Below are 57,671 nucleotides of genomic sequence, written 5' to 3' on the forward strand. Positions count from 1 at the left end.
GCAGCCCCGGCGGGCCAGCGCGAGCGCCGCGGTCAGCCCGACGGGCCCCGCTCCGGCGATCAGCACGTGCATCAGGCGTACCTCCGATCGAGAGTCAGCGCGTCGTCCTGGCCGACCAGTGCGGTGAACGACGACCAGGCAAGCCGGGGCACCGCGTCGGCGTGGCCGTCCCGGCCGATCGCGGCGTAGACGGCGGCAGCCGCGCGGAGCGCGGCCAGCATCGGCGCGACCGGGTGCAGCACGACCCGGACCCCGAGCGCGCCGAGCACGTCGTCGGGCGGAAAGGCGCGCACGCCGGCGGCCTCAGAGCGGTTCACCACCAGGGGTACGCCGGGCAGCGCGGTACGCACCGCCGCCAACTCCTCGACGGTGTCCACGCCCTCCAAAAAAACCGCGTCGGCGCCGGCGGCGGCGAACCGGCCGGCCCGTTCGATCGCCTCGTCGAGGCCGGCCACCGAGTAGGCGTCGGTGCGTGCGATCAGCAGCAGACCGGTGCCCGCCTCGGCGATCGCCCGGATCTTCGCCGTCGCGCCGGCGGTGTCCAGCAGTTCCTTGCCGGCCAGGTGGCCGCAGCGCTTTGGGCTGACCTGGTCCTCCAGGTGCAGCCCGGCGACGCCGGCCGCCGCATACCGCTGGGCGGTCCAGACCGCGTGCAGCGGGTTGCCGTAGCCGGTGTCCGCGTCGGCGATCAGCGGCACGCCGGCCAGCGCAGGGACCAGCCGGGCGGCCCGCTCCGCCACGTGCGTGCCGTGCAGGTACCCCAGGTCGGGAAGGCCCAGCTCGACCGCGGCGCAGACCGCACCGGACAGGTGCACGGCCCGGTGCCCGGCCTCGACGGCCAGCGCGGCGGTGAGCGGGTCGTGTACGCCGGGGGCGTGCACCGGCGAGGCGCCGCCGAGCAGCGCCCGCAGCACGTCGGCCGGGCGTGCGGGCGCTGTGCCGTCGGGTGCATCCCTCGCCGGGACGGTGTCGCCCGGGTTCATGGCCGCCCGTGCAGCGCGAAGCCGCCCTCGACGCCGACCACCCGAGGGTTGCTGAAGAACCGCAGGGTCTCGGCGGTGCCCTCCTCGCCGTACCCGGACAGCCCGAACGCCGGTCGCGGGCTGAACAGGTGCAGGCTGAGCACCGAGGAGCCGTTGACCTTGACCTCGCCGGCCCGGATCCGGCGGGCCACGGCCAGCGCCGCCTCCTCGTCCGCGCCGAGCACGTACGCCTCCAGCCCGTACGGCGTGCCGTTGGCCAGCGCCACCGCCTCGTCCAGGGTGGCGTACGGGTGCACCGCCGCCACCGGTCCGAAGATCTCCTCGCAGGTGTGCGCCGCGGCGACGCCGGTGACCAGCGTCGGGGCGAGGAAGTTCCCGCCGGCCAGCGGCCCGGCGGCCGGCAGCGTGGTGCCGGTGACCGCGGTCCCGCCGTGGGCCAGCAGGTCGTCGCGGGCGGCCAACACCCGGGCCAGGTGCCGGGAGTGCACCAGCGGACCGAGGTCGGTCGCGGGGTCCAGCGGCGCGCCGGCGACCAGGCCGGCGAGCCGGTCGGCGATCGCCCCGACGATCTCGTCGTGCCGGTCGGCGGGCACGATCAGCCGGCCCAGCGCCCGGCACCACTGGCCGTTGAGCGTGCTGAGCAGGTCGACCGCGGCACGGGCGACGTCGGCGACGTCGGCATCGGGGAGCACGACCAGCGGGTTGTTGCCGCCGAGTTCGAGCTGCACCGGCTTGATGTCGTAGGCGCAGGCCGCCGCGACCGCCCGCCCGGCGGCGAGCCCGCCGGTGAAGGAGACCGCCCGGATCCGCGGATCGCTGACCAGGGCCGCGCCGACCTCGGCCCCGCCGTGCACGAGCTGGAACACCCCGGCCGGTACGCCGGAGGCGGCGAGCACGGCCCCGATGACGGCGGCGAGCCGTTGGCTGCCGTGCGGGGCGTACTCGCTGGGTTTGAGGATCGTGGGGCAGCCGGCGGCGAGCGCGTTCGCGACCTTGTGCGCGGCCATCGGCGCGGGCGCGTTCCACGGCACCACGCAGACGGCCGGGCCCCAGGGCAGCCGTTCGGCGTGCACGATCCGGCCGTCCTCACGGTGGAACTCCTGGCTCTGCGGGCCCTGCCGTAGCTGGGCGGCGGCGAGCCGGAACGCACCGCCGAGGATCACGCCCAGCGGTGTGGTCTGCCGGATCGGCACGCCGGTGGTCGCCGACTCCAGCGCGCAGATCTCGGCCGCGACGCCCTCGACCGCCTCGGCGACGCCGTCCAGCACGTCGGCGCGAGCCGGGGCCGGCAGTGCGGCCCAGCTCCCGGCCTCGTGCGCCGCCGAGGCAGCGGCGACGGCGGCCTCGATCCGGTCCGGTGGCGTGCCGGCGGCGGGCCGCCGCACCGCCCCGGTCGCCGGATCCTCCAGGTCGAACCCGAGCGGTGCGTCACTGGGCGTCCAGACCCCGTCGACCAGGTCGGCGAGATCGGGCAGGTCCGGTTGGTGGGGCCCGGTCACCCGGCCACCGCCGCGAACAGGTTGTTGGACCGGTCGCCGGTGACCATGCCGGCCGCCTCCAACCGGCCGCGCTCCGGCGGGAACGTCATCACCAGCCCCATTGCCAGGTCCCGCAGCGCCCGGCCGACGGGCCCGTTCATGGTGGCACTCGACGTGCCGGACGCCTTGAGCGCGCCGAGCGCCACGTCGAAGCACGCCTCGCAGATCGAGCCCTTCGCCAGCCGCCACTGCTGGTAGACCTCGGCGTGCGGGCGCAGCGGTGGCTCGCTGGTCTCCAGCAGCAACTGGCGGCGCAGCCAGAGGTACGCCGTCTCCAACCGTTCCGTCATATCGCCGATGATCACCTGGTGCATGGGGCTCTCCGCAATCGGCCGGCCGGTGTCGGCGAAGGTCTTCTGGGTGAGCCTGGTCAGCGTGTCGTCGTAGACACTCTGCGCCGCGCCGACGTAGACCGCCGTGATGGCCAGCTGGTTGCCGACGAAGCTGCCCCGGCTGCACTGCAACATCTTCACGAACGCGCCGGGCACGGTGAGCGCCTCGTCGGCCGGAATGAAGACGTCGTCGAGGCGGATGCCGTGGTTGGCCGAGCCGCGCATGCCGATGCCGTCCCAGCTCGGCCGTGAGGCGACCCCGGCGGCATCGCGGGGCACCAGGAACAGTGCCAGCCCGTCCGCCGTCTCGTGCCCGGCGAGCCGGGCGGTGACCAGGTAGGTGTCGGCGACGCCGGTGGCGCAGCCGAACGACTTCTCGCCGCTGAGCGACCAGCCGTCGACGCCGTCGCGGCTGGCCGGGGTGGCGGTGGTGGAGATGGCGATGTTGGCCGACGAGCTCTTCACCGCCTCGCTGGCGAAGTTGGCCAGCCACATCCCACCGGCCATCCGGGTCAGCACCTTCTCGGCGAAGGCCCGCACGGCGGGGACATCGTCGTCGTCGAAGAGGCCGCGCTCGATCGCCTCCAGCGGCAGCAGGCCCCGGGAGGCGCTGGTGTTGTGGAAGAAGAAGGCCAACGCCGTCGACGGGCACGCGCTGCCCATCGCGAAGGTGGCGGCGGCGAGGTCGCGAAGGCCGCCGCCGAGGCCGCCGTACTCCTGCGGAATCACCAGGCCGAGCAGCCCGGCATCGCGCAGCAGCGCGACGTGCGCGGCGGGGAACACCCCGTCGGCGTCGGCCTGCGCGGCGGCGGCCCGCAGCGCGGGCAGCACCTTCTCCACCCGGGCCGCGCGATCCTGCTCGGCCGGGGTGAGGTCGTCGATGAGCCGTCCGCCGGTGGACATGTGGGTCACTCCTCTGGGTTGGTGGCGGGGAGCCGGGGACAGGACACCCCGAGTTGACGGGCGAGAAAGACCAGGTCGCGGGTGCGCAGGGCACCCGCTCGCCCGCTGAGGGTGGTGTCGAAGCCGGTGACCCCGCTCTTCATCGCGACCGTGGCGTTGACCAGGCCGAGCCCGCGCTGGGTCCGCAGCCGCACCCGAAGTGAGGCGCGGCGGGCGCGCACGGTGGCGTCGGCGAGCACTGCCCGCACCTGCACCGGGCTGGCGTCGGCCGCTTCGACCAGGGTGACGGCGGTGTGCCCGGCGCGCAGCAGCTGGTCCAGCTCGGCGAGGGTGGCCTCCTCGCCGCCGGCCCGGAAGGCGTCGGCGATCATCGGGCCGGGCGTCGCCCGCACCGTGAAGCCGGCCATCGCCAGGGTGTTCGCGCGTAGGCGGGAGAGCCGGCCCCCGATCGCGATGTCGATCCTCTCCGGCAGGGGGTCGGCGAGCTGACTCCACACGCTGGAGTGGAACAGCAACGGGGCGCCGACCCGGGGGGTGTCGGCGGCGAGCACCTCGCCGACGAAGATCGTGTGGTCGCCGCCGGGGTAGGCGTGCACGACCCGGCAGTCCAGCCAGGCGGTCGAGTTGGCCAGGACCGGGCAGCCGGTCTCGGCGTACGCCCAGTCCAGCCCGGCGAAGCGGTCGGTGATCTCGGGGCGCATGCCGGCGAAGCGCTGGCCGATGCCGGCCTGGCCCTTGCCGAGGAAACTGATCGCGAAGACCCCGGCCTGCTCCACCAGGGCGTGGCTGGGAAGGTGGACGCCCAGGCAGACGGAGACCAGCGGCGGGTTGAGGCTGACCGAGGAGAACGAGCTCGCGGTCATGCCGTGCGGCTGGCCGTCGACGACGGTGGTCACGACACCGACGCCACTGGGCCACTGGGCGAGGGCCGAGCGGAACGTGATGCTGTCGACCGACACTGGCAGGCTCTCCGTTTCGCATCAGGAAACGCCGTTACCAGAAACGTAACGAGGGGTGGTGTCCCGTGTCAACCGCCGTTTGGTCCGGGCGGCCGGCGACACTCAGGACACGCTGTTTCGCTGGGCGGAATCGAGCGACCTACACTGCTCTGAGACCGGACAAAGACGAACAGTGCTGTGGAGGCCCACCCATGACCAGTCGGACATCCGCGGCGACGGCACCGGCCGTTGCGGAGGACGGCGACGGCCAGTCCCGCTCGATCGCGGCGGTCGAGCGGGCGATGGACGTGCTGCTCTACTTCGGGCGCAGCGGGCGACCGGACCTGGGCGTCACCGAGATCGCGACCGCGCTGGGCCTGACCAAGGCCGCCGTGCACCGCATCCTCACGGCGCTGCGCAGCCGGGATCTGATCATTGTCGACCCGAGCACCCGTCGCTACGCACTGGGCCACGCGGCCGTCACGCTCGGCCGGGCCTACCTGGCCCGCACCGACCTGCGCGCGATGGCCGGCCCGGAGCTGCGCGCGCTGGCGGCCCAGACGGGCGAGACCGCCACGCTGTCGCTGCGCCGGGGCGACACCCGGCTGTATGTCGACCAGGTGGTGCCCGAGCACGAGCTGCGGCTGGACGTCAACATCGGCATCCCGTACCCGCTGCACGCCGGCAGCTCGTCCAAGGCGTTCCTGGCCTTCGTCGCCGAGGACGAGTTCGACGCCTACCTGGAGCGGCACCGGCTCGACGAGCTCACCGACCGCACCATCACCGACCCGGCGAAGCTGCGCAAGGAGCTGGCCGCCATCCGCAAACGCGGCTATGCCACCTCGCGCGGCGAACGCCAGCCCGGCGCGACATCGATTGCGGCACCCGTCTACGACCACGACGGGCACGTGGTGGCGGTCGTCAGCGTGGCCGGGCCGGTGGGGCGGTTCAAGCCGGACTCGCCCGAGCTGGCGAAGTCGCTACTGAAGGCGACCGGCCGGATCTCCGCTCAGCTCGGCTACAGCGGCGCCTGACCGACCTGCCGGGGTCACAGCGCCGCGAGCGGCTTCAGCACGCCGAGCGCCGCGGCCGCCAGCACGCTGCCCCAGATGCCCCACACGTAGGGTAGGCAGCCGTCGATCGCCCGTCGCATCGTGCGCTCCACCTCCGGCGTGGAGCCGGTCGTCATCAGCGTGCCGAAGGCCGGCCCGAACGGGCGCAGGGTGAGCCGGATGCCCAGTCCGCAGGCGATCGCGACGCTGTAGAGCAGGATCTTTCCGCCCAGCCACTTCGGGTTGGTGTCCACACCGAACGGTGCGGCGGCGAAGAGCGTGTAGAGCGCGGTCCCGGCCAGCCCGGCGATCAGCGCGATGCGGACCGTCCAGTCCGCCCGGCGCACCCACCGGCGGTGGCCCGGGCGGTGGTGGTCGGAGATCGTGGCGGCCAGCCACCCCGCCGCGAACACCCAGAGCAGCGCGACGATCGGCCAGCCGAACGGGTTGATTCCGAAGACCCGCGCGCCGTGCGGGTCCAACGCCATCAGCGTGACGCCGCTGGGCAGGAAGAGCACCAGGCAGATCTTGGGCCCCAGGTCGAGCCCGCTCATGATCTTCAGTGCGGTGGCCCGGGCGGCCGGCGTGAGATCGGGCTTGAGGACGAACCGGCTCGACCAGAAGACCCCGAGATCCCCGCCCAGCCAGAAGACGAAGAGCACGATGTGCAGCAGAATCCACCAGCCGTACGGGTGCGGTCCCATGAAGCCTCCTTGACGTCTCGGCCACTAATGGAAACACTGTATTCGCAGTCGAAACAATGGCCGCATCGCCGGGGCGTTGTCGAGCGGAAGGGCCCGAAGCCGTTGAGGTCGTACCTGTACGTGCCCGGGGACGCGCCCGACAAGCTGGCCAAGGCGGCGGGGCGCGGCGCGGACGCGGTGATCGTCGACCTGGAGGACGCGGTGCCGCCGGCCGGCAAGGACGCCGCCCGCTCGGCGGTCGCCGCCTTCCTGCGCGCCGCGCCGCCCGGGGTCGCCTGGTGGGTGCGGATCAACCCGGGCCGGTTGGGCAACGTCGACGCGGCGGCCGTCGTGGGGCCAGGGCTCGCCGGGCTCTGCGTGGCGAAGGCCGAGTCCGCCGCCGAACTGGCCGCCCTCGACGAGGTGCTCGGCGCGGCCGAGTCGGCGGCCGGGTTGCAGGCGGGCACGACCGCCGTGGTGCCGCTGCTGGAGTCGGCGGCGGCCGTGGTCGCGGCCCTCGACATCGCCCGCGCACCCCGGGTACGACGGCTGCAGCTCGGCGAGGCGGACCTGCGCGCCGATCTCGGCGTCACGCTCGGGCCGGACGAGCGGGAGTTGCTGTTCGTCCGCTCGCAGGTGGTGCTGGCCAGCGCGGCGGTCGGCATCGAGCCCCCGGTGGCGCCGGTCAGCACCGACTTCCGGGACCTGGTCGCACTGCGCACGTCGACGATGGCGCTGCGACGCCTCGGTTTCGTGGGCCGGGCCTGCATCCACCCGGCGCAGATCGCGGTGGTGAACGAGGCGTTCACCCCCTCGCCCGGCGAGGTGGCGGCGGCGGCGGACCTGGTGGCCCGCTTCGACGCGGCGGTCCGTGACGGTGTGGGGGTCTGCCTCGACGCGCAGGGCCGGCTGGTGGACGAGGCGGTGGTCCGCTCCGCCCGGCGCCTGCTCGCCCTGGCGGTGTAGGCGTCCGCGTCAGTCTCGGTAGGTGTGACCGGGATGTGACGCGACCACCGGCCGCGTCACATCCCGTCGTCATCACATCCCGTCGCCGGACCACGGGCCGCGCGAACGGGACCGCACCGGCAGGGTGGAGATGACCGGCGCCTCGTCGTGTTCGTGGTAGTTGGTGGCGGTGCCGCCCCACTTGATCCACTCATCGGTGGTGTACCAGTTGATCAGCTCGCCATCGGACCGGATGATCCAGTCGATGTCGGTCTCGGCCACGAAGTGGCCGTGCTTCACCCCGGCCGGCCGGAAGCAGTAGGTGCCCTCGTCGATGTCGCCGAAGTTGTACGCCATCTTCCCGCCGAGCGTGTAGAACTCCTCGTAGCAGGGGTGGTGGGCCAGCCGGTGGTCGCTCCAGCCCTTGTGGGCCCGGATCAGCCGGGTGTAGAAGTTGGTCGCCGGGTCGCGGTGCAGCAGCTTGATGTAGAGCGGGGTGATCGGCCCGATCGTCGGGGCGGCGGTCCACTCCATGGCGTTGGAGTCCACCACCGTCACCTCGCCGACGGCGCTGTCCCACCGTGCTGAGGCCGGATTCCACTGTGCCTTCTCGACGTCGAAACCGCAGTCGCCGTACTCGCGCCAGTGCAGCACCGACGAGCCCTCGCGGATCTTGATCCAGTCCATCGGCACACCCCGCGGCACCTGCAGGTAGCCGCCGGGGCCGATCTCCTGACCGCCGTAGGTCAGCGAGCCGGACCGCACGAAGAACTCGGTGTCGGCGTGCGGCACGCCCGGCCCGCGCCCCCAGTCGCTGTCGAACCGCAGCGACAGCGAGGACGATCCGTTCTCCTCGTCGGCCGAGAGCCGGCGTTCGTGGACCCCGCCCTCGCCGTGCGGCAACTCCCCGACGTGCCAGATGTAGTCATTTTCGTGAATCAGTTCGACGTGCGCTCGCACCCGCTGCTCCTCACTTCGCGTTTCAGGGTCTTCCCGGCGGCGTTGCGGGCGGTGCCCCCGGCCGGAGGTGCCGGGGCACACGGCAGCCGGCGTTGGTGAGATCGGTGCCGTCCGGGACCAGCATGGCTGCAATGGAAACACTGTTTCCATCGGCGGGGCAAGACCAGCACCGACATTGTTCCCCCTAGCGAAACGGTGTATCCAGAGCATACGATGCGTCGCATGAACGGGGCACACTCCGACGTCAGGGGCCGGGCGACCGGCACGCTCGATGCCGACTACGCCGACGCCGGGTTCGCCCGTCGGCTCGGCTGGGGTACCCGGCCCGCGCTCGTGCTGGTCGACCCGGTCGCCGCGTACGCCGTACCCTCGTCGCCGTTGTTCCTGGCCACCGCGGAGAGCGCGCTGTCCGCGATGGCCGCGCTGGTGGCGGCGGCCCGCGCGGCCCGGGTTCCGGTGGCCTTCACCGCGGTGCGGTACGCCGACGAGTCCTGCGCCGAGGCGCCCCTGTTCGCCGCGAAGGTGCCGGCGCTGACCGCGTTCGCCGCCAGCAACCCGCTCGGCGACTTCGCGGCCCAGGTGCTGCCTGCCAGGGGGGAGCACATCGCGTACAAGCACTACGCCAGCGCCTTCGCCGGCACCGCGTTGGCCGCCTGGCTCACCACGGCCGGCGTCGACACGGTGGTGCTCGGCGGCTTCTCCACCAGCGGCTGCGTCCGCGCGTCGGCGGTCGACGCCCTGCAGCACGGGTTCCGCCCGATGGTGGTGCGCGAGGCGTGCGCCGACCGCGATCCCGGCCCGCACGAGGCCAACCTCTTCGACCTCGACGCCAAGTATGCCGACGTGGTGCCGCTGGCCGACGCGGTCGCCCGGTTGACCGGCGACTGACCGGACCCGTTCTCCCGACGTGAGTGGGCAGGAGCAGTCATGCGTAAGGCAGTCATCACCGGCAGCACCAAGGGGATCGGCTTCGCGCTCGCCCGCGAGCTGCTTTCGCGGGGCCACTCCGTCGTCGTCTCGGGGCGTACGCGGACGGCCGTGGACGACGCCGTCGCGCGGCTGCGCCCGCAGGCCGCCGCGGAGGCCGCCGTCCATGGGTTCGCCGTGGACGTCACCGACGCCGCGCAGGTCGAGCGGGTGTGGAGTGCCGCGGTCGACGCGCTGGGCGGCGTTGACCTGTGGATCAACAATGCCGGTGTCGCCAACACCACCCGGCGGATCGTCGAGACCGCGCCGGAGGACGTCCGGACGATGGTCACCACGAACATGCTCGGCACCGTGTACGGGTCGCAGGTCGCCGTCCGCGGCATGCTCGCCGCTGGGGGCGGCCAGGTCTTCAACGTGCTCGGCGGCGGCAGCGACGGCGCGATCCGCCCCGGCATGGGGGTCTACTCGGCCACCAAGCGCGGTCTGGACTCCTTCACCCGGGCACTGGTCAAGGAGGTCACCGGCTCCGGCGTGCGGATCGGCCAGATCCGCCCCGGCATCCTCATCACCGAGGGGTGGCTGCGCGAGGCGGCCGCCGCGCCGGAGCAGGTGGCGCGGCAACGCAGGCTGCTCAACATCCTCTGCGACCACGTCGACGACGTCGCCCCGTACCTGGTCGAACGGATGCTGGCGAGCACCAGCAACGGCGACGCGATCGCGTGGCTCACCACCGGCCGGATGACCCGCAAGTTTCTCATCGCCGGCAAGCGCGACGTGCTCGGCCGCTACGGACTCTGACCTCGCCCGCGCACCGTGGCAGGTCCATGAACGCCTCAGGGAAGGATGGCACCGGGTGAAGGGTGTGCAGCTCAACATGGCTGCCGGGATCCGCGAGTTCGGCCGGGCCACGCCCGGCCGGGTCGCGGTCGTCGATGGCGACCACGCCGTGACGTTCGGTGCGCTCGACGAGCGCTCCAACCGGCTCGCATCCGCGACGCTCGCGCGCGGCATCGTTCCCGGTGAACGGATCGCGGTGCTGAGCAACAACCGCTACGAGTATTTCGAGATATCGGCGGCGATGGCCAAGGCCGGCATCCCGACCGTACCGCTGAACACGAAGAACAACAGCTCGGACAACGCCTACATCCTCGCCCATTCGCGGGCGAGGGGGATCATCCTGGCCGACGAGTTGGCCGGCAACGTCGGCGGTCTGCTCGACGACCTGCCACTCGTGCTCAGCTTCGCGGGCGAGGTCGGCGAGCGGTACGAGACGTTCCTGGGGCAGGGCCGCGCGGTCGATCCGCAGGTCCCCGTCAACGAGACCGACCCATTCTGCATCACGTACACGTCCGGCACGACCGGGCGGCCCAAGGGCGTCCTGCTGACCCACCGGGGACGGGTCCTCACCGCGTTCGGGGTCGGGCTGGACTACGGGCTCGGGCCCAACCGCAGCACGATCGCGGTCGCGCCGATGTTCCACGGCGCGGGGTTCGCGTTCGCCTACGCCGCCCCGATGCTCGGCGGCTCGTGCACCGTGCTGCCGACCTGGGATCCGGAGCGGCTGCTGGACATGATGGTGGTCAGCCGCGCTTCCACGGTGTTCCTGGTGCCCACGCACGCCCAGCACATCCGCCGATTCTGCGAGGAGCCGGCTGCCCGGTACGACCTGTCGGCGCTGCGGACGCTGTATTTCAACGCCGCCGCGTTGCCGGTCGCGCTGAAGGAGTGGGTGATCGCCGCGTTCCCCGGCGTCGACGTGCACGAGCTGTACGGCTCGACCGAGTGCTCCATCGTCACCAACCTTCGCCCGGAGTTCGCCCTGCGACGGGCCGGCAGCGTCGGGCATCCCTGGTTTTGGAACGAGGTCCGGCTCACCGACGACGACGGCAACGAGGTCGGGCCGGGTGAGCCCGGCGAGCTGTTCGCCCGCTCGCCGCTGCTGCTGGCCGGTTACCTCGACGACTCCGAGGCCACCCGGGCCGGATACGACGCGCACGGGTTCTTCTCCGTCGGGGACGTCGCCGTGCGCGATGAGGAGGGTTTCATCACCATCGTCGACCGGAAGAAAGACATGATCATCGCGGGCGGGATCAACATCTTCCCCCGCGAGATCGAGGAGGTCATCGCCCGCCACGAGCCGGTCGACGAGGTCGCCGTGATCGGTGTGCCCGATGAGGTGTACGGCGAGCGCATCGCCGCGTTCGTGGTCGGCCGCCCGGGGACGCGGATCGACGTGGGGGCCCTGGAGGGCCACGTCCGGCAGCACGTGGCGCGCTACAAGGTGCCCCGCGAGTGGCATGTCGTCGACGCGTTGCCGCGCAACCCGAGCGGCAAGGTCCTCAAGCGGGTGGTCCGCGACAACTACCTCGCGCGGTGTCGAAAGGAGATCGACTGATGGGGCTCAAGCCGGGCTGGACCGGGCGGTTCTTCGAGGACTTCGAGATCGGAGACGTCTACCAGCATCCCCTGGGACGCACCGTCACGGAGGCCGACAACACCTGGTTCACGCTGCTGACCATGAACACCAACGAGATGCACTTCAACGCCGAGTACGCCGCACGGTCGGAGTTCGGCAAGCCGCTCGTGGTGTCGACGCTCACGGTGGCCATCGCGGTCGGGCAGAGCGTCACCGACCTGACCCAGAACGCGTTCGCGAACCTCGGCTGGGACGAGATCCGGATGACCCACCCGGTGTTCGCCGGTGACACGCTCTACAGCGAGTCGCTCGTGTTGGAGAAGCGCGAATCCGCGTCCCGCCCGCATGCCGGCATCGTCACGGTGCGCACCCGCACGCTCAACCAGCACGGCGACGAGGTCTGCTCCTTCAAGCGCACGTTCTATGTGTACCGCCGGGGTGCCGAACAACTGGAGAACCTCTTCCCCGTCGGGAAGTCCCCGCTCTCCCTCGACCACGACAGTGACCCGACCGCATGAGGCTCACGTACCAGCCATGGGGTGCGACGCTCGCGGAGCTGGCCGACGCCGGGCGCCGGGCGGAACGCGCGGGCGCCGAGGTGCTGTGGGTGTCGGAGCTGCACCGCAGCGCGACCGGCACCGCCGCGGCCCTGGCCGGGGCGACGTCGACCGCGCAGATCGGCACCTCGATCGTCCTGGCGTTCACCCGCAGCCCGATGATCACCGCGCTGGAGGCGCTCGACCTGGACGAGCTGTCCGGCGGCCGGTTCGTGCTCGGCCTCGGCTCCGGGGTGCGCCGGCTCAACGAGGACTGGCACAACGTCCCGTTCGGCAAGCCGGTCGGTCACCTGCGCGAGACGGTCCGCAACATCCGGCTGTTCTGGGACGCCTGCACCACCGGCGCCGAGATCCGTGCCGACGGCGAGTTCGCGCCCATGCGCATCCGCGGCTACGCGCGGCCGTACGCCGTGCCGGAGCGGCCGATCCCGGTGTACCTGGCCGCGATGGGCCCGTTGATGACCCGGCTGGCCGGCGAGATCGGCGACGGTTGGATCAGCCACGAGCTGTGCTCACCGGGATACCTGCGGGAGCAGATCCTGCCCGACCTCACGCTCGGCATCGACCGCGCGAACGGCAGGTCACGTCACGACCTCGACGTGGTCGTCTCCGCGTGCTGCTCGGTCGCCGCCGACCCGGCGCTCGCCCGCCGCCGCGCCGCCGGTCTGGTCGGCTTCTACGCCACGGTCCGCACCTACGCCGACTTCTTCGCCTTCCACGGTCTCGCCGAGGACCAGCAGGCCGTCATCGACGCGTTCCGGGCCGGCGCGAACGCGGACCACCTCGCGGGCAGCGTCAGCGACCGGATGGTCGACGCGCTCACCATGACCGGCACCCGCGACGACGTCGCCGCCCGGATCGCGGCCTATGACGGCATCGCCGACACGGTGAAGCTGAGCCCACCCACCCATGGGTTGCCGGTCGCCGAGATCCGCGCGGCCCAGGACGAGATCATCGCGCTGATCGGTGAGCTGACGGGAGCACCCACATGAGACCGCTGGAAGATCTGCGCATCATCGCGGTCGAGCAGTACGGTGCGGGACCGTTCGGCAGCGTGCACCTGGCCGACCTCGGCGCCCAGGTCATCAAGATCGAGGACCCGCGGGCCGGTGGCGACGTCGGCCGGTACGTGCCGCCGTACGCCGAGGATGAGGACTCGCTCTTCTTCGAGACGTTCAACCGCAACAAGCGCAGCATCTCCCTCGACCTGAACACCGCCGCCGGGCGCGGCGTCTTCGAGCGTCTCGTCGCGGTCTCCGACGTCGTCTACTCCAACCTGCGCGGGGACGTGCCGGAAAAGCTGCGCATCCGGTACGACGACCTCAAGCACCTCAACCCGCGCATCGTCTGCGTGTCGCTCACCGGGTTCGGGATGACCGGGCCGCGCAAGCGGGAACCCGGCTACGACTACGTGTTGCAGGGTCTCGCCGGCTGGATGGAGCTGACCGGTGAGCCGGACGGGCCACCCACCAAGTCCGGGCTGTCGCTCGTCGACTACTCGGGCGGCTTCGTGGCCGCGATCTCGCTCCTGGCCGGGGTGCACGCCGCCCGCCGCGACGGCGTCGGAATGGACTGCGACGTCAGCCTCTACGACACGGCGGTGTCGATGCTGACCTATCCCGCGACGTGGCACCTGAACGCCGGGTTCCGGCCCGTCCGCACGCACCACTCGGCGCACCCGTCGCTCGTGCCGTTCCAGGCGTTCGAGGCCAGGGACGGCTGGCTGGTCGTCGGCTGCGCGAAGGAGAAGTTCTGGGCCCGGCTGTGCCACATCATCGGCCACCCGGAGTGGGCCGAGACCGGCTCGCCGTACGCGACCTTCGCCACCCGCCGGGAGAACCGCGCCGACCTGGTGCCCCGGTTGGAGGCGATCTTCCGGCAGAAGACCGTCGACGACTGGCTGGCGCAGCTCTACGCCGGGTCCATCCCGTGCGGCCCGATCAACGACGTCGGCGCGGCCCTGGCGGACGCGCACACCGCCGCCCGGAACCTCGTGGTCACCACCGACCACCCCCGGTACGGCGAGGTGCGGCAGCTGGCGTCCCCGGTGCGGGTCGGCGACGAGACGCCCACCTACCGGCGGGCGCCGCAGCGCAACGAGGACCTCGTGCTCGTCACCGAGGAGATTCTGGGCCTGGATGCGTCTCAGGTGGCGGCGCTGCTGGCGGCCGGCGCGTTCGGCGACGCCGAGCCGGCACCCGGCACCCCCGACAGCCTCGACACCACGGCCGCGTCACGATGATCGCGAAGGAGCTTGCCGAGTGGGGCACCGGTCCCGTCGAGGTGCCGGCCGGGGTGCGGGCCGCAGCGCTGCGGCACCTGCTCGACGGGGTCGGCACGGCGCTGGGTGGGTTGTGTACCGGCACGGTGGCGGGGGAGTCCGGCGGGCCGTCCCCGATTCCGGCCGTCGCCGTCGCCCGGGCGCTCGGCGGGCCGCCGGAGGCGACGATCATCGGGTCGCGGGGCCGGGTGGGGGCGCCGGCCGCCGTGCTCGCCAACGGCACGCTCGTGCACGCGCTGGACTTCGACGACACCCACGCCGGCGGCCTCGTCCATGCGACGGCCGTGGTGCTGCCGGCCGCGTTCGCCGTCGGTGAGCAGGTCGGCGCGGCCGGCCGGGCCGTTCTCGAGGCCGCCGTCGTCGGCTACGAGACCGTGTGCCGGGTCGCCGCCGCCGCGCCGCACGGCTTCCACGCCCGAGGGCTGCACGCCACGATGGTGGCCGGCGTGTTCTCCTCGGCGATCGTCGCGGCCCGGCTGCTCGGCCTCGGCGCCGCGCGTACCGTCGACGCGCTCGGCATCGCCGGCAGTCAGGCCGGCGGGCTCCTCGCGTTCCTCCACAGCGGAGCCTCGACGAAGCAGTTGCACCCGGGGTTCGCCGCGCACGCCGGCATCCTCGCCGCCCGGCTCGCCGCGGCCGGGGCCAGCGGCCCGGCGAACGTCTTCGAGGGCCCGCACGGTGTGTACGACGCGCTCGCCGCCGGCGCGGTCGACCTCGCCTCCGTCACCGCCGAACTCGGCACGCGCTGGGAGACCACCCGGATCGGCATCAAGCCGTACCCGGCGTGTCAGCTCTCGCACGCCGCGATCGACGCGGTCCGCGACGCGGTGCGCCCCGGCGGGGTCGGGCCCGGCGACGTCGTCGCGATCGACGTCGACGTGCACCCCGACTCGGTGCCCACGGTCTGCGACACCCGGCGGGACCTGGCGCGGCCGGCGTCGCCGTACGCGGCGAAGTTCTCGCTGCCGTGGAGCGTCGCCGCCGCCGTCGTCGACGGTGACCTGACCACCGCGACGTACGAACCGGACTCGCTCGGCCGGCCCGAGGTGGAGCGCCTTGCCCGGCTGGTGCGCTGGCACGTCACCCCCACCGGCGGGGCCGCGGCCGACGCGCCCGGCGCCGCACGCATCACGCTCGTCGACGGCTCGGCGCTCACCGGCAGCGTGCCGCGCAGCGCGGGCGGGCCGGACAACCCGCTGACCGACGAGCAACTCGTCGCGAAGTTCCACGGCAACGCCGGTGGCGACACCACCCACGTCGTCGACCTGCTGCGCCGCCTCGAAGAGCTGGACACCATCGAACCGCTCATGGTGGCGCTGGCCGCTGCCGGCACAGGCAGGGACCGCCCGTGACACCACACGCCATCAGACCGCCGTCCTTCCGCTGGTTCCCGTACGACGGCTTCACGTTCTGCCTCGGTCTCGCCGAGGGCGACGCGGCCTGGACCTCCGGCCACACCTCCGCCGCGTTCGACGAGGCCGTCGGCAGGATGACGGTCGCCGGGGACATGGGGGCGCAGGCGCGCACCGCGTACGAGAAGGTGCTGACGATCCTGGCGGCCGCCGGGTTCGGGCCGCAGGACGTCACCCGGGTCACCGAGAACGTGACGGTCGCCGGGCTCGCCGAGTACGAGGCGGCCGCGGCGCTCCGGCGGGAGGTCTTCGGCGACCACGAGCCGGTGCTGCGAACTGTCGTCGTCGAGCGGCTCGTGCGGCGTACCGCGCTGGTGGAGGTCGAGCTGCACGCGGTCCGGGGCGGCGGCGAGGTGCTGGTCGCCAGCGAGCCTCGGCGGGCCGGCACCTGGCGGGCCTCCACCGTGCGGACCGGCCACGACGGCGCGGTGTACCTGCCGACGATGCTCCCGGTCGACGCGACCGGCGCCGTGGTCCACCCGGGCGACTTCGCCGCGCAGTACGCCTACTGCCTGGACCGGGCGGGGGACCTGCTCAAGGCGGTCGGGTTGTCCCTCGACACTGTCGTCACGACCTACGACTACTCGACCCCGGAAACGCGCGACGTGTACCGCCGGACGCACCGCGTGCGGAAGGACCGCCTCGGCGGCGCCGGCGTGTACCCGGGCGCGGGCGGCATCCTGATGAGCCGACTGCACCACCCGGACGCGCTCGTCGCGATCGACGTCACGGCCTCCCGGCACCGGTTGGAACTGGTCAACCCGGGCTGGTCCCGCTACGACACGCTCACCTACGCCCCCGGGATCAGGGCCGGCCGGACGCTCTACATGTCCGGTTTCGCGGCGCTGGACATGCAGACGCAGCAGGCCCTGCACCCCGACGACATCGTGGCGCAGGCCGAGGCGACGTACGGCGCGATCCTGCATCTGCTGCGCTACGCCGGCCTCGGACCGGAGCACCTGCTGGAGACGACCGAGTACTGCGTCGAGTCGGCGCTGCCGGCGTACCGGGGCGTGGCCGGGGTGCGGGAACGGCTGCTCAGCCCGCCCTGGCCGGCGTCGACCGGGGCGATCTGCAAGGCCCTGCTGCGCCCCGAGTTCCTGCTCGAGGTGTTCCCGACGGCGGTCTACCCGACCATCAGCGGCGCGGAGGAGACGGCGTGAGCCTGCTGACCGACGAACTGCGCTCGCTGCTGGGCACGAGGAAGGTGTACACCGCGCCGGAACCCCTCGGCGCCGCTGCCGGCCGGTACTTCGGCCTGGCCATCGGCGACGACAACCCGCTGTACTCGGACCCCGAGTTCGCCCGCGCGCAAGGCTTGCCGGGCGTGACCGCCCCGCCGACGCTCATCTGCGAGACCAACCAGTACGCGAACCTCCCGATGAACAGCGACGGCTACGCCGGGCACTCCTGGCACCTCGACGCCCCCGGCACCCGCCAGGTCCGCGGCGGCAACAGCTACACCTTCCACCGCCGGGTACGCCCCGACGACGTCATCACCGCGACCTGGGAGATCCACGACCTGATCGAGAAGCAGACCCGCACGGGCGCGGACATGCTCGTGGTCTGCTCGCGTGCGACGTACACCAACCAGGACGGCGAGCTGCTCGCCGTCAACGAGGAGACGATCATCCTGGTCAGCCTGGACGGTGCCGCATGACATCCCGGGTGCCACCGCACGTCGGGGATGCGCTGCCCGCGCTGGAGCGCACCATCACGCTCACCGACATGGTCGCCTACGCCGGCGCCACCTGGGACTGGTACCGCCTGCACTTCGACCCCGAGTTCGTGGCCGCCGCGCGGGTCCCGGGCCCGGTCGTGGACGGGCAGGTGTTCGGGGCGCTCTTCGTCGAGCTGCTGCAGGACACGCTCGGCCCGCGCTGCTTCGTGCACGAGCTGTCGTTCACGTTCCGGAACCTGATGTTCGCCGGTGAGACCGTCCGGTGCGAGGGCACCGTGGTCGAGGTCGGTGCCGACCGCGTCCGGGTCGACCTCTCCGCCACGATCCTGGCCAGCGAGTACGGCCCGCAGCGACCAGCGGCCCGTCCTGCCCACGCGACGGTCCTGCTGGGCACGGCCGATGGACCGGGTGCGCGGTGACCGGCGTCGCGATCGTCGGTGCGGCCGAGTGCGACCTCGGCAGCACCGGGAAGTCCACGCTCACGCTGCAGACCCAGGCCGTCACCCGGGCGCTCGCCGACGCCGGGCTGACCCTCGCCGACGTCGACGGACTGGCCACCACCGGGGTGTCCCGCTTCTCCACCACCCAGCTCGCCGAGTACCTGGGATTGCAGCCCCGCTGGGTCGACTCGACGTTCGTCGGCGGGTCCGCGGCCGAGATGATGGTCGCCCGTGCCACCCAGGCGATCGAAGCCGGCCAGGTGTCCACGGTGGTCATCAGCTTCGCGTCGAACCAGCGCTCGGCGCGCTCGCGCAGCCTCGGCGGGATCGTCGAGGAGCACATCCCGGAGGCCCAGTTCGAGACGCCGTACGGCCCGCTGTACCCGCTGTCGTACTACGCGATGGCGGCGCAACAGTACTTCCACCGGTACGGCGGGACGCGGGAGAAGCTGGCCGAGATCGCGGTCGCCGCCAGACAGTGGGCGCTGCTCAACCCGGCCGCGTTCCGCTACGGCGCCGGGCCGCTGACCGTCGACGACGTGCTCGCCGCGCCGATGGTCTCCAGCCCGCTGACCGTCGCTGACTGCTGCCTGGTGACCGACGGCGGCGGGGCGGTCGTGCTCACCGCGCTGGACCGGGCCCGCGACCTGCGGCACCCGCCGGTACGGGTCCTCGGGTACGCCGAGCGGTCGACGAACACGTCGATGACCGCCGTCGCGGACCTGACGGTCACCGGTGCGCGCGAGTCCGGCCGGGAGGCGTTCGCCCGGGCCGGAATCACACCCTCCGACGTGGACGTGTTGGAGGTGTACGACTCGTTCACCATCACGGCCGCGCTCAGCATCGAGGCGCTCGGCTTCTGCGGACGGGGGGAGGTGCTCGACCTCATCCAGGACGGCAGGATCCGTCCCGGCGGTGGGCTGGCGTTGAACACCTCCGGCGGCGGCCTGTCGTACTGCCATCCCGGTCAGTACGGGGTGCTGCTGCTGGTGGAGGCGGTCCGCCAGCTGCGCGGCGAGGCGGGTGCCCGGCAGGTGCCCGACGCCCGGTTGGCCGTGGCGCACGGCACCGGCGGGATCCTGTCCACGCACGCGACGGTCGTGCTGGGGGTGCGGTGATGCTCGTATCGCCGCCCGATGACGTGACGGCCGGCTGGTGGGACGCCACCCGGGAGCATCGCTACATGCTGCAGACCTGCGGGTCCTGCGGGCACGTCCAGCACCCGCCGCGAGCGCTCTGTACCGCCTGCTCGTCCATGGCGGACCTCGGGTTCGTCGAGGCGTCCGGCGACGGCGTCGTGGACACGTTCACCGTGGTGCACAGGGCACCCGCGCCGGGGGTCGCCGTGCCGTACACGGTCGCCCGGATCCGGCTCACCGAGGGACCAATAGTGTTGTCCACCCTCAATGGCCAGGACTGGCGGATCGGGGACCCGGTCCGCGTCGGCTGGCTCGATCTCGACGACGGCCGGGCACTGCCGGTCTTCCACCGCTGACGGAGGCTCACCCATGGACTTCACGCTCACCGAGGAGCAGCAGGACTTCCGCGCCCTGCTCCGCACGTTCGTCGACCGCGAGATCATCCCGGTCGCGCGGGATTGGGAGCACGCCGGGCGGTACCCGACGGAGATCGTGCGGGGGATGGCCGAGATGGGGCTGTTCGGCATCACCGTGCCTGAGGAGTACGGCGGCCTCGACCTCGACCCGGTCTCGTTCGCGCTCGTGTTCGAGGAACTCGCCCGCGGCTGGATGGGCATCGCCGGCATCCTCGGCAGCCACTCCCTGGCCTGCCGGATGATCGCCATGCACGGCACCGAGGAGCAGAAGCGGGCCTACCTGCCCGACCTCGCCACCGGCGCCCGGCGGACCGGCATCGGACTCACCGAGCCGGACGCCGGCACCGACCTGCAGGGCATCCGCACCACCGCCCGTCTCGACGGCGACCACTACGTCGTCAACGGCACCAAGATGTGGATCACCAACGCGCGGTACGCCGACCCGCTGCCGGTGCTGGTCAAGACCGACCCGCACGCCACGCCCGCGCACACCGGCATGAGCGTGCTGCTCGTCGACGCGACGCTTTCGGGGTTCCAGGTCCTGCGGGACATCCCGAAGCTCGGCTACAAGGGCACCGAGTCCTGCGAGATCCTCCTCGACAATGTGCGGGTGCCGAAGGAGCAGTTGCTCGGCGGCGTCGAGGGCGTCGGCCTCAAGCAGGTGTTGTCCGCCCTGGAGTGGGGCCGGGTCAACATCGCCGCCCGATCGGTCGGCATCGCGCAGCGCGCCCACGACGAGGCGCTGGCCTACGCCCAGCAGCGCGAGGCGTTCGGCAGACCCATCGCCGAGTTCCAGGCGATCCAGCTCAAGCTCGCCACCATCGCGATCCAGCTGCAGGCCGCCCGCCTGATGGCGTACTGGGCGGCCGACGCGGTCCGACGCGGTCGCGCCGACGGGCAGACCGGCATGGCCAAGGTGTTCTGCTCGGAGGTCGCCCTGGAGGCCGCGATCGACGCGATGAAGGTGCACGGCGGCTACGGCTACTCCACCGAGTTCGAGGTCGAGCGCCTCTACCGGGACGCGATCCTGATGAGCATCGGCGAAGGCACGAACGACGTCCTGCGAACCGTTGTCGCGAAGGCGCTCGTACGCGGCGAGGTGACCGTCTGATACTCCCGTGGTCAAGCTCGGGCGGGGAAACCCCCCGCCCGGAGCAGAGCCGGTCAGGCTCGGGTGGGAAAAGCGCCCGCCCGGAGCAGAGCACCGGCGAGTTGCTTGCCGAGTCTCCGTTCCAGCCAGGAGACGGCCGAGGTGAGTTCCTCCAGGTCCAGGCCGGTGGGCTGCCCCATCCGCTCGAAGAGGTAGACGAGATCCTCGGTGGCGACGTTTCCGGTCGCCGCCGGTGCGAACGGGCAACCGCCTGCTCCGCCGATGCTGGCGTCGAGGGTGGTGACGCCCGCCTGGACGGCCGCGACCGCGTTGGCCACGCCGGTGTGCCGGGTGTCGTGCAGGTGCAACCGCAGCGGTGTCCGGGATTCGGTGACCTCCCGGGCGAGCGCCAGCCGAGCGGTGACATCGGAGGGTACGGCCACTCCGATGGTGTCGGCGAGAGCCAGCTCGTCCGGACCAGCGTCGCGCACCCGGGTGAGCACCTCTCGCAGCCGGCTCAGCGGGACCTCACCTTCGAACGGACATCCGAACGAGGCACCGATGGTCACCGTCGTGAACACCCCTGCCGCGCGAGCCGCCTGCACCAGGGTCGCCGCCGTGTCACCGGCCTGGGCCGTGGTCATGCCCTGGTTGCGGCCACAGAAGGTGTCCGTGGCCACGACGACGACGTTGATCTCGTCGACGCCTGCGGCCAGGGCGCGGTCCAGGCCGCGGTGGTTCATCACCAGGCCCGCGTACCGGACGCCGTCGTGTCGGGGAACCGCGGCCATCAGCTCGTCCGCGTCCGCCATCTGCGGAACGCGGGCGGGGTTGACGAAGCTGGTCACCTCCACTCGCCGGGCTCCCGCTCGTACCGCCCGCTCGATGAGCTCGATCTTGTCGGCGGTGCTGAGGAGCGTCGCCTCGTTCTGCAGGCCGTCGCGGGGCGAGACCTCGATGATGTCGATCATGGCTGTCCTCGTTCCTCCGACAGGTACGCGACGGCACTGGCCTCGCTGATCACCTCGGCGTACTTGGCTTGCAGGTCGGCCAGGCTCGCCTCGTGCGGGCCGGTGGCGCGGTCCGCCACCGCCTCGGAGACCACCAGCGGAACGAGACCGTGCTGCATCGCGTCCACCGCGCTGGCGCGGACACAACCGCTCGTGCTCACGCCGACCAGCACGACGGTGTCGATGCGCTGCGCTCTCAAAGTGGAAGCCAGCGACGTGCCGAAGAAGGCGCTGGCGTATTGCTTGACCAGAACCAGTTCATCCTCGGCGGGGGAGACCTGCGGCATCAGTTCCCCCATCGCGCCACCGCCTCCGAAGAGCTGCCGAAGGGCGGTGACCTTCCGGACGAACAGGCCTCCGTCGACACCGCCGGGCCCGTACGCGACGCGGGTGTGCAGCACGGGAACACGATGGTCGCGGGCCGCGGCGATGACCCGGCCAGCCGACTGCAGGCAGTCCGCGGACGGCAGGCACAGTGGGCTGGCCGGGTCGAAGTAGGCCCGCATCAGGTCGATGACGAGCACGGCGGGACGGGGGCCGGGCAGGAGCGCGCCTCCGAATCCGTCGTCGCTGCTGTCCGGCGCGGTGTTCATCGGGCGACGGGCGGCCGAGGTGCGGGAAGACCGGTCTCATCCAGGCACCGTTCCAGGATGGTTTCCATCGGCGGACCCATGTCGAAGGTGGGCAGTGGGTCCGGGCGTCCGTGGCGCAACTCGGCCCGCGTCTCCTCGGTGGCCGCGACGTCGATGGTGCCGGCCTCGTCGCAGACCACGCCGAAGCGGCGGGCCCCCTCGGGGGTGACCAGGCCCCGGCGGACCTCGAGGCCGACGAGTTCCGGATCGCGGGCGAGCGGGTCACCCCACCCGCCGCCACCCCAGGTGACGAAGTGCAGCAGGTCCCCGGGAGCCACGGGTACGTCGTGCACCTTGCTGCCCAGGATCTCGGTCCCGCCGTCGGCGCGTTCAAGCCACTTGCGGCCGCGGGCACCGGGCTCGCCACCGTTGACCCCCCACGGATAGGTGAGCCAGCGGTCGTCGTGGATCGCGATCGTGCCGGCCTCCAGGAACCGGTAGGCCACGTCGACGCCGTTCCCGCCGCGATGGAGCCCGGCGCCACCGGTGTCCGCGATGGTCTCCCAGCGCTCGATGCGTAGGGGGTAGTAGGACTCCAGGTACTCGCACGGGATGTTGACGAACGACGGCCACAGCGAGTGGCCGTCCGGGCCGTCCCCCAGCGGCCGGCCCGGAATCCCGCCGAATCCGATCGAGTACAGCTGGAACCACTCGCCCTTGCGCTCGCCGGGCCCGTAGGTGCCCGAATACATGAAGTGCGGCGATGACGAGAAGCCGGCGGCGTTGAGCAGCCCGGGGTTCGTCTGACCGAGCAGGCCGCCGAACAGGTCGAAGACCCGACCGATGCCGTGGTTACGCGCGTTGAGGGCGGCGGGGTACGTGGGCTTCCAGAACGAGTCGTCGGGGATCGTGACGTCGACCAGCGGGTAGAAGCCGTCGTTCCAGAGGATCTGCGGGTCGGCGACGGTGATCATGTAGATCCCGAAGAACATCCGGACGAGGTTCTCGTTGATGTAGTAGTTGATCGGGCCCTGCGCCTGCGGGCTGCTGCCGGTGAAGTCCAGCAGCACCTTGTCTCCGGTACGGGTCAGGCTGAGCTTGAGCTCGTAGGGGCCGTAGCCGAGGCCGTCGTCGCAGATGTAGTCGGTGAACGACAGCGTCTCGCCCTCCTTGAAGACCGCGTGGAGCAGGATCTTCATGGCCCGGTAGTTGCGGTCCAGGAGCTGGTCGAGCGCGGAGTTGTAGGTGTCCACCCCGAACCGGGCGCACATCTCCTGGACGCGCCGGGAAGCGGTCCGGCAGGCCGCGACGATTCCGTTGAGGTCGGCACGGTTCCAGTCGGGCTTACGCACCTGGTTGAGGATGATCCGCAGGGCGTCCTCGGCGAGTACGCCCTTCCTGTACAGCTTGAAGGGCGGGATCACCACGCCCTCTTCGAAGATGGTGCGGGCATCGGTCGGCATCGACGCCGGCGACTTGCCGCCGACGTCGGACATGTGCCCGAACATCGCCGCCCAGCCCACGATGCGGCCCTCGAAGAAGATGGGCAGCACCACGAGCCAGTCGTTCGCATGGCTGATCGCCGCGCCGCAGGAGTACGGGTCCGACGTCAGCAGGACGTCGCCCTCCTCGATGTCGCCGTCGAAGTTCTCCAGGAAGTCGGGGATGGACAGCCCGAACTGTCCCACCATCATTTTGCCCTCGGGGTTGGCGATCAGCGGGAACTCGTCGTGCTGTTCACGGATCCCCGGCGACAGTGCGGTCCGGAAGAGCACCTCGTCCATCTCGTAGCGGGCGTTGCGCAGCCCGTTCTCGATCAGGTCCAGGGTGACCACGTCGACATCCACGGAGCGAAGTGGTCCGGTAGCGGTCTCGATGAGGCGTGCCATGGTCAGTTCTCCCTGTGGGTGTCGACGGGGCGGATGAGGAGGCTCCCGCTGGGGTGCACCGCCGCCGTGTGCCCGGGCAGCACGAGGGTGGTGGAGTCCATCTCGGTGATGATCGCCGGACCGGGCACGACGTTGCCCGCCCGCAGCAGGGTCCGGTCGTAGATGCCGGCTTCGACCTCGGCGCCCTCGACCCAGATGCGGTGGTGGGTCCGCAGGGCGGGGCTCGGGTCCACGTCACCGTGCTCAAGTTTGGGCGCGGCGACCTCGGGCCGGGGACCGTGCGCGGTGGCCCGGACGGTCACCAGCTCGTGTTCGGCATCGAGAACGAAGGAGAACAGTCGCTGGTGATCGGCGTCGAACGCCGACCGCAGCGCCGCGAGCCCACCGCCGGTCCCGTCGAAGGTGTCGATGTCGATCGCCACCGGGATCTCGAAACCCTGTCCGTGGTAGCGCAGGTCGGCGGAGTAGACGACGCGCTGCTCCTCCTCGGGCACGCCCTGCTCGCTGAGCGTGGAGCGCGCCTTGGCCGCGAGTTCCGTGAGTACCGCGCGCAGGCTCTCGTCGGTCATCTCGTTGAAGCGCCGCACCAACGTCCGCACCGACTCGTCGCGCAGGTTGGTCGTCGCGTCGCCGTAGGCGCACAGCACTCCCGGCGACGGCGGGATGATCACCGGCCAGGCCCCGGTCAGTTTGCCGAGGGCGTTGGCGTGGAGCGGGCCGGCGCCACCGAAGGCCACCAGCGCGTAGTCGCGCGGGTCGAAGCCCTGCTGCACCGACACGAGCCGCAACGCCCCGAACATGTTCTCGTTGACGATGTCGATGATGCCCGCGGCGGCGGCCTCGACCGACTTCAGCCCGGTGGCGTCGGCGATCGACGTCACCGCCGCTCGTGCCGCCGACCGGTCCAGCGTGATTTCGCCCCCGGCCAGATCGGTGGGCAGGTAGCCGAGCACCACGTTCGCGTCGGTCACCGTTGGCTGGTCACCGCCCGCCGCGTACGCGGCCGGACCGGGTGCGGCGCCGGCCGACTGCGGCCCTACCCGGAGCGCCTGGGTCAGCGGCGGTACGTGGGCGATGGACCCGCCCCCGGCACCCACGGTTCGCACGTCGACGGAGGTGGCGCGGACCTTGAGGTCCCCGACGGTGGTTTCCCGACCCACCCGCGGCGTGAGCCCCTGAACAAGGGCGACGTCGGTGGAGGTGCCGCCCATGTCGAAGGTCAGGAAGTCCGGGTAGCCGGCCTGCTCCGCCACCCAGGTCGCGCCGGTCACCCCGCCGGCGGGACCGGACAGCAGCAGGTTCACCGGTTTGTCCGCGGCGACGGCCGCGGAGACCAGACCACCGTCGCTGCGCAGGATGCACAGTCGGCCGTCCACCCCGGACTCGCGCAGCTGCGCCTCAAGGTTCGCCACGTAGCGCGCCACCTGCGGCTGCACGGCCGCGTTCGCGACGGTGGTGATGGTCCGCTCGTACTCGCGAAGCTCCGGCAGCACCGAGGACGACAGCGACACGGGTACGCCTGGAAGCTCCTCGGCGGACAGTTCGGCCACGCGGCGCTCATGCTGCGGGTTGGCGTACGAGTTGATCAGGCTGACGCTCAACGCCTCGATGCCCTGCGCGCGTAGCTTGCGCAGCTTCGCACGGACGTCAGCCTCGTCGAGTTCGGTCACCACCGCGCCGTCGGCGCCGATCCTGCCGACGACCTCGACGGTGTCCTCCAGGGCCGCCAGCGGCTCCGGCTTCGGCCAGATGATCCAGCCGGCGAGGCCACCTGGCACGAAGGACCGGGCGATCTGGAGCACCTGCCGGAAGCCGTCGGTGGTGACCAGCCCGACCCGGGCGCCCTTGCCCTCGAGAATCGCGTTCGTGGCGACCGTGGTGCCGTGGAACACCTCAGCGATCTCCGACATGGGCACACCGGCGGCCTCGCAGGCCCGCTCGATGCCACGCAGCACCCCGATGGACTGGTCCTCGGGCGTGGAGGAGGTCTTGGCCCGGTAGGTCTCTCCGGTCGCCTCGTCGATCAGCAGGATGTCGGTGAACGTTCCCCCCACGTCCACGCCGAGTCGGTAGGTCATGGTTCCTCCTCAGATGACGCCGGCAGAACGCAGCGACGCCATCGCGTCGTCGCCGAGCCCCAGCAGGTCGCGATAGATGTCCTCGTTGTGCTCACCGAGTTCGGGGCCGACGTGCCGGACCCGACCAGGGCTCTCCGAAAGCTTGGGTACGACGTTGTGCATGGCGAACTCGCCCAGACCGGGATGGGTCAGCCGGACGATCGCCTCGCGCGAGGCGAAGTGTGGGTCCTCGAGCATGTCCCTGGCCCTGAAGATGCGGCCTGCCGGAACGCCATGGGCGTGCAGGCGTTCGAGCAGCTCGTCGGAGGCGATCGTCGAGCTCCATTCGGCGACCAGGCCGTCCAGCTGTTCCATCCACCGCCCTCGGGCGCCGTGGGTGGCGTACCTCTCGTCGGTGGCCAGCTCCACTCGCCCCATCGCCTCGGCGAGCCGGCGGAACACCGTGTCCTGGTTCGCCGCGATCAGCACCATCTCGCCGTCGGCCGTCGGGTAGACGTTGCTCGGGGACACGTTCGGAAGGGTCGTTCCGGTCCGTTCCCGCTGGTAACCGGCGATCTGGTATTCGGGGATGAGCGACTCCATCATCGCCAGCACCGCCTCGTAGATGGCTGAGTCCACCACCTGGCCCCGACCGGTACGTCCGCGCTGGTGCAGCGCCACCAGGGTGCCCAGGCAGGCGAACGTCGCCGCCAGCGAGTCGCCAAGGGAGACGCCGGCCCGGGCCGGGGGACGGTCCGGGTCGCCGGTCACGTACCGGATTCCGCCCATCGCCTCACCGATCGATCCGTACCCGGCGCGGGACGAGTACGGGCCCGTCTGCCCGTAGCCGGTAACGCGGGTGACGATCAGGCCGGGGTTGATCTCCCACAGCCGCTCCGGGGACAACCCCCAGCGCTCCAACGTGCCGGGCCGGAAGTTCTCGATCAACACGTCGGCCCGCGCGATGAGCCGGCGTACCAGGTCCTGACCCTGCTCGGTCCGCAGGTTCGCGGTCACGGACTTCTTGTTCCGCGCCACCACCGGCCACCAGAGCGACTTGCCGTACGGCTTCTCGCGCCCCCATTGCCGCATGGGGTCACCCCGACCCGGGTCCTCGACCTTGATCACTTCGGCGCCGAAGTCACCCAGGAGTTGACCGCAGAACGGCCCCGCCAGCAGCTGGCCGAGTTCGATCACCCGGATGTCGTCAAGCGGCAGTGGAGTGCTCATGCATCCCTCAATCAGCGTCTCTTTGCATGCAATCGGCAGGCCTGTGACCGTGGTTACAGCTCGTTGTGCTCGGAAAGTAGGCTCCGGTCCCTCCCGGTGTCAATGGGCAGCGTGCAGATTGCATACAACCCATCGTGTTGCTACGGTGCCGAGCATCATGAGTGACCACACTCCGCTGCGGGAGGCCGACAACGGTCACGCCGCCGCCGATGCCTACCGGCTGATCCGGGAACAGATTCTGTCCGGGCAACGGGCGGCCGGTGAGTGGCTCCGTGAGGGCGAGTTGGCCGAGTCGATCGGGGTGAGCCGGACGCCCGTCCGGGAGGCGCTCAGACGGCTGACCGCGGAGGGGCTGGTCCGCCACGAACGCAACCGCGGCGTGCAGGTCCAGGCATGGAGCATCCACGATCTCGACGAGATCTTCAGCCTGCGGTCCGTGCTCGAGCCGTGGGGCTGCCGACTGGCGGCCACCACGGGCACCGTCGACGTCGACGCGCTCGACGCGCTGGCCCACCGGATGGACGAGGTCGCGCCGGACGGACTACCGACCGATGTGGACGAACTCACCGAGCTGAACAACCGGTTCCACCGGATGATCCTCGAGGCGTCCGACAACAGCCGACTGGCCGGCGTCGTCTCCTCGGTGATCCAGATGCCGCTCGTCTGGCGGACCTTCTCCCGGTACACCCCGGACGCGCTACGCCGTAGCCTGGCTCACCACCACGAACTGGTGGCGGCTTTGGCCGCGCCCGACCCCGACTGGGCGGAGTCGGTCATGCGCAGCCACGTGCGCGCGGCATGGCACTCCATCCGACTGCGAGAGGGCCGCGACTAGCACGGCAACGCAGTCGGTCAGGGGTGGTACGGACTACTTGGCAGACAACGCGGCAAGGTCGGAGCCGGCGAGGGCGTCGGACTGGGGTACGTGGGCGAGGTCGAGTTCAGCGAGCCCGAGTCGCCCGTACGCGGTGTGCAACGCTGCCACCACTGCACCCAACGCACCGGAGAGGTCCCCAAGCTCCGCGCTGTGTACGGCCGCCGCGGCGGCGGGCACGATCTCCCGCAGCCGGCCACCCAACCGGCCGAGGTCGGGTTTGAGCGCGTGGGAGATGCCGCCGCCAAGGACGATCACCTCGGGTTCGTAGGCCACCACTGCGGCGGTGAGGATGATCAGCAGCGCCTGCTCGACGTACTGCTTCACCGGCACCAGGCGGGAGTCGGTGGAGTGGAACACGTCGGCAGGATTGTCGAACGGTAGGCCCAGGTCGCGGGCGCGGGCGAGGATGCCGGGGCCGCTGATGATCTGTTCGAGTGCGACTCCCAGCGGACCGGCCGGCAGGTGCCCGAACTCGCCGACCATGCCGCTGCGCCCCCGGAACAGCCGCCGTTCGATGGCGACGCCGGCGCCGAGCCCGGCCCCGATGGTGAACATCACCGCGGTCTGCGCGTCGCGGGCCGCACCGAAGCGCAGCTCGCCGAGGAGTGCGTAGTTGGAGTCGTTGTCCACTTCGATCCCGGTCCCCAGCCGCTTTTCCAGCAGCTGGAGGAACTCCGGGTCCTCTACCTGCGGGAGGTTCGGCGCGTTGGACACGGTGCGGTCGTGCTGCCGGACGGCGCCGGGTAGCCCCACCGCCACGCAGTCGAGCCGGTCCAGGTTGTCGCCGACGGTCTGCCGGATCAGGTCGGCCAGCCACTGGGCCAGCCGGGGGGCGTCGTAGTCGGCCGGAGTGGGGACGGTCCGGCCGACCAGTGGCGTGGCGGCGAGGTCGGCCACCACCAACCGGACGTTGGAACCGCCGACGTCGACCCCGCAGACCACGCCCCGTCCGGCGGCGATCGCCACCCGGGTCGCCCGCCGGCCCCGGGTAGTGGTCGGGGCGCCATCGGTCTCGGTCAGCAGCCCTTCGTCGAGGAGTTGTTCGACGATGCGCGAGACGGTGGCGGGGGAGAGGTCGGTCTCCTGGCCGATGGCCGTGCGGGTCACCGGGCCGTGTGTCAGGACGTGGGACAGCACTGTCGAGCGGTTCGCGAGCCGAGGTGCTCGGGCTTCCACATCCACCTCCCGCTTTCTTTTCCGACCGAATGCTAAGGCCGTGCCGCTGGATGGGCAACACCCGATCCCGTGCCGGTTCGGCGAGTCGCGGCTGCCGCTGACGGTCCGCTCCAGGCCAACCGTGGCGCCGACGCCCCCACGCTGCCCGCAGAATGCGGACCTATTGGGTCGAAAGCGAATGGACGGAATCTCCAACCAGCCTCTTGACGAGCGTGAACACCGGGTTAATACTTTCACCCTGAACGGAAATTGAGGCCGCCACCCCACCGGTACGCACCGGAACCCGGGGTGACGGCGCGGGTCCCTTGTCACGTGCCGTGCCGGTCGCGTCGGAACCCCCGTGTCAGTCCGGAGCCAGCGGTTCCGGACCCGTTGCTGTGGAGGGAAGAGCAATGAATCTCACCCGTAGACGTGGGGCTGCCCTGGGCGCGATCTGCGCCCTGGCGCTCATGGTCGGCGCCTGCTCGAACGGGACGTCCGGCGACGGCAGCGGCGCGTCGAGCGGCCCCCGCGCCGAACCGAGCCTGTCGTTCGTCGGCCCCGGCGGGGAGACCCCGACCGCAGCCGACCAGCTTTCGCTGACCCCCGAGGAGCAGCAGAAGGTCAAGGACGGCAACTACTCGGCCGCCTTCGTCTGGCACGAGGGCTCCGCGCTGACCAAGGCGGTGGAATCCGGGGTCCGCAAGGAGTTCGACCAGCTCGGCATCAAGGTGCTGGCCAGCACCAGCGCCGAGTTCGACGCGGCCCGACAGGCCAACAACGTGCAGACCGTCCTGGCGCTCAAGCCCGACCTGATCGTCACCATCGCGGTCGACCCCACCGCGGCCGCCGCGGCCTTCAAGCCCGCCGTGGACGCCGGCGTCAAGCTGGTCGTGATGACCACCCCGCCCAAGGACTACAAGGCCGGGGAGCAGATCGTCGGGATCGTCACCGCCGACCTGACCGCGTTCGGCAAAGCCAATGCGGAGATGCTCGGCAAGGCGCTCGGAGGCAAGGGCAAGGTCGGCTACATCTACCACGACGCCGACTTCTGGTTCACCAACCAGCGGGACAAGGCGTTCAAGGACTGGCTGAACTTCCTCTACCCGGACATCAAGATCGTTGAGGAGACCGGCTTCTCCGACCCGGCGCGGACCGAGGACATCGCCACCGCGATGCTGACCCGCCACTCCGACCTCAACGGCGTCTACGTCGCCTGGGCCACCGCCGCCGAGGGCGTGCTCGCCGCGACCCGGCAGCAGGGGCGTACCGACGTCAAGATCGTCACCAATGACCTGGAGGCGAACCTCGCCGCCGACATGGTCAAGGGCGGCAACATCGCCGGGGTCGTCGCCAACGGCTCCACCCGGCTCGGCCAGAGCCTGGGCATCGTCGCCGCCTACGGGCTGCTCGGCAAGAAGGCGCCGGAGCTGGTCGTCGGATCGCCGATGGCCGCCACCAAGGAGAACATCGCCGAGGCCTGGCGCGACGACTACGGCCAGGAGCCGCCGGCCGAGGTACGCGGCAACTGACGGCAGGTAACGCGAGGTCCGGGGCCTCTCTGCGAAGAGGCCCCGGACCTCACCTCGGCCGCGCGACACGGCCTCAGCCGTGTCCGCGGCCCCTGCGAAGCGATGGAAGGAAAAGCCAGATGGGGTACGTCCAGACAGTCCTCGGGCCAGTGTCCCCCGAGTCGCTCGGCCGGGTACTGAGTCACGAGCACCTCGGCGCGCTGGTGCCCGGGCCGTGGCTGTCCGGCGGTGCCGGTGACGACCGCGCGGACCTCGCCGTCGACGCGGTACGGGGTCTGCCGGAACTGGGCTTCGGCACGATCGTGGACCTGTCCCCGTACGAAGTGGTGGGTCACGACGTGGCCCTGCTCCGCGAGGTGGCCCGACGTACCGGTCTGCACGTCGTCGCCGGGTCGGCGATCTACCTGGAGCCGTACTCGCCGGGCTGGGCGCTAAACGCCAGCGTGGACGAGATGCGGGAGCGGTTCGTCGCCGATGCCACGATCGGGGTGGGGGACACCGGTGTCAAGGTCGGCATCTTCGGGGAGCAGGCCACCGGGCTGAACGAGATCACTCCACACGAGGAGAAGTGCCTGCGGGCCGCCGCCCGCGCCCACGTCGCCACCGGGCTGTCGGTGAACACCCACACCACGCACGGCACGATGGCGCTGGAGCAGGTCGAGATCCTGCGCGAGGAGAAGGCCGACCTCTCCCGGATCGTCATCGGTCACCTGGACATCAACCCCGACCCGGACTACCTGCGGGCGGTGCTGGCGACCGGCGTCAACATCGCCTTCGACACGCTCGGCAAGCAGTTCTGGGACTTCGTGCTCGCCCCGCTGCCCGAGAACCCGCCGGAGGGCGAGTTCGGCAAGCGGGCGTACCACCGGCCGGACCACGCCCGGCTGGACATGCTCGCCGGGCTGGTCCGGGACGGGTACGCCGACCGGATCCTGCTCTCGATGGACCTGACCGGCGCCGAGGCGTACCTGAACCCGGGCACGCACGGGCGCCTCGGGTACTCCTATCTGGGCCGGGAGATCGTGCCGGGTCTCGCCCAGCTTGGCGTGCCGCCGGAGGCGCTCGACCAGATGTTGGTGGCCAACCCGGCCCGACTCCTGACGGTCGGCTGATGGCCGCGCACTTGCGCCCGTCGTCCGGGTACGTCGCCGGGGTGGACCTCGGCGGCACCAAACTCCGGGCTGCGCTCGCGGATCTCAACGGTCACCTCGTGGCCGAGGACGTGCTGGCCACCGACCCCCGAGGTGGGGTGGCGGTCGCCGCGCAGATCGACGCCCTGCTCCGCGACCTGGCCGTCCGGGGTGGCGTGGACTGGTCCGACATCCGTGCCAGCGCGATCGGCCTGCCCGGCGCCCCGCACCCGACGACCGGCACCATCGGCCTCTCCCCGAACGTCTCCGAACTCGAGGCCCTCGACGTTCGGGCCGAGCTGACCCGGCGGCTGGGACACCCGGTGCTGCTGGACAACGACGTCAACATGGCAGCCGCCGGGGAGCGGTGGCTGGGCAGCGGACGTACCCACCGGCATTTCGTGTTCGTGGCGGTCGGCACCGGGATCGGTATGGGCATCGTGCTGGACGGGCAACTGGTCCGCGGCGCTCGTGGCGCAGCGGGCGAGATCTCCTACCTGCCGCTGGGCACCGACCCGTTCGACCCGGCGAACCAGGTCCGTGGCGCGCTGGAGGAAGCGGTGGCCGGCGCCGCCCTCGCCGCCCGGTACCGGGCGGTGAGCGGCGAGCAGACCAGCGTGCCCGATGTCTTCGACCGGGCTGCGGCCGGCGATCCGGGCGCCCGGGCAGCCATCGACGAGGAGGCCCGCTTCATCGCACTGGCCGTCGTCGCGGTCACCGCCATCCTCGACCCGGAGGCGGTCGTCCTCGGCGGTGGGATCGGCTCCCGGGTCGAGCTGGTCGAGCCGGTCCGGCGTTGGGTCGCCGCGCTGAGCGCGGACGTCCCGGTGATCAAGACCAGTCAGCTCGGCGACCGGGCCGGCCTGCTCGGCGCTGTCGCGGTTGCCCGCCAGGAGGTCGGTGCCCACCCCGGTCCGCCGGCCCATCCCGATTCGGCGGTGCGGCCCGTTGCGACCCAGCCCTACCGGAACACCTCTTTCGAAACAGCGGAGGGACGATAGATGACCCAGACCGATGTGGCGGTGAAGGCCAGAAGCGGACCGGCCTGGAGCAAGGTCAACTGGCGCGACTACGTGGTCTATATCGGCTTCGCCGTCGTCTTCCTGTTCTTTGCCATCACCCAGGGCAGCAACGGCTTCCTGACCACCAGCAATCTCACCAACATCGTCATCCAGACCGCGCCGATCACGGTCATGGCGGTCGGGTTGGTCTTCGTGCTGGCAGCCGGCGAGATCGACCTGTCGATCGGCTCGGTCGTCGCGCTCTCCGCGCTGGTCGGTGCGGTGACGTTGCGAGAAACCGACAGCATGCTGCTCGGCGCGGCCGCGGGGCTGGCCGCCGGCGCGGCGGTCGGCCTGGTCAACGGGGTCTTCGTCACCCTCGTCCGACTGCCCTCCTTCCTGGTCACCCTCGCCACGATGGGGGCGGTGGCCGGCCTGGCCCGCGAGGTCACCGGCCTGCAGTCGGTGCCGGTCAGCAATGACGCGTTCCTCGCTCTTTTCGGCCAGGGCGAGATCTTCGGCATTCCCGGCCTGGTGCTCTGGTCGGTGGCGGCCGCGGTCGTCGGCTACATCGTGCTGCGGCAGACCCGGTACGGGGCGCACACCCTCGCGATCGGCGACAACGTGGCCGCGGCCCGGGTCAGCGGCATCAAGGTGGTCCGCGTCAAGATCATGGTGATGATGGGCAGCGCGATGTGCGCCGCCATGGCCGGCCTGCTGTACGCCGGCCGCCTGCAGGGCGCCCGGTACACCCTCGGCGAGGCCGACCTGATGTCCGTGATCGCCGCCGTGATCGTCGGCGGGACCAGCCTGTTCGGCGGCAAGGGATCCATCGTCGGGGCGCTGCTGGGCAGCCTGCTGATGGGCATGCTCAACAACGGTCTGATCCTGGCCGGGTTGTCCGTGTCCCAGCAGATGATGGCGCGCGGCGCGATCATCCTCGTGGCCGTCTCCCTCTCGCTGCGCGAGCGGCGCAGCTGACCCGGAAGGAAGCAAGCGCATGTTTCTGGATCTGTTGCGACGCCGCAACCCGGGCCTCCTGGCCGCTGCCGCGGACCTGCACCAGAGGGGCGACCTGCCGACCAACTGCTACGCGCTGGACCTGGACACCGTGGCGGCCAACGCCACCGCCATCCGGCGCGAAGCCGACCGGCTCGGGCTGTCCGCCTACGCGATGACCAAGCAGGTCGGGCGCAACCCCGACTTCTGCCGGACGATCCGCGACGCCGGCATCACCGAGGCGGTCGGCGTCGACCTGCAGTGCGCGCTCGCCGACCGGCGCGGGGGGCTCGGCATCGGCCACCTCGGTCACCTGGTGCAGATCCCCCGGCACGAGGCGGCCACCGCCGCCGCGCTCGCCCCGAAGCACTGGACCGTCTTCAACGACACCAAGGCCGGCGAGGCGGCGGCCGCGAATGCCGCGACCGGCCGGGAGCAGGCGCTGCTCGCCCGGGTCATGGCCCCCGGCGACCGCTTCTACCGGGGTCACGAGGGCGGCTACCCGGCCGACGAGATCGTCGCGGTCGCCGACCGGCTCGACGCCCTTCCCGGGGCGCGGTTCGCGGGTGTCACCAGCTTCCCGACCCAACTGTTCGACCCGACCGCCGGCCGGGTCGTGCCGACCCCCAACCTCGACACCCTGCGGACCGCCGCCGCCGCGCTGCGCGCCGCCGGGCGGTCGCACGTCGAGATCAACGCCCCGGGTACGACGTCCGCCGCGATCCTGGGCATGCTCGCCGAAGCCGGCGCCACGCAGGTCGAGCCCGGCCACGGGCTGACCGGCACGACACCCTGGCACGCGGTCACCGACCTGGTCGAAGAGCCGGCTGTGCTCTACGTCAGCGAGGTGTCCCACCTGTGGGGCGGCCGGGCCTACGTCTTCGGCGGCGGGCTCTACGTCGACCCCGTGCTCGGCCTGGGCGGCACCCGCGCCCTGATCGTGCCCCGGGGCGGCGGTCTCGACGACGCGCACCTGGTCGACGTGGAGATGCCCGCGCCGGAGGCGATCGACTACTACGCGATGGCCGACGTCGGTGCGGTGCCGACAGTCGCGCCCGGCGACACGGTCCTGTTCGGGTTCCGGCCGCAGGTGTTCGTCACCCGGGCACTGACCGCGGGCGTGACCGGCGTCCGGTCCGGTAACCCGGCCGTGACCGGCGTCTACGCCGCCGACGGTTCGACGCCGATCCGCCTCGACGACACCGACCCGCGCACCCACGCGGCCGGCAGCACAGGGAGGGCATCATGAGCACGGTCACCCAGAACACCGTCCCGGCCGGTGCGGCCGGAACGGGCGCTCCGCCGTTGCAATTGCGCGACATCCGTAAGCAGTTCGGCGGGGTCGTCGCGATCGAACGCTTCGACCTGGAACTGGCCGCCGGGGAGATCACCGCGCTGGTCGGCGACAACGGCGCCGGCAAGTCCACCCTCGTGAAGATCATTTCCGGGGTGTACCAGCCGACCGAGGGTGAGCTGCGGATGCACGGCCGGCCGGTGTCGTTCCGGGACGCCTCCGATGCCCGGCGGCAGGGTGTCGAGGTGGTCTACCAGGACCTGGCCCTGGCCGACTCGCAGCCGGTCTACATGAACATGTTCCTCGGGCGGGAGCTGACCCGCGGCCCGCTGCGGCTGCTGGACCGACGCCGGATGGCGCGGGAGACCCAGGAGCTGGTGGATGCCCTGGACGTCCGCATCCCCAGCGCGAAGGCGACGATCAGGGACCTCTCCGGCGGGCAGCGGCAGGCGGTGGCGATCTGCCGTGCCACCCACTGGGCGAGCGGCCTGGTGTTGATGGACGAGCCGACCGCCGCGCTGGGGGTGGCCGAGACCGCCAAGGTGGAGCAGCTGATTATGAAGTTGCGTGAACGGGGCGCCGCCGTGCTGGTCGTCAGCCACAACCTCGATCAGGTGTTCCGGATCGCCGATCGGGTGGCCGTGCTGCGCCGGGGGCGCCAGGTCGGTGTCCGGAACATCGAGGAGACCAGCCGCAACGAGATCGTCTCGATGATCACCGGTGCGTCGGCGGAGGTCGAGCGGTCCTGAGCGGCACCTGAGGTGGCTCGTGTGCCGCGGATGCGGTGCGCGAGCCACCGGTGGCAGGACGACGACGGATCAGGGCATCGCCAGCGGGTTGAGGTTTCCGGTGGAGCTGATCGGTGCGGCCAGCATGCCCGCGATGGCGTCGGAGAGGAAGCTGCCCACCGCGAGCCAGCGTGGGTCCTGCCCATCGCGCTCCGCCCCTGCCTCCACCTCGGCGGCCGCCGAGGTGACGATGCGGGTGATGAGGACCGATCGGCCGGTGACCACGGCCGGGTCGAGGTCCGCCAGACGGGCGGCGAGTGATCGGCCCAGGCGTACGGCTTCGCGGGGAGCGGTGTCGCGCAGGAACTGGCGCGTGGTCGGGTCGTGCAGCGCCTGGCCCATGAACCGTGCGCGCCAGCTCGGCCGCGGCAGCATGTCCAGCACCTTCATCGCGGGCATGACGAGATTGCGGACGTCGCCGAGCACGCTGTCGGTGTCTTCGTGCATCTCGTGCCGCTGGTCTTCGACGGCGGCGGTGTGGCGGTCGATCAGGGCCTTGAGCAGTCCCTCCCGGCCGTCGAAGTAGTAGCGCACGGCGGAGTGGTTGGTGTTGCCGGCGGCCTCGGCCACCCGGCGGTCGGAGATCTGCGCGATGCCCGACTCGGCGAACAACCGTTCCGCCGCGTCCAGCAGCGCGGTCCGCGCCTCCTCCGATCGGCCCATAGCGGCACCTTTCTCGCGTCGTCCCAGGTCAAGTTACGGCAGCGGCAGGTGGCGTCGGCCACTACCCCGCACGTAAGTCACCTGCCTTACGATAGCCTCTAAGTCAGTTGACTTACTATAGTTCTGGAGCGCTTATGGATCCCGCGATCGACACCTCGGGCGCAGTCGCGCCGGGAAGCGACGCACCGGGAGCGGATCGCAAGGAACGGATCGTCCGCACGACGTTCCTGTTCGTCATCCCGTTCCTCATGGTCACGATGATGTTCGCGACCTACGTGGCGACCATGCACTCCCCGCACCCGCGGGGCATGCCGGTCGCCGTGATCGGCAGTGGCGCGCAGGCGCAGGCCATCGTCGACGGGCTCAACGGCGCGTCCACCGAGGCTCGCCTCGTCGCGTCCCGGGCCGAAGCCGTCGATCTGCTCCAGGAACGTGAGATCACCGCCGCGCTGCAGCCGCCCACCACAGACGGGGGCACCGCGACGATCCTGACCGCGATGGCAGCCGGCGCGTCGGAGGCGACTACCGCCCAGCAACTGCTCGCACCGGTCGCGGCCGACGCGAACTGGACAGTCGCCGTCGACAACGTCGCACCACTGCCCGACGGCGATCTGGCCGGCATCGCGGTGCTGTTCGCCGCGATGGGCATGATGCTCGCCGGCTATGTGCCGCTGAGCGTGCTGCTGATGGCTACACCGAACCTGCTGCGGCTGCGCCGTTTCCTGCCGGTCCTGGTCGGCTGGTCCGCGGTGACCAGCACGATCATCTGGCTGGTCCTCGGGCCGATCGTCGGCGCTGTCGACGGGCACTATCTGACCTTCCTCGGCGTGGGCATGCTCGCCACCGGCGCGGTCGGCCTGGCCCAGTTGCTGTTCACCAAGATCCTCGGGCCACTCGCGGTCCTGCTCGGCATGCTCCTGTACGTCGTGTTCGGCATGCCCGCGTCCGGCCTCGCCGTGTCGGTGCACACCATGCCCGGCTTCTTCCAGTTCCTGCACCACGTACTCCCGTTGCCGGCGGCAGGCGAGGCACTGCGGTCTGCGCTCTACTTCGACGGCCGCGGCATCGCCCCGTACCTCATCACTCTGGTCGTCTGGATCGTCGCCGCGCTCGCGTTGTGCCTGCTCAAGGAGCGCAGCTCCGGCGGGCAGACGATTCCCGGCACCCCACCGATCGCCGACCCCGACGCCGACCTTCCGGCTCTCGCCGGCGGCCCACCGCGCTCCAAGCGCTTCCGGTACGCCACCGTCGCCGCGTTCCCACTGTCGATCCTGGGGGTGGTCGTGGGTCTGATGAGCTTTTCGATGCACAAGCCGCAACCGCACGACATTCCCGTGGTGGTCGTCGGTGCCCAGGCCGAACAGGCAGCCGCCGGTCTGCGTACGCAACTCGACGGCATCCTCGATGTCGGTGTCGCCGCATCCGTTGCCGAGGCCACCAGCCGAATCCATGACCAGGACATCGTCGCGGCCTACGTCCTGCCCATCGCCCAGGGTGGCGAGGCCACGCTGTACTCCTCCTCGGCGGCCGGGTCCAGTCAGCAGACGATGGTACGGACCATCTTCCAGCAGATCGCCGCGGCTCAGCAGACCCCGCTCGCGGTGAACGACGTGGCCCCGCTGAGCGACACCGACACCATGGGCAGCAACAGCCTCTACGTCGGCATGTCCTGGATCATGGCCGGTTTCCTGTTCCTCGCCGTGCTCCGCGGTGGCGCCCCGCACCTGCGCCGTACCCGTCAGTTCCTGCCGTATCTCGGCGGCTGGGCGGTCGGCATGGCGGTCTGGCTGTGGTTCCTGTTCGACGTCCTGATCGGCGCGGTCAACGGGCACGCGTGGGAGATGATCGGCTTCGGCGCGGCGACCATCTTCGCGGTTTCCCTGGTCACCGGCGTGTTCACTCGAACCTTCGGCCTCGCCGCGATCATCCCCGTGATGGTGGTAATGATGATGGCCGGCGTGCCGGCCTCCGGCGGCGGCCTGTCCGTCTACATGGTGCCGGAGTTCTTCCAGAGCTTGAAGGGCATCCTGCCGCTGCCCGCCGCAGTCGATACCGCCCGCGCGCTGACCTACTTCGACCGTTCCGGGGTCGGACGCAACCTGCTGACCATCGCGATCTGGGCGGGGGCGGGCCTGCTGCTCAACCTCGCGGTCGACGCATGGCTCAAGTGGCGCGAACGCCGGACCGACGCATCCGGCCCGGACCCGGATCTGGAACCGGTATCCAGCCAGGACCGGCCAGGCGAACTGAAGCCGGCAGCCGCGCACTGACCACGTGCTGGGCCCGTCGAGGCGGGCCCAGCACGTGCTCGCCGGAGAGCGGGGATGTGAACGCAACCCTTCCGTGAAGGGGTTACGCGTATGCGAGCAGGAAGTCGACAGTGCCCGTACCACCTGGCTGGCCCGTGGGGACGGGTAGGCCGGGTTCGCTGTTGAGGATGTAGAACCCGCCGTTCCCGATCAGACGGGGCGTCACGGCCAGCATTTGCGCTGCCATGGTCGCGCCGGTCGGCCTCACCACGCTGTCACGCAGGAGCGTGAAGAGATTCGCGTTCAGGTTCGCGACGTGAAGCACGCGGTACGAACGGGGTGCCGGAAGGCCTGTGCTCGTCAGGCCCCAGACCGGAACGATCTGGCTTCGCCACCTCGACGGGACGTTGCTGATCGTACTGTCGTGGTTGTTCAGTTGCGTCTGGATGCCCGAGTGAATTCCGGCCATGTGGATATGGAGCTGGTCCTGCTGACGAATTGTCGGGTCGGCCGAATTGACGCCCAATCCGATGTGTGGGTACACCACATGCCCCGGCTGTCCTGGTTGGGCGTTGTTCCACGCATCCAGCCAGTAGTTCGGTGCGTTGGAGGTGGCGGTGAACGGGCACTCAATGCCGCTGATGCGGCAACTGGGGACGAGAAGGAAATCGTGGTTCGACCCTGATCCCCCGTTGAGGACCACGTAGGTGGACGTCGTCTGCAGGCACTGGGGGGAAGGTGGACCGGTCTTCGTACCCTCACAGACCTGCACTCTGTCCCACAGATCGTATCTACCTCCGGTGTCGTTCGGGTAGCCGCACAGGCTGGAAGGCGTGGGACAGGGTGCGGCACCAGGGCCCGGCGGAGGTGGCTCGGGGGCTTGCCCCCCGTCGGTCGAGCCCCCGTCAGCCAGCGCACTACCTGCCCCCATCAGGCCGAGGAGACCTGTGGCGCCAGCGGTCCCGGAGAGCCTGACGAACTGGCGCCGGTGTATTTTCTCGCTCACCATCAGCCTCCCGATTGCCTGCTGGGCAGGACTCCGCCCAGTGCTCACCGCACGCCAGGTCGCGGGCCGCGAATCAGGACGTGAGTCATGAACGTGTTGAGATTAGGATGAAACGGTCAAATACTGCGGCGGCAGCCGTACGGGTCCCCTGATCGTGTCGCTGGCCGTCCCGGCGACGAGCGCTCGGCGCGATTCCTGCGCATCGTAAAAGCTCGACGGCTTGCGCGTAAGGACGTGACGGCGACACCGCAACTCGAAGATGTATGGATCTGCCGCGACAATTGTCCGCCAAAATGGGGGAGCCTTTGAGCCGGATAGCCGACAGGGTGGTTTCTCCGTGCGCCGGGCTAATCTGCTTCGGACGGTTCTCGAACAGCCAGCCGGTCCACAAAGGAGGACACCATGTTCATCGTGGCGACACAGGATCCCAATACGCGCGGTCAGTCTGAAGGAGCCGAATCGGGTGCCGATGCGTGGGGTGCGCTACTGCCCATTGACGCCGGTCTCACGCAGGCCGAGGCGGATCGGCAGTTGGCCACCTACCTGGCGGCGGTGCAGGCCGGTGAGCCGCTGTGCATCCGCGCGCACGGCAACGACCTGGAGATCGGTGACGCCGAGGCCGGCGCCAAGGACTGGGGCTGGACCTACAAGAAGCTGGCCGCGATGCTGGCCACCCACCTGACCGCCACCCCGAGCGTCATCCTGATCCGTTCGTGTGCCGAGGAGGTGACCAATTTCCCCACTCAGATGGCGGTCCGCCTGGAGTCGAACTGGCCCGGCGCGAACCACCTCGACGGGGTCGTCATCTACGGCTACAACACGTCTGTGAGAGTCAGCACGCCCGTCCCCTCACCGCAGCAACTCACCAAGAACGTGCAGATCCAGCCGGTCATCGTCTCTTTGTGACCGGCGGATGGTGGTGGGGCTGAATCCAGTTCCACCACCGAGCCGCCCCAATGGCTGCCGGTCGCGCTCCTGGAGAGGCCCAGCGCGTTCAGTTCGCGTCGCCGGTCATGGATTCCCCGGCGGCCGGCCGCCGGGGAGGGCGTCGGGATCGATCCTCCTGGGCCGGCACGACCCACTGGCCCCGTTCGGTCGACCGCGCCGCGAGCCGGGTCGGCAACCGTGGCGCCTCACCGGTCTCCGTGACCAGGTGCTCGGTCTCCTGCACCAGATAGTGCGGTCGGCGCTTGGTCTCGTAATAGATCCGGCCGATGTACTCCCCGATGACCCCCAGGATCGTGATCTGGATGCCGCCGAGCCCGATCACGCTCACGATGATGGTGGTGTAGCCGGGAACGTCGATGCCCTTTTCGACGGCGTCCGCGACCACCCAGGCCATGTAGGCCACCGCGATAAGGGTGAGGAACAGGCCGCCGTGGATCGCCAGACGCAGCGGCCGGTTGTTGAACGACAGCAGGCCGTCGAACGCGTAGTTGATGAGCTTGCTGAACGTCCACCTGCTCTGCCCCGTCTGCCGGGTCTCATTGTGGTGGGCCACCACCGCCGTCCGGAAGCCGATCCAGGAGAACATTCCCTTGGAGAACCTGTTGTACTCCGGCATCGCCAGGATCGCGTCCACCGCGAGTCGGGACAGCAGCCGGAAGTCACCCGCCCCGTCCTGCAGGCGCACGTCGATCCACCAGTTGATCACGCGGTAGAAGGACCGCGAGGCGACCATTCGCACGAACCGGTCACCGCGCCGGTCTCGACGGGCGATCACCTGGTCGAAGCCCTGCTGGTACAGCGCCACCATCTCGGGCAGCAACCGCGGCGGGTGCTGCAGGTCGGCGTCCATGATGACGACCGCGTCGCCGGTGGCCCGCTGCAGACCGGCGAGCATCGCCGCCTCCTTGCCAAAGTTGCGGCTCAGCGACGTGTAGCAGACAGCGGGGTCGGTTGCGGCGAGCCGACGCAGCGCCGCGAGGGTGCCGTCTTCGCTGCCGTCGTCGACGTACACCACCTCGACGTCCACGTCGGGCAGCTCGGCGAGCGCGGCGCTCAAGGTCTCGTGCAACCGCTCTACCGACGCCTCCTCGTTGAAGCAGGGCACCACAACGGACAGCCGCATTGTCGTCACCCCGCCCCGCCCGTACCCGGGCATCCGCCGCCGACGCCGATACGCCCGGCGCACCCCTGGTCAGAGGTGGTAGACCAGCGTGCCATCAAGATCCTCCCGGGTGATGCCCAGTCCGTCGATGGGCCGGGCCGCAATGCCCTCCCACGGCGTCCCCGCGGCTCGGCTCGGCACGACCACCACCGACCGCACGCCGATCCCACGCAGGTACGCCACGCTGCCCGGGTCGGGGAACGATGCCACCGCGGTCCGGGTCTGGGCCTGGCTGACCGGCTCGAACCCGCCCAGCCCGTTGGTCACCCGTGGGAACCCGTCGGTCGACCACAACATGTACGTCAGGTCGCCCACGCCACCGGCGGGCAGCACCAGGATCGGTTCCTGTGCGGTCCGCATCGCGGCCGGTGGCTGTGGCACGGTCGGGTGGGGTGTCCGGTTGACGCCCTCCAGGGTGACCAGGGTCAGCGGCACCAGCAGGACCAGAGGCATGAGGATCCGCGTCCAGCGGCGGGTCGACGTTTGGCTCGACGACTCGGCCAGCGCCGTCACCAGGCCGGCGGCCAGCACCGCCAGCAGCAGGCTGATCCAGTGCATCATCCGGCCCGGCGTGCGCAACGCGTCCCAGCCCGGCAGGTGCATGGACAGGGTCAGATAGCCGGGATCCCCGTCACCACCGAGGGTGGCGCCCAGGCCCAGCAGCACCGTGCCGAGCACGCCGAGCCCCAGCGCGACCCGATGCCAGGGCCGGTACACCGAGAAGAACAGCCCCGCCGCAGCCAGCCCGAGCAGTGTCATCCCCGGCAGCAGCGCCATCTCCGGCGGCCAGGACAGCTGCTCCCGCGCGGCGGCGTGCGACTCGCCCCACAACCACGAGTCGGCCGGCGCGGTGACGAACCCGATCAGCGGAGGGGAGAACATCTTCGTCCAGTCCAGCGTCCGCTCGGCCTGCGGGTTGAGGTCGACAACGCGCAGGTAGACCAGACCAAGCAGCACCGTCACCGCGCCGAACGCGGCCCCACCGGCCAGATCCGCGAGCAGCAGTCGCCGGCCGAACGCTGGGCGTTCCCGCTTGCGCCACCAGGACCAGCCGTAGCAGCCGGCCGCGACCAGCACCGCGGCCAGCAGGAAGTACACCAGCGGCAGCCCGATGCCGAAGCCGAGGGTGATCTGCCAGGCGGCGACCAGCCACCCGGCCAACGCCCAGCCGGGCCGTCGTCGCTCCGGCCGGTACCCATGGCGCAGCGACCAGCCGTGCCCACGGGCCAGCATCGCCAGGGCCAGCGCGATTCCCCCGCTGGACAGGATGTTCAGATGGCCGGAGTGCGCCAACCGCCAGGGCGCGTACGCCCATGCGATCCCGGCGACCGCCCCGCCCCACCGGTTCGCTCCGAGCTGCCGGGCCAGCGCGTACGCCCCGAGGAACGCCAGCGCGTGCAGCAACACGTACAGCACGTTGTACCGGATGACGGCGGCCTCGAAGCCGGAACCGATCATCCCGAACGGGGCGTATCCGAGCAGGGTGTCGCTGTAGGCGTAGGTGTACCTCTCGGGGTAGAACGTGTTCGAGTGCCAGAGGTCGAGCGGATTGCTGAGGAGAGCGTGCCCCGACCAGGCGACCTGCCACGCCTGCAACGTCGGGTCGCCGAGGTCGCCGGGGATCGTGCTCGCCGGATGCCGCAGCGTCGGCCAGGTCAGCACCACCGCCAGCAGCAGGCTGCCCAGTGCTGCCAAGGTCCATTCGGAACGGACCCAGCGCCACCGGCCCCGCCCGTCCGGTGTCCGGTCGTCGGGGGTCTGTTCGATGCTCGCGTTCTCGGCGGTTCGTCGAGCGTCGGTGGACCGGGTAATCATGAAATAGATGCTCTCCGATCGTGTGGGCCTTGTCCACTAGCCCGCCGCTGCTACCGCTCGACGAAACGACGCGTCAGCCCAGAACTGGGGCTTTCCGCACCGAGGCGTGCGATCACTTCGCGTTCGTTGGCACCGGACCGGTGGATTCGCGTACGACCATGCGGCACGGTTGGCGCAGCACACCGGAGGGCCGTTCCCCGCCGAGTGCGGCGAACAGGTGCGCTACCGCAGTGGCACCGAGCTGTTGCAGGTTGAGGTCGACAGTGGTGAGCGGGATCCGGCAGTCGGCGGCGAAGTCCTCCCAGTTGTCGTAGCCGACGATGGCCACGTCGTCGGGGATTCGACGCCCGTGATCGAGCAGCGTCTCGACCGCCCCGGTCGCGATCTGGTCGTTGCCGCAGAAGATGGCGTCGAGGTCCGGCTCGGCGGCGAGCAGCATCCGGGTGGCCTGACGACCCCACCGCTGCGACCACTCGCCGTAGCGCGGGCCGCCGCCGATGAGGGGAAGCCCGGACTCGTCCAGCACCCGGCGCAGGCCGGTCACCCGGTCGCGGGCTGCCCGGTAGCTCTCCGGGCCGGTGATGTGGCCGATCCGACGCCGGTTGAGTGAGACCAGGTGCTCAGCGGCGAGTCTGGCGCCGCCCTCGTCGTCGGCGATGAGCGAGAGGTCGTCGCTGTCGGTGGATTCGGCGTAGACGTAGACGACCGGGACCGGGATGTCCCGGGTTATCGAGGGCCGGAAGTCGTTGCTGTCGCCGAGGATGATGAACCCGTCGACCTGCCGGGCCAGCAGCGTACGGATGTAGTGCTGGCGGCGGATCGCGTCGCCCCGGGCGTCGCAGAGCAGCACCGACATCTGCTCGTTGCCGAGTGCGTTCTCCACGCCCAGCAGGATCGGGATGGAGAACCGACCGCCGAGTTCGTCGGTGAGCAGCCCGATGGTGCGGGTGCGGCCGGAGATCAGCCCGCGGGCGAGGACGTTGGGTTGGAAGGAGAGCTCGGCTGCGGCACGCAGCACCCGTTCCCGGGTGGCGGGTGCGACCTCGCCACGATGGTTGAGCGCCTTCGACGCGGTGGCCACCGAGACGCCCGCCCGGCTGGCCACATCGCTGAGGGTCACTGACTCTGATCGTTGCCTGCCCACGAAAGCCTTTCGAAACCTTAACCGGATCTCGGATTTCCGGGTGGGTGCACCCGCTCTGCTCCTGAGTCTAACGACTTGCGCACCACGCACTTAGGGTGGTGCGTGTTATCGATCCGTAACGTTGTTGGCATCTTGCCGAAAACCTTTTCGTAGACCAGGGTGAGTGCACACAGGAGTGATCCCGCCCACGTCGACTCACCGGCGAAGGAGCTACATGTCAGTCACGTCTGCCGCCGCCGACCCGACGGGTGGTCGTCCCGTGATCCCGTCGCGGGGATCGCTGCGCCCGCTCGGTCTGGGCGAGGCGCGCATCACCGGCGGGTCCTGGGCTCTCCGGCAGCAGGTGAACGGTGGCGCCACGCTCGACCATGGCCGATCGTGGATGGACAAGCTCGGCTGGACCGGCAACTTCACCACCGCGAAGGACGGCCGAGGGTCGCAGGAGCGGCGTGGCCGCGAGTTCTCCGACTCCGAGGTCTACAAGCTCATGGAGGCGATGTCCTGGGAGGTCGGCCGCGACGCCGACCGGTCCCGCGACCATGAGGTGGTCGAGCTCACCGCGATGCTCGCCGCGGCCCAGGCGCCGGACGGCTACCTCAACACCGCCTTCGGTCAGCCCGGCCAACGCCCCCGCTACAGCGACCTGGGCTCCGGCCACGAGCTGTACTGCACCGGTCACCTCGTGCAGGCGGCCGTCGCGCGGACCCGCACCACCGGACCGGACGATCTGCTCGCGATCGCCCGCCGGGCAGCCGACCAGGTCTGCGACACCTTCGGCCCGGACGGTGTGTGGGGGCTCTGTGGGCACCCACAGATCGAGCCGGCCCTGGTCGAGTTGGCGCGGCTCACCGGTGAGCAGCGCTACCTCGACCAGGCCGCGCTGTTCCTTCAGCGGCGGGGGCACCGCAGCCTGCCCATGCAGCAGTTCGGCTGGTCCTACTCCAGCGACGACATCCCGGTCCGGGAGGCCGAGGTGCTGCGGGGGCACGCGGTCCGTTCCCTCTACCTCACCAGCGGCGCGGTGGACGTGGCCGTGGAGACCGGCGACGGGGAACTGCTCGACGCGGTGATTCGGCAGTTCGACCGGACCGTGGCCCGGCGTACGTACCTGACCGGTGGAATGGGTTCACGGCACGCGGACGAGGCGTTCGGCGACGACTTCGTCCTGCCCGCCGACCGGGCCTACTCGGAGACCTGCGCCGGCGTCGCCGCCGTCATGGTCGCCTGGCGGCTGCTGCTCGCCACCGGTGAGCCGCGCTACGGCGACCTGATCGAACGGATCCTCTACAACGTGCTCGCCACCGCGATCAGCGACGACGGCACCTCCTTCTTCTACGCCCACACGCTGCACCAGCGGACGCCGACCCGCGACCTTCCGCCGGACCAGGAGCAGCTCGACTTCGCCGGTGGCCCGCGCGCGCCCTGGTTCGAGGTGTCCTGCTGCCTGGGCAACCTGGGGCGCACCCTCGCCGCACTGGCGACCTATCTGGCCAGCGCCGACGAGCGCGGGGTGCAACTGCATCAGTACGCCGACGCCGAGGTGCGTACCCGGCTGGTCGACGGTCGTCGGCTCGGTATCCGGATGGAGACCCGGTACCCCGACGACGGCACCGTCACCGTACGGGTCACCGAATCCGACGGCGGCCCGTTCACGATCACGATGCGGGTGCCGCACTGGGGCGAGGGTGCGGTGCTCGTCGACGGCGACCAGCGTCGTCCGGCCGCCCCGGGCACCGTCGAGCTGACCCGGGTGTTCGAGGTCGGCGACGAGTTTCGGCTGGAGTTGCCGACGCGTCCGAGGTGGACGTTCCCGGATCCACGCATCGACGCGGTACGCGGTTGTGTGGCGGTGGAACGCGGGCCGGTGGTGCTCTGCGCCGAGTCCGTCGATCAGGATCAGGGCGACCTGGACCTGCTCCGTGTCGACACCTCGACCGAGCCGCAGGAGGTGGCCGACGGCGCCGTCGTCGCCGGCTACGCCGAGCCACCCGCTTCGGACACCTGGCCCTACGCGTCCGTTCGTCCGGCGTCCGGCGAAGCCGACCTCGGGTCGGTGCGGCTGGTGCCTTACCACCGCTGGGCCCGCCGGGGTTCGTCCACCATGCGGGTCTGGCTGCCGAGGGACAACACAATCACCTGAATGCCAGCCAAGGAGAATCCTGTGCAGCGAAGAGTTGGAGTCCGGACGGCGAGTGTCGTCACCGCGGCGTTCCTGGTCGTCGCGATGGCCGCCTGTACCAGCGGAGGGGATGACCAGGACCCGGCCGCTGGCGGCCCGGCGGGGGTGGACGACGGCACCACGCTCACGCTCTGGACCCGCGCGGCCACCGAGTCGGTGTCGAAGGCCTACGCCGAGGCGTACAACAAGGCGCATCAGAACAAGATCGAGGTGACCGCGTACCCGGGGGAGGAGTACCCGGCGAAGCTGGCTTCCGCGGCGGGCGCGCGGGCGTTGCCCGACCTCTTCGCCGCCGATGTGGTCTTCTCCGCCCAGTACGCCTCGCAGGGGCTGTGGCAGGACATCACCGACCGGTTCGACGCTTCCGGGTTCAAGGGCAAGGTGGCGCCGGCGCACGTCGACGCGGCGACCTGGGAGGGGAAGAACTACGCCGTCCCGCACACCATCGACATGTCGGTGCTGCTCTACAACAAGGACCTCTACCAGCGGGCCGGCCTCGATCCGGAGCGTGGCCCGACCACCCTCGCCGAGTACGCCGAACACGCTCGGAAGATCGACAAGCTCGGCGGTGACATCAACGGCACCTACTTCGGCGGCAACTGCGGCGGATGTGTCGAGTTCACGTTCTGGCCGTCGGTCTGGGCCGCCGGTGGCGACGTGATCGACGCGGACGGCCGCAACGCGAAGATCGACTCCAAGGAGATGGCCGACGTCTTCGCCCTCTACCGGAAGCTGTACGACGAGGGGGTCGCCGCGCCGGCGTCCAAGGACGAGGCCGGGCCCACCTGGCTCGGCGCGCTGCAGAACGGCAAGGTCGGTATCGCCCCCGGCCCGTCGGTCTGGCTCGGTCTGATCGAGTCCGCCGGGGTCAAGATGGGGGTCGCGCCGATCAGCGGCATCGCCGGCGGCGAGTCGACCTTCGTCGGCGGTGACGCCATCGGCATCAGCGCGAGCAGCAAGAAGGCCGCCCAGGCCTGGCACTTCCTGCAGTGGACGATGTCCGACGAGGCGCAGGTCGAGGTGATCGCGAAGAACAAGGGCGTGCCGACCCGGACCGATCTGGCGGCGAACAAGTACTCCTCGGCCGATCCCCGCATCGTGATGATCAACAACCTGATGGCCAAGGGCAGGACGCCGTACGCGCAGAACTTCAACGCGTCCTTCAACGACCCGCAGAGTCCCTGGTTGTCGACCGTCCGGGGGGCGCTGTTCGGCTCGGCCGCGACGGCCCTGGCCGACGGGAACTCGGCGATCACCAAGTCCCTGCAGCAGAGCTGACCACCGGTGGCCCGGCCGACGCGACGCGACGACCGGGCCACCACCGCAACCGGAGGAACAGATGGCCACGACGGTGATCACCCGGGCGGACGGCGGCACCGGTACCCCGGGCCGTACGTCCCGACCGCCCACCCGGGTCGGCGCGCGGCGACGGTCGCTCGTCGGCGCCCTCTACGCCCTCCCCAACGCGCTGATGGTCGGTCTGTTCTTCGTCGTTCCGTTGTTGCTGGTGATCTGGATGTCGCTGCACCGGTGGCCGTTGCTCGGGGCACCGTCGCTGAACGCGCCGGAGAACTTCACCGACATCGCCGACAACGACCTGATCCGGGACGCCATCTGGTTCACCGTCAGGTACACGGTCTGCATGACGGTCCTGCTGTTCGCCGTCGCGTTCGGTCTGGCGCTGCTCGTGCAGCACCGCCGGCGTGGTGTCGGCTTCTTCCGGACCGCCTTCTTCATGCCGATGGCGGTCGGGTTCGCCAGCGCCTCGCTGCTCTTCCTCGGGCTGCTCAGCGACGAGATCGGTCCGGTCAACGGCATCCTGTCCCGGCTCGGCTTGATCGACGGCTACGTCTCCTGGACCAGCGGCAGCGCCGGCTCGGCTCTCGGCTCGGCCATCGTGCTCGTGCTGTGGCGGTTTGCCGGGTTCAACATGCTCATCCTGTTGACCGGGCTGCAGGCGATTCCCAACGAGGTGTACGAGGCCGCCAGGATCGACGGGGCGAACCGGTGGCAGACCTTCCACCGGATCACCCTGCCGCTCATGCGACCCACCATCGCCCTGGTGCTCACCATGATGACGACCGGTTCGCTGCTCGCCTTCGACCAGTTCTGGATCCTCACCCGGGGCGGCCCGGACAACAGCACCACCTCGCTGGTGATGGTGATCTACCGCGAGGCGTTCATCCGGTTCGACCTCGGGTCGGCCGCGGGGATCTCGGTGGCACTGCTCGCGGTGCTCATCGTCTTCAACGTCATTCAGCTCGGCGTCCTGCGCCGTCGGTCCCAGTGAGCGAGAGGCCAGCGATGATCGGCTCAAGCACGACCTCGCGGTGGGGTTACTACGTCACCGGTACGGCGCTGGCCATTCTGTTCCTGTTCCCGCTGCTCTGGAGCGGGTGGGCCTCGCTGCGCACCGACAGCGGGTTCAGTCTGGAGAACTACGACCGGCTCTTCACCTCGGACAACGGCATCCGCCCGCAGCACGTGTTCAACAGCGTGGCGGTGAGCGCGCTGACGGTCGTCGGCACCCTCTTCATCGCCACGCTGGGCGGTTACGCCTTCGGACGGTTCCGGTTTCCCGGCCGGGACGTGCTCTTCCTGCTCACCCTCGGGATCCTGATGGTGCCGTACGCGACGATCCTGATCGCGCTCTACGTGCTGCTCGGCTGGATCGGTCTGGAGGACTCGCTGATCGGGCTGAGCCTGGTGCTGATCATGTTTCAGCTCCCGTTCTCCATCTTCATGATGCGCAACTCCTTCGAGGCGGTGCCGAACGAGCTGGCCGAGTCGGCCGCGATGGACGGCTGCAACAGTTTTCAGGCGTTGATCCGGATCATGCTGCCGGCGGTCCGACCGGGCCTGATCACCGTCGGTCTGTTCGCCTTCCTCACCTCCTGGAGCGAGTTCTTCGCCCCGCTCATCCTGCTCAACTCCACCGACCGGTTCACCACCATGCTGGCGGTGGTCAACATGCGGACGGCCAGTCACGGCTCCATCGACTACGCGGCGTTGGAGGCCGGAGTGGTCGTGATGGCGGTGCCGTGCCTGCTGCTCTTCGGGTTCATGCAGCGCAGTTATGTCCGGGGTTTCGTCTCCGGCGCACTCAAGGGCTGATCGGGCACCCGCCTCCGATCCAGGGGGGCGGACCCTACCCCAATAAATCGATCAATGTCGATCTATGCCCACGAGAAGGTGACGCGAATGCCCACACCCCCCGTCTCCCGTCGCAGCGTGCTCCAGACCGGAGCCGCCCTCGCCGCGGGTCTCGCCACCGCGGGCGCACTGCCCGCGCGGCCCGCCGCCGCCGACCGCGCCGACACCGGCGTCTCCGCGTACGCCTTTCCCCTGTCGGCGGTACGGCTGCTCACCGGCCCCTTCCAGGCCAACACCGCCCGCACCCACACCTACCTGAAGTTCCTCAACGCCGACCGGCTGCTGCACATGTTCCGCCTCAACGTCGGGCTGCCCTCGTCGGCCACCCCGTGCGGCGGCTGGGAGTCACCCACCACCGAGCTGCGCGGGCACTCGATCGGCCACGTGCTCACGGCGCTCGCCCAGGCGTACGCGAGCACCGGCGACACCGCGTTCAAGACCAAGGGCGACTACCTCGTCGCCGAGCTGGCCACCTGTCAGGACCGCGCGTCGTCGGCCGGGTACAACCCCGGCTACCTGTCGGCGTACCCGGAGAGCTTCATCGACCGGGTCGAAGCCCGCCAGCAGGTCTGGGCCCCCTACTACACCCTGCACAAGATCGTGGCGGGGCTGCTCGACATGTACCAGCTCGCCGGCAACGCGCAGGCGCTCCAGGTGCTGCTGCGCAAGGCGGCCTGGGTGAACCTGCGCAACGGCCGACTCAGCTACGCGACGCGGCAGAACATGCTCGACACCGAGTTCGGCGGCATCGGCGAAACCATGGTCAACCTCTACCAGGTCACCAACGACGCGAGCCACCTGACCGCCGCGCAGTACTTCGACCACGCCGAGGTGCTCGACCCGCTGGCGGCCAACACCGACTCGCTCAACAACTACCACGCCAACACGCAGATCCCGAAGGTCCTGGCGGCGATCCGCGAATACCACGCCACCGGCACCACCCGGTACCGCGACATCGCGGGCAACTTCTGGGAGATGGTGGTCAACCGGCACAGCTACGCCATCGGCGGCAACTCCAACGGCGAGTACTTCAAGCTGCCCAACCGGATCGCCAGCGAACTGTCCGACAGCACCTGCGAATGCTGCAACTCCTACAACATGCTGAAGCTGACCCGGCAGCTCTTCTTCACTACCCCCGGCCGGGCCGACTACTTCGACTTCTACGAGAAGGCCCTGTTCAACCACCTGCTGGGGGCGCAGAACCCGAACTCGGCGAACGGTCACCACAGCTACTACACGCCCCTGCGAGCCGGCGGGATCAAGACCTACAGCAACGACTACAACGACTTCACCTGCTGCCACGGCACCGGCATGGAGACCAACACCAAGCACGGCAACAGCATCTTCTTCCATTCCGGCAACACGCTCTACGTCAATCTGTTCATCGCCGCCGAGTTGACCTGGCCGGGACGCGGCATCACGATCCGGCAGGACACCACCTTCCCGCAGGTCGGCTCCACCCGGCTGACCATCACCGGCTCGGGCGCCATCGACCTGCGGATCCGGATCCCGTCCTGGGCCATCGGCGCGCAGGTGCGGATCAACGGCGTGGCAACGGGCGGCACGCCGACCCCGGGCAGTTACGCCCAACTCAACCGGACCTGGGCCTCCGGAGACGTCGTCGACCTCACCCTGCCGATGGCACTGACGCGGGAGTCGACGCCGGACAACGCCAGCGTGCAGGCGGTCCGGTACGGGCCGATCGTGCTCGCCGGGCAGTACGGCTCCACCAACCTCACCGGCCTGCCGACGCTCGTCCCGGCAAGCCTCGCCCCGACCGGCACACCGTTGCAGTACACCGCGACCGCGAGCACCGGCCCGGTGACCCTGCTGCCCTTCTACCAGACCCACGGCCAGCGTTACACCGTCTACTGGTCGGTGCTCGACACGCCGCCTCCGGTGCCGTTCGTCGCCCACTACCTGTTCAACGAGGCGTCCGGCACCAGCGCGGTGGACGCCACCGGCAACGGACGTACCGCCACCCTGGCCGGCGGAGCGAACTGGACCACCGGCCGCACCGGCAACGCGGTCAACCTCAACGGCACCAGCGCGTACGTCTCGGTCCCGGCCGGCATCCTCGCCGGGGCCACCGCGTTCACCCTGGCGACCTGGGTACGACTGGACACCGCGGCGACCTGGGCCCGGCTGTTCGACTTCGGCACCAGCACCGGCGCGTACCTGTTCCTGACACCGCGCAGCGCGGCCGGCACCGCCCGGTATGCCATCACCACCGGCGGCGCTGGCGCCGAACAGCGGATGGACGCCCCGGCAGCTCTGCCGGTCGGCGCCTGGACCCACCTCGCGGTCACCCAGACCGGCAACCTCGGCGTGCTCTACGTCAACGGCGTCGAGGTGGCCCGCAACACCGCGCTGAGCCTGCGCCCCGCCAGCCTCGGCAGCACCGGCCAGAACTGGATCGGCCGCTCCCAGTACGGCGGGGACCCCTACCTGGACGCGGCGGTGGACAGCTTCCGGATCTACAGCCGCGCCCTGACCGCCAGCGAGGTGGCGAACCTGCACACGACCGGCCAGTAGCCCACACCCACCCACCCCCGACCGGAGGATCGATGTCCAGAAGACGCTGGTTTGCCGCCGCAGCCGCGGCGACCGTCACCACCGTGCTGACCGGGGTCGCGTTGACCCCCGACGCCCACGCGGCCAACCCGATCATCACCAACATCTACACCGCCGACCCGGCCCCGCTCGTCGTCGGCAACACCATGTACATCTACGCCGGCCGGGACGAGGCGGCGGCCGGCAACAACAACTTCGTCATGCGCGAGTGGCGGGTGCTCTCCTCGACCGACGCCGCCACCTGGACCGACAACGGCGTACGAGCGAACATCGGCACGTTCGGCTGGGCCGGCGCCGACGCCTGGGCCGGCGAGGTCGAGCCGCGCAACGGCAGGTACTACTGGTACACCTCGATCAACGGCAACGGGCCCGGCTGGATGGACATCGGGGTCGCGGTCGGCGACAGCCCGCTCGGCCCGTTCACCGACGCCAAGGGCGGCCCGCTGATCAGCGACAGCACCGCCAACTCGTCCGGGCTCAACATCGACCCGACGGTCTTCGTCGACGACGACGGCCAGGCGTACATCTACTGGGGCGGTTACTGGGGAGCACGGGCCGCCCGGCTCAAGCCAAACATGATCGAGCTGGACGGACCCGTGGTCACCCCGGCCGGCCTCACCAACTACTGGGAGGCGCCGTGGATGTTCAAGCGCAACGGCCTCTACTACATGATGTACGCGGCCAACGACACCGGCGGCTGCGTCACCTCGTCGAGCTACGCCTGCCAGCGCTACGCCACCGCGACCAACCCGATGGGTCCGTGGACGCACCGGGGCATCGTGCTCGGCCAGGTCTCCTCCACCACCAACCACGCCGGAATCGTCCAGTTCAACGGCCAGTGGTACATCGTCTACCACAACGCCAACGCCCCCGGCGGCGGTAACTTCCGCCGCTCGGTCGCGGTGGACCGGTTGTCCTTCAACGCCGACGGAACCATCCAGCAGGTGGTCCAGACCACCACCGGCCCACCACCGAACCCCGGTGGCGGCAATCCGACCACCCCGCCGCCCACGAACCCCGGCCAGCCGCCGGCCGGGACCAACCTCGCACCGTCCGCGACCCGCTCCACGTCGTACGTGTCCACCTGGGAGAGCCTCGCCGCGATCAACAACGGCGGCGTGCCGGCAAACTCCCAGGATCGGAGCAACCTGGCGTACGGCAACTGGCCGCAGCAGGGCACCCAGTGGATCGAATACCAGTGGCCGTCGGCCCGGACGGTGAATCGGACCGCCACCTACTGGTTCGACGACAACCAGGGCATCGACCTGCCCGCCTCCTGCCAGGTGCAGTACTGGAACGGCAGCGCGTACGTCAACGTGCCGAACCAGTCCGGCTGCCCGGTCGCCGGGGACGCGTACAACGTCACCACGTTCAGCTCGGTCAGCACGACCCGGCTGCGGCTGTCCATCACCTCCAAGACCGGGCTGTCCACCGGAGTCCTCGAGTGGATGGCCTTCCAGGCGTAGCCAGCCACCCCCGTCCCTTCCGCCCTCTGGAGGTGTCGAAGTGTCACCCGTCCCCAAGCACCGCACACCGCTGGCGTTCGCCGTCACCACCGTCCTCGTCGCCACGCTGCTCACCGTTCCCGCGACCCCGGCGGTGGCCGCGCAGACCATCGGCTATCCCACCTTCTCGGGCCCGGCGATCCCCGCGCCGCCGGTCGGCTACAGCACCGGCAACACCATGCAGTCCATCTACGACGCCGAGGCCGGCGGCACCGACTTCTGGATGGACCGGCTGCTCGCGCGCCCCGGCAACGACCCGGCCGGCACCTGGTTGATGACCCGGGGCCGGGGACTGTTCATGACCACGCACACCCCGTCGGTGATCGGCTTCGGCGGCCAGGTCGCCTACTGGGACAACATCAGCAGCCAGAACGCCTACTCGGTCGCCATCACGCCGGGCACCTTCGCTGAGCAGGTGAGTGGCCGGTGGCAGTCGCCGAGCCACTGGAAGGGGGTCTTCACCAGCGGTTCGATCCGGGTGGAGATGTCGAAGTTCATCACCCACAACAACGTCGCGGTGACCAACCTGACGCTCGTCAACAACGGCTCGGCCAGCTCGACCCTGCAACTGCGGGCAACCTCGCCGTACGCCACCACCGGCAGCGGGAGCGAGTTGACCGGCAGCCGGCAGGTGAAGAACAACCTCACCACCATCTACCCGCGATTGGCCGGGGACGGGTTCACCGTCAGCAGCGGTGGGCTGAACCGGTCGGTGACCCTCGCCGCCGGGCAGAGCGTCACCACCAAGGTGGTGATGGGTTTCGTGACGAACGAGATCCCCGAGTCGCTGACCGAGTACAACACCTACCGGGGGTACGCCCCGGCGACCGCGTTCGCCACCCACGTGCGGGACTACAACCGGTGGTGGGCGGAGAACATCCCCTACATCGACGTGCCCGACCCGGCGATCAAGAAGAACATCTACTACCGCTGGTGGCTGATGCGGTACAACTACCTCGACGTCGACATCCCCGGGCAGGACTACCAGTTCCCGGTGTCGATCGAGGGGGTCACCGGCTACAACAACGCGATCGCGCTGACCCAGCCGATGCACATCGACGACCTGAAATACCTGCGCAACCCGATCTACTCGTACGGGCCGTGGTTGTCGGTCGGGCAGTCGTCGCGCAACGGCCGGTTCATGGACAACCCCGGTGACCCGGAGAACTGGTCCAACAGTTACAGCCAGTACATCGCCGAGGCCGCCTGGCGGTCGTACCAGATCCACGGCGGGCAGCCGGCCATCGCCGGCAACCTGGCCCGCTATGCCGAGGGTGACGTCAAGGGGCAGTTGGCGACCTACGACACCAACAACAACGGTCTCATCGAGTACGACTGGGGCGCGATGACCGGCAACGACGCCGACGCGGTGTCGTTCCACTGGCGTGCCGGCAACCTCGACCGGGCCGAGTCCGCGTACGTCTACAGCGGCGCGATGGCGGCCGTGCAGGCGTACACGTTGCTGGGTAACACGGCGAAGGCGAACGAGATGCAGGCCCTCGCCGACCGGGTCCGTAACGGCGTCATCAACGTGCTCTGGAACCCGAGCCGGCAGCTGCTGGAGCACAAACACGTCGCCACCAACACGCACGTGCCGTGGAAGGAAATCAACAACTACTACCCGTACTCCGTTGGTCTGATGCCGAACACGGCCCAGTACCGGGAGGCGCTGCGGCTCTACGACGACCCGGCCGAGTATCCGATCTTCCCGTTCTTCACCGCGAACCAGCGGGACAAGGCGGCGGCGGCCGCCGCCGGGCAACCCGGCAGCAACAACTTCTCGACCATCAACTCCACCGTGCAGTTCCGGCTCTACTCCTCGGTGCTGCGCAACTACCCCAACCAGTGGATGTCGGCGGAGGACTACAAGAAGCTGCTCTACTGGAACGCCTGGGCCCAGTACATCGGGGGCAACACCCAGTGGCCGGACGCGAACGAGTTCTGGGCTGACTGGAACTCCGGCAGCCGCAGCATCGACTACCGGTCCTGGATCCACCACAACATCCTGGGCAGCAGCAACTGGACGGTGGTCGAGGATGTCGCCGGCCTGCGCCCGCGTACCGATGCGCAGATCGAGTTGTCCCCGATCAACATCGGCTGGACCCACTTCGCGGTCAACAACCTGCGTTACCGCAACGCCGACCTGAGCGTCGTCTGGGACGACCCGGCCGACGGGGTGACCCGCTACGCCGGCATCCCGCAGGGCTACTCGGTCTACCTCAACGGCACCCGGGCCTTCACCGTCGACCGGCTGACCCGGGTGCTCTACAACCCGGCGACCGGCGCGGTCACGTTCCCGGGCGGCGCGGGCACGGTCACCTACAGCGCCGCGGTGCCCGGCCTGCAACTGCCACAGCAGGTGAACCAGAACAGCGCCCGCATGGTGGACATGTTCGCCAAGGCGGGCGCCGATCTCACCGCGACCATCCCCAACCTGGCCCAGGGCGCGACCGGGACCGCCTCGTACACCGCCGCCGGCACCTCCACCGGTGCGGCGCTGGACGGTTTCCCGATCAACGAGCCCCTCTGGGGCAGCTACGGCTCACCGAACAGCTCCGACTGGTACGAAATCAACTTTGGCCAGTCCCGGGCGGTGGACGAGGCGCGGATCTACTTCCGCAACGACCGTGCCACCAACCGGTACCGGGCGCCGGCGTCCTACACCGTGCAGTACTGGAACGGCAGCACCTGGGTGAACGCCGCCGCCCAGGTCAAGACGCCCGGCGTCGCCCAAGCCAACTACAACCGGGTCCGGTTCACCGCGGTCAATACCCAACGGCTGCGGGTGCAGTTCACCCACGCCGCCGGGTACAAGACTGGCCTGACCGAGATCAAGGTCTACAACCGGGGTGGCACCAACCCCGATCCGGATCCTGATCCCGATCCGGGCGGCAACCTGGCCGCTGCGGCGGCACCGACCGCCTCGTACACCTCCGCCTGGGAGAGCGTCGCGGCGATCAACGACGGCGCTGAGCCGCCGTCGTCGAACGACACCGTGAATCCCCGGTGGGGCACCTGGCCCAACGTCGGTGAGCAGTGGGCATTG

49 protein-coding genes (2 of these 49 running past the window's edge) are annotated in these 57,671 nt (G+C 70.4%); 31 read left to right on the forward strand and 18 right to left on the reverse strand.

The window, feature by feature from the left end; translation table 11 throughout:
* The 5 genes in view from ABZS37_RS01785 to ABZS37_RS01805 are tightly spaced (at most 5 nt apart) and all read right to left on the reverse strand, a layout consistent with a single transcriptional unit that may run on beyond the window.
* On the reverse strand, positions 1–72 hold the start of the coding sequence (locus ABZS37_RS01785; RefSeq protein ID WP_355164889.1) for an NAD(P)/FAD-dependent oxidoreductase. Its footprint begins 1,122 nt before the window's first position; only the first 72 of its 1,194 coding nucleotides appear in the window; the start codon lies at positions 70–72; its stop codon lies beyond the left edge, outside the window.
* Positions 72–983 (reverse strand): isocitrate lyase/PEP mutase family protein, encoded by a 912-nt coding sequence (locus ABZS37_RS01790; RefSeq protein WP_355164890.1) that lies wholly within the window; start codon positions 981–983, stop codon positions 72–74. The genes ABZS37_RS01785 and ABZS37_RS01790 overlap by 1 nt, the downstream gene beginning before the upstream one ends.
* Entirely contained in the window at positions 980–2,482 is a 1,503-nt protein-coding gene (locus ABZS37_RS01795; RefSeq protein ID WP_355164891.1) for an aldehyde dehydrogenase family protein, read from the reverse strand. The genes ABZS37_RS01790 and ABZS37_RS01795 overlap by 4 nt, the downstream gene beginning before the upstream one ends.
* A complete protein-coding gene (locus tag ABZS37_RS01800; RefSeq protein WP_355164892.1) occupies positions 2,479–3,756 on the reverse strand; it encodes an acyl-CoA dehydrogenase family protein in 1,278 nt (425 codons plus the stop codon). The genes ABZS37_RS01795 and ABZS37_RS01800 overlap by 4 nt, the downstream gene beginning before the upstream one ends.
* A 5-nt stretch (positions 3,757–3,761) precedes the next feature.
* Positions 3,762–4,715 carry a flavin reductase gene (locus ABZS37_RS01805; protein WP_355164893.1) on the reverse strand — a complete coding sequence of 318 codons (954 nt, stop codon included), beginning with the start codon at positions 4,713–4,715 and terminating at the stop codon, positions 3,762–3,764.
* A gap of 191 nt (positions 4,716–4,906) precedes the next feature.
* Here ABZS37_RS01805 and ABZS37_RS01810 point away from each other — a divergent pair, with 191 nt between their 5' ends.
* On the forward strand, positions 4,907–5,728 hold the full coding sequence (locus tag ABZS37_RS01810) for an IclR family transcriptional regulator (protein WP_355164894.1): 822 nt from the start codon (positions 4,907–4,909) through the stop codon (positions 5,726–5,728).
* Positions 5,729–5,742: 14 nt separating this feature from the next.
* Here ABZS37_RS01810 and ABZS37_RS01815 read toward each other — a convergent pair whose 3' ends face one another.
* Complete coding sequence (locus tag ABZS37_RS01815; protein WP_355164895.1) at positions 5,743–6,450, reverse strand: hypothetical protein; 708 nt, start codon at positions 6,448–6,450, stop codon at positions 5,743–5,745.
* A 102-nt stretch (positions 6,451–6,552) separates the two neighbouring features.
* Between ABZS37_RS01815 and ABZS37_RS01820 the strand changes: the two genes are divergently transcribed.
* Positions 6,553–7,395 carry a CoA ester lyase gene (locus ABZS37_RS01820; protein ID WP_355164896.1) on the forward strand — a complete coding sequence of 281 codons (843 nt, stop codon included), beginning with the start codon at positions 6,553–6,555 and terminating at the stop codon, positions 7,393–7,395.
* A 72-nt stretch (positions 7,396–7,467) separates the two neighbouring features.
* On the opposite strand, the gene ABZS37_RS01825 is transcribed toward ABZS37_RS01820, so the two are convergent.
* Positions 7,468–8,334, reverse strand: a complete 867-nt coding sequence (locus ABZS37_RS01825) for a DUF4437 domain-containing protein (protein WP_355164897.1) — start codon at positions 8,332–8,334, stop codon at positions 7,468–7,470.
* Between the two features lie 222 nt (positions 8,335–8,556).
* Here ABZS37_RS01825 and ABZS37_RS01830 point away from each other — a divergent pair, with 222 nt between their 5' ends.
* From ABZS37_RS01830 to ABZS37_RS01890, 13 genes are read left to right on the forward strand one after another with little or no spacing between them, the layout of a single operon-like run.
* Positions 8,557–9,222 carry an isochorismatase family protein gene (locus ABZS37_RS01830; protein ID WP_354992248.1) on the forward strand — a complete coding sequence of 222 codons (666 nt, stop codon included), beginning with the start codon at positions 8,557–8,559 and terminating at the stop codon, positions 9,220–9,222.
* Positions 9,223–9,261: 39 nt separating this feature from the next.
* Positions 9,262–10,059 carry an SDR family oxidoreductase gene (locus ABZS37_RS01835; protein ID WP_355164898.1) on the forward strand — a complete coding sequence of 266 codons (798 nt, stop codon included), beginning with the start codon at positions 9,262–9,264 and terminating at the stop codon, positions 10,057–10,059.
* A 55-nt stretch (positions 10,060–10,114) separates the two neighbouring features.
* A complete protein-coding gene (locus tag ABZS37_RS01840; protein ID WP_355164899.1) occupies positions 10,115–11,656 on the forward strand; it encodes an AMP-binding protein in 1,542 nt (513 codons plus the stop codon).
* The gene (locus tag ABZS37_RS01845; protein ID WP_355164900.1) at positions 11,656–12,195 is read left to right on the forward strand and encodes a MaoC family dehydratase; all 540 of its coding nucleotides are present in this window, start codon (positions 11,656–11,658) and stop codon (positions 12,193–12,195) included. The genes ABZS37_RS01840 and ABZS37_RS01845 overlap by 1 nt, the downstream gene beginning before the upstream one ends.
* Positions 12,192–13,226: an LLM class flavin-dependent oxidoreductase gene (locus ABZS37_RS01850; protein ID WP_355164901.1), complete on the forward strand. Its 1,035-nt coding sequence runs from the start codon at positions 12,192–12,194 to the stop codon at positions 13,224–13,226. Before ABZS37_RS01845 ends, ABZS37_RS01850 begins: the two co-directional genes overlap by 4 nt.
* On the forward strand, positions 13,223–14,476 hold the full coding sequence (locus tag ABZS37_RS01855; RefSeq protein WP_355164902.1) for a CoA transferase: 1,254 nt from the start codon (positions 13,223–13,225) through the stop codon (positions 14,474–14,476). Before ABZS37_RS01850 ends, ABZS37_RS01855 begins: the two co-directional genes overlap by 4 nt.
* Positions 14,473–15,867, forward strand: coding sequence for an MmgE/PrpD family protein (locus ABZS37_RS01860; RefSeq protein WP_355164903.1), 1,395 nt, complete (start codon positions 14,473–14,475; stop codon positions 15,865–15,867). Before ABZS37_RS01855 ends, ABZS37_RS01860 begins: the two co-directional genes overlap by 4 nt.
* On the forward strand, positions 15,864–17,090 hold the full coding sequence (locus ABZS37_RS01865) for a RidA family protein (RefSeq protein WP_355164904.1): 1,227 nt from the start codon (positions 15,864–15,866) through the stop codon (positions 17,088–17,090). Before ABZS37_RS01860 ends, ABZS37_RS01865 begins: the two co-directional genes overlap by 4 nt.
* The gene (locus ABZS37_RS01870) at positions 17,087–17,587 is read left to right on the forward strand and encodes a MaoC family dehydratase N-terminal domain-containing protein (RefSeq protein ID WP_355164905.1); all 501 of its coding nucleotides are present in this window, start codon (positions 17,087–17,089) and stop codon (positions 17,585–17,587) included. The genes ABZS37_RS01865 and ABZS37_RS01870 overlap by 4 nt, the downstream gene beginning before the upstream one ends.
* Complete coding sequence (locus ABZS37_RS01875; RefSeq protein WP_355164906.1) at positions 17,584–18,027, forward strand: MaoC/PaaZ C-terminal domain-containing protein; 444 nt, start codon at positions 17,584–17,586, stop codon at positions 18,025–18,027. The genes ABZS37_RS01870 and ABZS37_RS01875 overlap by 4 nt, the downstream gene beginning before the upstream one ends.
* The gene (locus ABZS37_RS01880; protein WP_355164907.1) at positions 18,024–19,166 is read left to right on the forward strand and encodes an acetyl-CoA acetyltransferase; all 1,143 of its coding nucleotides are present in this window, start codon (positions 18,024–18,026) and stop codon (positions 19,164–19,166) included. Before ABZS37_RS01875 ends, ABZS37_RS01880 begins: the two co-directional genes overlap by 4 nt.
* On the forward strand, positions 19,166–19,543 hold the full coding sequence (locus ABZS37_RS01885) for a Zn-ribbon domain-containing OB-fold protein (protein WP_355164908.1): 378 nt from the start codon (positions 19,166–19,168) through the stop codon (positions 19,541–19,543). Before ABZS37_RS01880 ends, ABZS37_RS01885 begins: the two co-directional genes overlap by 1 nt.
* 13 nt (positions 19,544–19,556) lie before the next feature.
* Positions 19,557–20,714: an acyl-CoA dehydrogenase family protein gene (locus tag ABZS37_RS01890; protein ID WP_355164909.1), complete on the forward strand. Its 1,158-nt coding sequence runs from the start codon at positions 19,557–19,559 to the stop codon at positions 20,712–20,714.
* Between the two features lie 53 nt (positions 20,715–20,767).
* Here ABZS37_RS01890 and ABZS37_RS01895 read toward each other — a convergent pair whose 3' ends face one another.
* Genes ABZS37_RS01895 through ABZS37_RS01915 form a run of 5 tightly spaced genes read right to left on the reverse strand, consistent with a single transcriptional unit; the run spans position 20,768 to position 27,451 of the window.
* Positions 20,768–21,664: a hydroxymethylglutaryl-CoA lyase gene (locus ABZS37_RS01895; RefSeq protein WP_355164910.1), complete on the reverse strand. Its 897-nt coding sequence runs from the start codon at positions 21,662–21,664 to the stop codon at positions 20,768–20,770.
* Positions 21,661–22,296: an isochorismatase family protein gene (locus tag ABZS37_RS01900; RefSeq protein WP_355164911.1), complete on the reverse strand. Its 636-nt coding sequence runs from the start codon at positions 22,294–22,296 to the stop codon at positions 21,661–21,663. Before ABZS37_RS01900 ends, ABZS37_RS01895 begins: the two co-directional genes overlap by 4 nt.
* A complete protein-coding gene (locus tag ABZS37_RS01905; protein ID WP_355164912.1) occupies positions 22,293–24,164 on the reverse strand; it encodes a hydantoinase B/oxoprolinase family protein in 1,872 nt (623 codons plus the stop codon). Before ABZS37_RS01905 ends, ABZS37_RS01900 begins: the two co-directional genes overlap by 4 nt.
* A 2-nt stretch (positions 24,165–24,166) precedes the next feature.
* Positions 24,167–26,242 (reverse strand): hydantoinase/oxoprolinase family protein, encoded by a 2,076-nt coding sequence (locus tag ABZS37_RS01910; RefSeq protein WP_355164913.1) that lies wholly within the window; start codon positions 26,240–26,242, stop codon positions 24,167–24,169.
* A 9-nt stretch (positions 26,243–26,251) separates the two neighbouring features.
* Positions 26,252–27,451 (reverse strand): CoA transferase, encoded by a 1,200-nt coding sequence (locus ABZS37_RS01915; protein WP_355164914.1) that lies wholly within the window; start codon positions 27,449–27,451, stop codon positions 26,252–26,254.
* Positions 27,452–27,608: 157 nt separating this feature from the next.
* Between ABZS37_RS01915 and ABZS37_RS01920 the strand changes: the two genes are divergently transcribed.
* The gene (locus ABZS37_RS01920) at positions 27,609–28,286 is read left to right on the forward strand and encodes a GntR family transcriptional regulator (protein WP_355164915.1); all 678 of its coding nucleotides are present in this window, start codon (positions 27,609–27,611) and stop codon (positions 28,284–28,286) included.
* A gap of 33 nt (positions 28,287–28,319) precedes the next feature.
* Here the strand turns inward: ABZS37_RS01920 and ABZS37_RS01925 are convergent, their stop codons facing one another.
* Positions 28,320–29,510, reverse strand: coding sequence for an ROK family transcriptional regulator (locus ABZS37_RS01925; protein WP_355164916.1), 1,191 nt, complete (start codon positions 29,508–29,510; stop codon positions 28,320–28,322).
* 386 nt (positions 29,511–29,896) lie between these two features.
* Between ABZS37_RS01925 and ABZS37_RS01930 the strand changes: the two genes are divergently transcribed.
* The 6 genes from ABZS37_RS01930 (at position 29,897) to ABZS37_RS01955 (ending at position 36,188) form a co-directional block, all read left to right on the forward strand.
* Positions 29,897–31,015, forward strand: a complete 1,119-nt coding sequence (locus tag ABZS37_RS01930) for a substrate-binding domain-containing protein (protein ID WP_355164917.1) — start codon at positions 29,897–29,899, stop codon at positions 31,013–31,015.
* Between the two features lie 119 nt (positions 31,016–31,134).
* Positions 31,135–32,127 (forward strand): aryldialkylphosphatase, encoded by a 993-nt coding sequence (locus ABZS37_RS01935; protein ID WP_355164918.1) that lies wholly within the window; start codon positions 31,135–31,137, stop codon positions 32,125–32,127.
* On the forward strand, positions 32,127–33,146 hold the full coding sequence (locus tag ABZS37_RS01940; RefSeq protein WP_355164919.1) for an ROK family protein: 1,020 nt from the start codon (positions 32,127–32,129) through the stop codon (positions 33,144–33,146). Before ABZS37_RS01935 ends, ABZS37_RS01940 begins: the two co-directional genes overlap by 1 nt.
* Positions 33,147–34,127 carry an ABC transporter permease gene (locus ABZS37_RS01945; protein ID WP_355164920.1) on the forward strand — a complete coding sequence of 327 codons (981 nt, stop codon included), beginning with the start codon at positions 33,147–33,149 and terminating at the stop codon, positions 34,125–34,127. It begins immediately after the preceding gene.
* Between the two features lie 19 nt (positions 34,128–34,146).
* Positions 34,147–35,394 carry an alanine racemase gene (locus tag ABZS37_RS01950; protein WP_355164921.1) on the forward strand — a complete coding sequence of 416 codons (1,248 nt, stop codon included), beginning with the start codon at positions 34,147–34,149 and terminating at the stop codon, positions 35,392–35,394.
* Entirely contained in the window at positions 35,391–36,188 is a 798-nt protein-coding gene (locus ABZS37_RS01955) for an ATP-binding cassette domain-containing protein (protein ID WP_355164922.1), read from the forward strand. Before ABZS37_RS01950 ends, ABZS37_RS01955 begins: the two co-directional genes overlap by 4 nt.
* Before the next feature lie 69 nt (positions 36,189–36,257).
* On the opposite strand, the gene ABZS37_RS01960 is transcribed toward ABZS37_RS01955, so the two are convergent.
* On the reverse strand, positions 36,258–36,890 hold the full coding sequence (locus ABZS37_RS01960) for a helix-turn-helix domain-containing protein (RefSeq protein ID WP_355164923.1): 633 nt from the start codon (positions 36,888–36,890) through the stop codon (positions 36,258–36,260).
* A 134-nt stretch (positions 36,891–37,024) separates the two neighbouring features.
* On the opposite strand from ABZS37_RS01960, the gene ABZS37_RS01965 reads away from it, so the two are divergent.
* Positions 37,025–39,160 (forward strand): ABC transporter permease, encoded by a 2,136-nt coding sequence (locus tag ABZS37_RS01965; RefSeq protein ID WP_355164924.1) that lies wholly within the window; start codon positions 37,025–37,027, stop codon positions 39,158–39,160.
* Between the two features lie 82 nt (positions 39,161–39,242).
* On the opposite strand, the gene ABZS37_RS01970 is transcribed toward ABZS37_RS01965, so the two are convergent.
* Positions 39,243–40,148, reverse strand: coding sequence for a CDP-diacylglycerol diphosphatase (locus ABZS37_RS01970; RefSeq protein WP_355164925.1), 906 nt, complete (start codon positions 40,146–40,148; stop codon positions 39,243–39,245).
* Between the two features lie 399 nt (positions 40,149–40,547).
* Between ABZS37_RS01970 and ABZS37_RS01975 the strand changes: the two genes are divergently transcribed.
* Positions 40,548–41,051 (forward strand): hypothetical protein, encoded by a 504-nt coding sequence (locus tag ABZS37_RS01975; RefSeq protein ID WP_355164926.1) that lies wholly within the window; start codon positions 40,548–40,550, stop codon positions 41,049–41,051.
* 88 nt (positions 41,052–41,139) lie between these two features.
* Here ABZS37_RS01975 and ABZS37_RS01980 read toward each other — a convergent pair whose 3' ends face one another.
* The 3 genes from ABZS37_RS01980 to ABZS37_RS01990 form a co-directional block, all read right to left on the reverse strand.
* On the reverse strand, positions 41,140–42,225 hold the full coding sequence (locus tag ABZS37_RS01980; protein ID WP_355164927.1) for a glycosyltransferase family 2 protein: 1,086 nt from the start codon (positions 42,223–42,225) through the stop codon (positions 41,140–41,142).
* A 60-nt stretch (positions 42,226–42,285) separates the two neighbouring features.
* The gene (locus ABZS37_RS01985) at positions 42,286–44,070 is read right to left on the reverse strand and encodes a hypothetical protein (protein ID WP_355164928.1); all 1,785 of its coding nucleotides are present in this window, start codon (positions 44,068–44,070) and stop codon (positions 42,286–42,288) included.
* Between the two features lie 112 nt (positions 44,071–44,182).
* Positions 44,183–45,214 carry a LacI family DNA-binding transcriptional regulator gene (locus tag ABZS37_RS01990; protein WP_355164929.1) on the reverse strand — a complete coding sequence of 344 codons (1,032 nt, stop codon included), beginning with the start codon at positions 45,212–45,214 and terminating at the stop codon, positions 44,183–44,185.
* Positions 45,215–45,428: 214 nt separating this feature from the next.
* Between ABZS37_RS01990 and ABZS37_RS01995 the strand changes: the two genes are divergently transcribed.
* The 7 genes from ABZS37_RS01995 to ABZS37_RS02025 all read left to right on the forward strand — a co-directional run.
* Positions 45,429–47,354, forward strand: a complete 1,926-nt coding sequence (locus tag ABZS37_RS01995) for a beta-L-arabinofuranosidase domain-containing protein (RefSeq protein ID WP_355164930.1) — start codon at positions 45,429–45,431, stop codon at positions 47,352–47,354.
* A gap of 21 nt (positions 47,355–47,375) precedes the next feature.
* The gene (locus tag ABZS37_RS02000) at positions 47,376–48,671 is read left to right on the forward strand and encodes a sugar ABC transporter substrate-binding protein (protein ID WP_355164931.1); all 1,296 of its coding nucleotides are present in this window, start codon (positions 47,376–47,378) and stop codon (positions 48,669–48,671) included.
* A 61-nt stretch (positions 48,672–48,732) separates the two neighbouring features.
* The gene (locus ABZS37_RS02005; protein WP_355164932.1) at positions 48,733–49,683 is read left to right on the forward strand and encodes a sugar ABC transporter permease; all 951 of its coding nucleotides are present in this window, start codon (positions 48,733–48,735) and stop codon (positions 49,681–49,683) included.
* A 14-nt stretch (positions 49,684–49,697) separates the two neighbouring features.
* The gene (locus ABZS37_RS02010) at positions 49,698–50,507 is read left to right on the forward strand and encodes a carbohydrate ABC transporter permease (RefSeq protein WP_355164933.1); all 810 of its coding nucleotides are present in this window, start codon (positions 49,698–49,700) and stop codon (positions 50,505–50,507) included.
* Positions 50,508–50,594: 87 nt separating this feature from the next.
* On the forward strand, positions 50,595–53,081 hold the full coding sequence (locus tag ABZS37_RS02015) for a beta-L-arabinofuranosidase domain-containing protein (RefSeq protein WP_355164934.1): 2,487 nt from the start codon (positions 50,595–50,597) through the stop codon (positions 53,079–53,081).
* Positions 53,082–53,113: 32 nt separating this feature from the next.
* Positions 53,114–54,586: a glycoside hydrolase family 43 protein gene (locus ABZS37_RS02020; protein ID WP_355164935.1), complete on the forward strand. Its 1,473-nt coding sequence runs from the start codon at positions 53,114–53,116 to the stop codon at positions 54,584–54,586.
* Between the two features lie 40 nt (positions 54,587–54,626).
* On the forward strand, positions 54,627–57,671 hold the 5' portion of the coding sequence (locus tag ABZS37_RS02025; RefSeq protein ID WP_355164936.1) for a discoidin domain-containing protein. 267 nt of this gene lie beyond the right edge of the window; only the first 3,045 of its 3,312 coding nucleotides appear in the window; its start codon is at positions 54,627–54,629; its stop codon lies beyond the right edge, outside the window.

Source organism: Micromonospora sp. NPDC005413 (genome assembly GCF_040606435.1).
Classification (GTDB): Bacteria; Actinomycetota; Actinomycetes; order Mycobacteriales; family Micromonosporaceae; genus Micromonospora.

Bases quoted from the DNA above. Each gene is read 5' to 3' on its own strand.
- ABZS37_RS01930 (WP_355164917.1), top strand. From the start codon at position 29,897: ATGAATCTCACCCGTAGACGTGGGGCTGCCCTGGGCGCGATCTGCGCC.
- ABZS37_RS02015 (WP_355164934.1), top strand. From the start codon at position 50,595: ATGCCCACACCCCCCGTCTCCCGTCGCAGCGTGCTCCAGACCGGAGCC.
- ABZS37_RS01815 (WP_355164895.1), bottom strand. From the start codon at position 6,450: ATGGGACCGCACCCGTACGGCTGGTGGATTCTGCTGCACATCGTGCTC.
- ABZS37_RS02020 (WP_355164935.1), top strand. From the start codon at position 53,114: ATGTCCAGAAGACGCTGGTTTGCCGCCGCAGCCGCGGCGACCGTCACC.
- ABZS37_RS01915 (WP_355164914.1), bottom strand. From the start codon at position 27,451: ATGAGCACTCCACTGCCGCTTGACGACATCCGGGTGATCGAACTCGGC.
- ABZS37_RS01985 (WP_355164928.1), bottom strand. From the start codon at position 44,070: ATGATTACCCGGTCCACCGACGCTCGACGAACCGCCGAGAACGCGAGC.
- ABZS37_RS02005 (WP_355164932.1), top strand. From the start codon at position 48,733: ATGGCCACGACGGTGATCACCCGGGCGGACGGCGGCACCGGTACCCCG.
- ABZS37_RS01945 (WP_355164920.1), top strand. From the start codon at position 33,147: ATGACCCAGACCGATGTGGCGGTGAAGGCCAGAAGCGGACCGGCCTGG.
- ABZS37_RS01995 (WP_355164930.1), top strand. From the start codon at position 45,429: ATGTCAGTCACGTCTGCCGCCGCCGACCCGACGGGTGGTCGTCCCGTG.
- ABZS37_RS01910 (WP_355164913.1), bottom strand. From the start codon at position 26,242: ATGACCTACCGACTCGGCGTGGACGTGGGGGGAACGTTCACCGACATC.
- ABZS37_RS01845 (WP_355164900.1), top strand. From the start codon at position 11,656: ATGGGGCTCAAGCCGGGCTGGACCGGGCGGTTCTTCGAGGACTTCGAG.
- ABZS37_RS01885 (WP_355164908.1), top strand. From the start codon at position 19,166: ATGCTCGTATCGCCGCCCGATGACGTGACGGCCGGCTGGTGGGACGCC.
- ABZS37_RS01800 (WP_355164892.1), bottom strand. From the start codon at position 3,756: ATGTCCACCGGCGGACGGCTCATCGACGACCTCACCCCGGCCGAGCAG.
- ABZS37_RS01965 (WP_355164924.1), top strand. From the start codon at position 37,025: ATGGATCCCGCGATCGACACCTCGGGCGCAGTCGCGCCGGGAAGCGAC.
- ABZS37_RS01970 (WP_355164925.1), bottom strand. From the start codon at position 40,148: ATGGTGAGCGAGAAAATACACCGGCGCCAGTTCGTCAGGCTCTCCGGG.
- ABZS37_RS01940 (WP_355164919.1), top strand. From the start codon at position 32,127: ATGGCCGCGCACTTGCGCCCGTCGTCCGGGTACGTCGCCGGGGTGGAC.
- ABZS37_RS01905 (WP_355164912.1), bottom strand. From the start codon at position 24,164: ATGGCACGCCTCATCGAGACCGCTACCGGACCACTTCGCTCCGTGGAT.
- ABZS37_RS01890 (WP_355164909.1), top strand. From the start codon at position 19,557: ATGGACTTCACGCTCACCGAGGAGCAGCAGGACTTCCGCGCCCTGCTC.
- ABZS37_RS01790 (WP_355164890.1), bottom strand. From the start codon at position 983: ATGAACCCGGGCGACACCGTCCCGGCGAGGGATGCACCCGACGGCACA.
- ABZS37_RS01935 (WP_355164918.1), top strand. From the start codon at position 31,135: ATGGGGTACGTCCAGACAGTCCTCGGGCCAGTGTCCCCCGAGTCGCTC.
- ABZS37_RS01975 (WP_355164926.1), top strand. From the start codon at position 40,548: ATGTTCATCGTGGCGACACAGGATCCCAATACGCGCGGTCAGTCTGAA.
- ABZS37_RS01855 (WP_355164902.1), top strand. From the start codon at position 13,223: ATGAGACCGCTGGAAGATCTGCGCATCATCGCGGTCGAGCAGTACGGT.
- ABZS37_RS02010 (WP_355164933.1), top strand. From the start codon at position 49,698: ATGATCGGCTCAAGCACGACCTCGCGGTGGGGTTACTACGTCACCGGT.
- ABZS37_RS01900 (WP_355164911.1), bottom strand. From the start codon at position 22,296: ATGAACACCGCGCCGGACAGCAGCGACGACGGATTCGGAGGCGCGCTC.
- ABZS37_RS01920 (WP_355164915.1), top strand. From the start codon at position 27,609: ATGAGTGACCACACTCCGCTGCGGGAGGCCGACAACGGTCACGCCGCC.
- ABZS37_RS01830 (WP_354992248.1), top strand. From the start codon at position 8,557: ATGAACGGGGCACACTCCGACGTCAGGGGCCGGGCGACCGGCACGCTC.
- ABZS37_RS01875 (WP_355164906.1), top strand. From the start codon at position 17,584: ATGACATCCCGGGTGCCACCGCACGTCGGGGATGCGCTGCCCGCGCTG.
- ABZS37_RS01810 (WP_355164894.1), top strand. From the start codon at position 4,907: ATGACCAGTCGGACATCCGCGGCGACGGCACCGGCCGTTGCGGAGGAC.
- ABZS37_RS01960 (WP_355164923.1), bottom strand. From the start codon at position 36,890: ATGGGCCGATCGGAGGAGGCGCGGACCGCGCTGCTGGACGCGGCGGAA.
- ABZS37_RS01850 (WP_355164901.1), top strand. From the start codon at position 12,192: ATGAGGCTCACGTACCAGCCATGGGGTGCGACGCTCGCGGAGCTGGCC.
- ABZS37_RS01835 (WP_355164898.1), top strand. From the start codon at position 9,262: ATGCGTAAGGCAGTCATCACCGGCAGCACCAAGGGGATCGGCTTCGCG.
- ABZS37_RS01955 (WP_355164922.1), top strand. From the start codon at position 35,391: ATGAGCACGGTCACCCAGAACACCGTCCCGGCCGGTGCGGCCGGAACG.
- ABZS37_RS01860 (WP_355164903.1), top strand. From the start codon at position 14,473: ATGATCGCGAAGGAGCTTGCCGAGTGGGGCACCGGTCCCGTCGAGGTG.
- ABZS37_RS01895 (WP_355164910.1), bottom strand. From the start codon at position 21,664: ATGATCGACATCATCGAGGTCTCGCCCCGCGACGGCCTGCAGAACGAG.
- ABZS37_RS01950 (WP_355164921.1), top strand. From the start codon at position 34,147: ATGTTTCTGGATCTGTTGCGACGCCGCAACCCGGGCCTCCTGGCCGCT.